This window comes from Pseudomonas vranovensis (genome assembly GCF_040438935.1).
Classification (GTDB): Bacteria; Pseudomonadota; Gammaproteobacteria; order Pseudomonadales; family Pseudomonadaceae; genus Aquipseudomonas; species Aquipseudomonas vranovensis.
In genome coordinates this window covers 1,714,866-1,771,213 of the sequence record NZ_CP159259.1, presented here as the reverse complement: position 1 = coordinate 1,771,213, position 56,348 = coordinate 1,714,866, and the positions used below count along the sequence as shown (strand labels likewise).

Here is a 56,348-nt window from a genome sequence, read left to right as displayed (position 1 = left end):
CAACTGCGCGGCAGCGCCGATCAGCGTCAGCTACGAGGCGCGCGTACGGCGCTGCAGCACAACCTCGGCCTGGGCGGTGCCTGCGTGGTCACCGTGTACCAGAGACACTGACCTGGCCTGCCCCAAGGAGCCTTTCGATGATCGACAAACAACACATCGGCCGCCAACTACCCGCCTTCGAGGCCACGGCCGAGGCTGGGCAACTGCGCTTTTTCGCCAAAGCTACCGGTGAAACCAACCCGGTCTACTTCGACGAACAGGTCGCCCGCGATGCCGGCCACCCGACCCTGCCGCTGCCGCCGACCTTTCTGTTTTCGCTGGAGTTCCAGATCCCGTCCAACGCCTGGCGCGACGAACTGGGCATCGTCACCGCGCGCATCCTGCACGGCGAACAATCGTTCCGGTACCACCGCATGGCCTATGCCGGAGACACCCTGCGCTTTGAAGTACGCATTGCCGACATCTACGACAAAAAAGGCGGCGCCCTTGAGTTCGTGGTGCGCGAAACCCGCGTGACCAACCAGCACGGCGAACATGTCGCCGACCTTCGTAGCGTCCTTGTACAGCGCAACAGCTGAAGCGGAGACCCAGATGACTACCCCAGCGCTGCAACACCTGCAGGTCGGCGAACAACTGCCGGCCCTGACCCTGGCCCCGATCAACCGCACCACCCTGGCGCTGTTCGCCGGCGCCTCGGGGGATCACAACGCCATCCATATCGACGTCGATTACGCCCGCAAGGCCGGCATGCCCGATGTGTTCGCCCACGGCATGCTGTCGATGGCCTATCTTGCGCGCCTGGTCACTCAATGGGTGGACCAACGCCAGCTGCGCGACCTGGGTGTGCGCTTTCTCGGCATTACCCACCTGGGCCACCAGATCACCTGTGCCGGCACGGTGGTGGAGCGCTTCGAGGCCGAAGGCGAACAACGCCTGAGAGTCGAGATCCGCACTACCAATCAGTACGGCGAAATCAAGATCGTCGGTGACGCCGTGATCGCCCTGTAAACAAGACCGATAAGAGAGGAGTAACACCCATGGCAAAACTTGAAGGCAAGGTCGCCCTGGTGACAGGCTCGGGCCGCGGCATCGGCCAGCAGATCGCACTGAAACTGGCCCGCGAAGGCGCCCGCGTGGTGATCAACGACCTCGACGCCGACCCCGCGCACGAAACCGCCGAGATGATCCGCAACCTCGGTGGCCAGGCCGCCGTGTGCCACGGCAACGTCAGCGCACCGGACTTTGCCGAGCGCTACATCAAGACGGCAATGGATCACTTCAACGCCATCGACATCATTGTCAACAACGCCGGCTACACCTGGGACGACGTGATCCAGAAGATGAGCGACGAACAGTGGTACGCCATTGTCGACTGCCACATGACCGCGCCGTTCCGCATCCTGCGTGCCGCCTACCCGATCATCAAGGCCCAGGCGCAAGCCGATGCGGCCCTGGAACGGGAAGTGTTCCGCAAGGTGGTCAACATCTCGTCGGTATCGGCCCTGAACGGCAACGCCGGGCAGATGAACTACTCGTCGGCCAAGGCCGGGGTGATCGGCATGACCCGTGCGCTGGCGCGCGAGTGGGGTCGCTTCAAGGTCAACGTCAACGCCGTGGCCTTCGGCTTCATCGAAACCCGCATGACCAGCGCCGACGCCCATGCCGGTGCCACCGTGAATATCGAAGGCCGGGACATCCGTGTCGGGATCAGCCCGGAGGCAGCCAGGTCATTCGCCCAGCGCAACCCCCTGGGCCGCCCGGGCACGGTGCAGGAAGCGGCCGACGCGGTGTATCTGTTCTGCTCACCCGAGTCGAACTACATCACCGCGCAGACTATCGCCGTTGCCGGTAACCTGCAGTAGATCCCCCTGCAGCGTCAGGGGGTGACCTGGTACCCCTTGCCCTGCAGGCAACTGGTGTACGCCGTGGCATTGGTCGACTCGTTCGTGCGGCGTTGCTCGCGGCGGTCCTGGCGCTGATTGGCGCCACCGATCACCGCACCGGCAGCGGCAGTTTGCTTGGCGCGATCCTGCCGATAGTCCTGCTTTACATCATCATCGACGCGGTCATAGATCTCATCGTGCTGGTTACCGCGCACATTCGCCCCCACTGCCCCGGCGGCGGCCCCAACGGCCGCCCCCTTGATCCGCCCGCCGCTGGGCGTCGAGGTACTGCTCGACGCGCTATTGGCGACGTTCTGGCATTCGCTCATATCCAATTGGACTTGCTGAGAACTCTGGCCCTTCATCGGCACCACAGTTTCGGCCCTTGCCTGGGCATTGAACAGCGCAACCGCCACACATAGGCCCACTGACGACAACCTGAACATGATGACCTCCGGATCCTGCACCTGCTTCGGCGAAGCAGCCCGTTAAGTGTAGATCCGGTGTGGGGCAAAGGGCCTGGGGATGTGCCGGAAACGGTAGGGGCAGGCTTGCCCCGCGATGGGTGTTCCAGGCTGTACAGGTTTGCCAGCCGGATGGGCTTCTCGCGGGGCCAGTCGAGCCGTCACACCGCCGCTCCCACAGGTTCAGCGCTCGGCGCCCAATGGGTCCTGCATCAGGATCGCCCGGGCAATATCTTCATCGGTGGCCTGCAATCCCGGATTCTGTTCACGAACCCGCTGCAGCATGGATTCCAGATAAACCCCACGGATGGCCCCACCACTGGCGATGAACGACGACGCATCGTCACGGGCCGGAATGATCCGTTTGTCATCCTTGAAGGTGGAATACAGCGAGGCAGAAACCCCTGCCGAGGTGGCGACATCACCGGCATCGACATCGGCCAGCGCCGCGCCGAAAGGCAGGCAGAGAACAAGCGAAGAAGCGATTAGTAGACGACGCATGGTGGTGCCTCCGGAAATAGAGTCCCTACGTCAAATAGGATACTCCTCCCCCGGCAGGAGTTCCCTGCTACTGCACCGGCAGAAAGTTCATCAGCAGCAGGCTTTGCGCGTAGTTCAGGCCAATGCGCCGGTACCGTTCATCGAGCATCTGCGCCAGCAGGTCGAGCCGGGCGACGATCTTGCCGAATTCAACGGCGAAACTGAGGTTGCTGCCCTCTTCAGTCATTTCGTTGGAAAACAGCAGCAACACACCGTTCTCATCCTGGCGCTGGCTGAGCATCCAGGTAGCCTTTTCAATGTTGCGCGCCGCGTTGCTGACAAACTGCGGGTTGATGGTGTCGGTCATGAAGAATTCGCTGCGCCCGCCATGGGCGGTTACCAACATGCTGCCGATGGCGTAGATGAACGCCCCTGCCCGGTCCCCGCGAAACTCCGGACTCAGGGCGTAGCTCAGGGCTGCCAGGTCACGCCGCTCGCCCAGTTGCGGCAACGTCTGGCGCTGCTCGATGGCCTGGCGGATCTGCCGTTCGGCGGTGGTGGCATCGACAAATCCGGACAGGCGCCATTGGTTGGGGTTGCGCAGGTACAACTTGTTCATCAGCAGGTACAGGCTGCGCAGATTGTCGCGCATCGCCAGTGTCGCCATGCGGTCGACGCTGGTCTGGAACAACTCCTGGGGGTTGCCCTGGCTGAACTGGGTGGCGATGTCGCGGCCTTGCTGCTGGCTGCAGGCGCTGGCACACAGGAGCAAGGCACCGGCCAGCAACGGCTGGTACAGCACTCGCAGGGAACGAACAGGGGCAATCTCGACCATCGGCACCGGGTCTGGGTTCTGGGGCGGCGCCGGGGTTCGGCGCCGTCTGGCGATGAATAGAGCCGCAAAACGCTAAAAAGTGCCTCAGGGCGCCTGCCAGCGGCCTCCCGCCGACTCGAATTTTTTGCGCGCCTGTGGGTCATCGTTCGAAAAACATGATCAATACAGCACTATTTTGGTGCGTTTGCGTAAAGTTTTTAACGCAATTGATTTTGCACTCCCCAATGGCGGCGTCAGTCCCATCTGTAATGCCACCCTTTTGCCAAGGAGCCCGCCATGTCCGACGCCCACCATCGCTTTCAGCTCAAGGCGTGCCGCACGTTCGCCCTGAAGCAGAACCAGCGCCTGTTCCACCAGGCCTGGCACCTCGATCACCAGGCCTTTGCCTTGCTCGACCACCCGCAACTGGATGCCGAAACGTTCACCCAGTACCAGCGCCTGCGGCACAAAGCCAGCGACAAGTATCTGGAAGCTATCGAGCACCTGCACCTGATCAACCGCGACTTCGCCGACCCCTTGCCGGCTCTGCGGGAAGTCCGGACTTATCTGTTCAAACCGAATCAAGTACCGGCAGGTCGCGTTTCGACCGGCGCCTGAATCGCCTTGGCGTTGGGTCGACCTGGGTCAGGTTGAACCCCTACCTGCGCCGCCCCTCGAATGTACAAAGCCGCACGCGGCGTGCGGGCACACGGGGTGGCGCCATGAGCTTTATTGTGTGGGTGGCCGTGCTGGGCATGGTGCTGCTGACGCTGGCCCTGACTGCCTCGTACCTGCGCTGGTTGCCAGTGACCACTTCGGCGGTGTGCCTGGGCCTGGGCATCGCCATCGGTCCGGCCGGCCTGGGCTTGTTGCAGCTGGACGTGGCCAATGCGGCACCCTGGATGGAACACCTGACCGAGGTGGCCCTGCTGTTTTCCCTGTTTGTGTGCGGCCTCAAGCTGCGCCTGGTATTCAGCCGGCGCATATGGCGCGTGGTGGCGGGCCTGGCCGGCCCGCTGATGCTGGTAAGCATTGCCGGGCTGTGCCTGTTGCTGCACCTGTGGATGCAGTTTTCCTGGGGGTTGTCGCTGCTGGTTGCTGCCATTCTTGCGCCCACCGACCCGGTGCTGGCTTCGCTGGTGCAGGTCAGCGATGCCAAGGACCAGGATGCCATGCGCTTCGGCCTGTCCGGTGAAGCCGGGCTCAATGACGGCGTAGCCTTTCCTTTCGTGCTGTTGGGCCTGCTGCTGATCGCCCAGGCACAACCCACTGCAGGCGCCCTGCTGCACTGGGCCCTGTATGACCTGCTGTGGGCGGTCAGCGCCGGACTGGCGCTGGGCTACGCCATGGGCCAGGGTGTCGGGCGCCTGAGCCTGGCGTTGCGTATCCGTAACGATGACAGCACCCTGTCGCCCAACGACTACCTGGCCCTGGCCCTGATTGCCCTGGCGTATGTCGGCGCCGAGCTGATCCAGGCCTATGGCTTTCTCGCGGTATTTGCCGCCGGGCTCGGGCTGCGCCGCACCGAGATGAGCTCCAGCGACCATGCCCCGGTACCCGCCGAACACCTGGTGCAGCCGCTGGTCGGCCATCACCAGCTGGCGCCGGAGCAGGCAACCCACGGCGACACTCGCCAGTTGCCGGACAAACAAGTGGCTGCGGGTATCATGATGGGCGACATGCTGGCGTTCGGTGATCTGGTGGAACGGGCGCTGGAGGTCTTCCTGGTGACGTTGCTGGGCATCGTCCTGGCCAGCCATTGGGACTGGCGAGCCCTGGTCGTAGGCCTGATGCTGTTCGTGGTGTTGCGCCCGCTGGGCACCCTGCTGCTGCCCTGGGGCACCCTGCTGGATCGTCCGCAGCGCCTGCTGGTGGGCTGGTTCGGTATTCGCGGGATCGGCAGCCTCTACTACCTGTTCTACAGCCTCAATCAGGGCCTGAGCCCCGGACTGGCCACGGTCTGCATCAACCTGACCCTGTCGGTGGTAGCCATGAGCATCGTGCTCCACGGGCTGAGCACCCAGCCGCTGCTGGCGCACTACGAAGCCAGCCGCTAGCCGACTTCGATCCATACCGGTGCATGGTCACTGGCATGCGGTTCGTTGCGGACCCAGGCATGCACCCCGGCATCCTTCAAGCGCGGGGCGAGGATCGGGTTAAGCAGCAAGTGATCGATGCGCAGCCCCGAATTCTTCTGCCAGTGCTGGCGAAAATAATCCCAGAAGGTAAACACCCGCTCATTGGGATAAAGATGCCGAATGGCATCGGTCCAGCCCTGGTCCAGCAGGCGCTGGTAGCAGGCCCGGCTTTCAGGCTGGAGCAAAGCGTCCTTGAGCCAGGACCTGGGGTTGTAGATATCGAAATCGGTGGGCACCACGTTGTAGTCACCGGCCAGCACCACGGGCAGCTCACTGGCCTGCAAACCCGCGGCATGGGCAATCAGGCGTTCGAACCAGGCAAGCTTGTAATCGAACTTTGGCCCTGGCTGGGGGTTGCCGTTGGGCAGGTACAGGCAGCCGACGAGTACCCCATGGACCGCCGCTTCCAGGTAACGGCTCTGGCTATCGTCGATCCCGGGCAGCCCGCGTCGGCTCTCAAGTGGCTCGGCATCCAGGGCCAGGATGGCGACGCCATTCCACGAGGCCTGGCCGTGGTGCAAGGTGCCGTAGCCCAGGGCCTCGAACGCGGTGGCAGGAAAGCTCGCGTCGGGCGCCTTGAGCTCTTGCAGGCAGACCACGTGCGGGCGTTCGCGCTGCAGCCAATCGAGCAGGTTGGGAAGCCGCGCGCGCAGGCCGTTGATGTTGAAGGTGGCGATTTTCAGGGCTTTCATCGCTCAGGTATCCGGATCATCGAGCTTGGCCTCCACGGCGTCCCCCAGTGCATTGAGATGAACCTCGTCGGCCAGCCCCTTGAGTGCCAGCCAATCGTCCCAGTCGATGGCGCCATCGTCACGCAAGGCCTCGGCGGTGCGGATCAGCGCCTTGTGGTAAAAGTCCGGCGACTCGCGACGGTAGCTTTCATCGTCGTATTGCGCGTACCAGGCTTCAAGTTCGGGGATTGTGCGTTCTATGGACATCACTGCACTCCTCAGCCGGCAACGTCTTTGTCAGTCATTGGGCAACGGCATGTCTTTGTCGTCGGGGTATTGCTCCTTGTTGTCGTCGCTATCCGGCGTCTCCCGGGCGGGTTCTTCGCCGCTGCCAGGTTCGGGCCTGGGTGGCGTGGAGTTCTGAAACTGCATGGACACGGTCATAAACACCTCCGCTGGATCAGTGAAAAACCGTTGCCTGTTCTCAATAGGAAAAACCTTGCGCCCGGACGTTCCAAATTTTCCTCCAACTCACGCATTGCGCAACGGCAACATGGCCTATACCCAATAAGCCGCTTATCACGCATTGGGGAAAGGCATGGCCGAGTCGAAAAAGATGAGCCTGATCGGGCTGACCACCTTGGTGACGGTCAACATGATGGGCTCGGGCATCATCATGCTGCCCACCAGCATGGCGCAGCTGGGGGCGGTGTCGCTATTGTCGTGGGCCGTCACGGCCGTCGGTTCCATGGCCATTGCCTACAGCTTCACCCAGTGCGGGGTGTTCTGCACCCGGCCAGGCGGGTTGTCGGCCTATACCGAGGAGGCCCACGCCAAGTCAGGCTTCTTTCTCTGCTCCTACCTGTATTTTCTCTCGCTGGCGATCGCCAACGTTGCCGTGGCAATTTCTGCGGTGGGCTACATGACGGCGTTCTTTCCCTGGCTGGGCAGCAGTGCAACGACCCTGTTCGTCGGCACGGCCGGCCTGATCTGGCTGACCATCCTGGCCAATTTCGGCGGCCCGAACATTACCGGCAAGATCGGCGCCCTTACCGTCTGGGGAGTGATCGTGCCAGTGGCGGGCTTGAGCGTGATCGGCTGGTTCTGGTTCGACAGCAAGATACTTGCCCAGGCCTGGAACCCCAATGACCTGCCCATCTGGGAGGCCATCGGCAAAACCATTCCGCTCACGCTCTGGGCCTTTCTGGGTATGGAGTCTGCGGCCCAGGCCTCCGATGCGGTCGAGAACCCCCAGCGCAACGTACCGCTGGCCTGCCTGTTCGGCACGCTGGGCGCTGCGGTGGTGTATGTGCTGTCGACCACGGTCATCCAGGGCATCGTACCCAATCTGGAGCTGGCCAATGCATCGGCGCCCTTCGCGCTGGTGTACGCGAAGATGTTCAACCCGCTGGTCGGCAATATCATCATGGCGCTGGCGGTGATGGCCTGCATCGGCTCGCTGCTGGGCTGGCAGTTCACCCTGGCGCAGACCGCGAAGATGACAGCTGACCAGGGGCTGTTTCCCTCGCTGTTCTCCCGACTCAGCGCCCGTAACGCGCCGATCCTCGGCATGATCGTGTGCGGCGTGCTGCAGACGGCAATGGCGCTGTCGACCATCTCGCCCAATGCCAGCGCCCAGTTTGGCAAGCTGGTGAGCCTGGCGGCAGTCACCAACCTGATTCCCTACGTCACCGCCCTCACCGGCCTGCTGGCGATCATGTACAAAGCCCGGGTAAGCCCAGCGGTGTACACCCGCAATACCGTGGTGTTGCTGGTGGCCGTGGGCTATTCGCTGTACGCGCTCTATGCCTGCGGCATGGAAGCGGTGCTCGGCGGTGCCCTGGTGCTGGCCTTCGGGTATCTGCTGTATGGCTTTCTGGCCAAGCGTTTCATCATCCAGCAGGCGGCGGTCGAACGCGCCGAGCTGCCTTGAGCGAGAACCGCCGATGAAAATGAAAATAGTGGCCTGTTTGCTCAGTCTGTTGCCGCTGTATCTCCACGCCGACACCCTGGAACGGGTTCGGGCCAGCAACACCCTGACCCTGGGCTATTTGCCGGACTTTGCCCCCTTCAGTACGCAGCACGGTGACCAACCCCGAGGTTACGCCATCGACCTGTGCGCCAGGATCGCCGGGCAAGTGAAGACGACCCTGAATCTTGCGCAGCTGCAGGTGCGCTATCAACCTGTGGCGATGGCCGATGAAATCACCGCTGTACGCAACGGCCAGGTCGATATCCTCTGCACGCCCACGGTGGCGACCCTTGAGCGGCGCCAACAGGTGAGCTTTTCAGTGCCCGTATACACGGCAGGGCTTACAGCGGTTGTCCGCCAGGATGCACCCGAGGCGCTGCTCAACGTGCTCAGCGGCCAACAGGCTCACAGTGGTCCGACCTGGCGCGCCACGCTCAACCGTGGCTTGACCAACCAGACCTTTGCGGTGGTGTCGGGGGCGGTGAGCGAGCAATGGGTACGTCAGCAATTGCGCAGTCTTGGGGTGATTGCCACGGTAATCACCGTCGAGAGCAACCTTGCCGGGCTCGACGCGGTTGCCCAGGGCAAGGCGAATGCTTTTTTCTCCGAGCGAATGGTGCTCAATAACCTCCTTGCGGGCCAGGACGATGGCACGGCGTTGAGGTTGCTCGAGCACATCTATGAATATGCGCCTGTATCGATGGTGCTGCCGCGAAGTGACGAGGAACTCCGACTGCTGGTGGATACCGTGTTGAGCCAGATGTATCGCTCCGGAGAGATCGAACAGGCTTATGGGACGTACCTGGGCGGCACTACCGAGACCATTCGCAAGTTGTTCAAGCTGTATGCGTTGCCTTGAACGATCTCGACTCGCCTCAGGTATATGGCAAGAACACCTCGAACGCTATGCCACCGCCGCCACGGCGACGAGCAGCGATCGCGCCCCCATGGGCGGTACAGATGGCAAGCGCTATGGATAAGCCCAGCCCGCTCCCGCCCGCGCGACGGTCTCGTGAGGGTTCTTGCCGCCAAAACCGTTGGAATACCCGTTCCAGCTCATTGCCGGACAAACCCGGGCCCCGATCACTGAAAATGAGCGTAATGCCGCGCTGATCCGCTGTGCCGCGGATCTCCAGATTACCGGCGGCGGATGCGTATCGGATGTAGTTTTCCAGCAATATGTTGATCACCTGGCCAATGCGATTTCGGTCGCAATGGATGGGCCTGAAGGGCAGCGCCGCAACAAAGACGTCCCTTCCCACCGCAGCAAGATACGGTTTGAACCAGTTGATTCGCTCGTCCAGCAGACTCTGGAGGGTGAACGTGGTTTTCGTCAGCGGAAGCTGGCCGGCCTGTGCGAGCGACAACAGGAGCAGGTCGTCGACCAGAACGTTGATGTTCTCGAGTTGATGCAGCACCATCCCCAACTGCTCAGGATTGGCCGGAAACACATCATCCAACATACCCCTTACACGCCCCATGGCTGCATTCAGCGGTGTCCGCAGCTCATGGGTGAGAACGGCACTCGACGCTTGCACCTCTTGCTCATACAACTGCAGGCGTCGCGTCATGCTGTTGAAGTCCGAGCTGAGCTGTTGAACCTCAAGCGGCATCTGCTCGTTGAGCGGCAGCTTTACGCTCAGATCACCTCCGGCAACTTTCTGCGCGGCATGTGCGATGTCGACGAACCGACTGGACAGCGGGCGAAGCAGCAGGAACCCCGTCACGACGATAACGGGCAGGGCTGCACACAACAGAAACGCGATTGTCCACCAGTCATTGCCGGTAATGCCGGGAAGAATGTCATCGAAGTGGTAGTACTGACTCATGTAAGCCCACAGCTCGGCTTCATTCCCCTGTGGATTCTCGAATAGCCTTTCCAACTCAACCCTGGCAGCAGGTGGAATCTTTGACTGGATTTCAACGTTCCACCAAAGGAAGCGAGACCACATGATCAGCGCCATCAGCACCACCGCGCCGCTTGCAATCAGCCCCATGCGCCAACCGACCCATTGCCAGAGATTGACTTGCCGTTTCAATGCCTACCCCTTACTGGAACCGGTAACCGATAGAGCGAACGGTCACCAATAGGTCGCTGACGCCGTGAACTTCAAGTTTGCGGCGAACATTGTGGATGTGTGTATCGACGACCCTGGCGAGCGCATCGCTTTCTGGCAGGCACCGTTCGAGCAGTTCTTCCCGGCTGAATGCTTTTTGCGGGGCATTGAACAGCACCGACAAGAGGTTGAACTCAGTGGGTGTCAGATCGATCAACGCGCTCATGCCTTCGTCCTGGGATACGCCCACTGTCCTGCTGCACGGATCCAGCCACAGCGCGCCAAAACGAAGCCTGGCTTCACCCGTGCTATTGGCCCGTGTCCGGCGCAGCACCGCTTGAACCCGAGCGACCACTTCCTTGGGGTTGTAGGGTTTGACGACATAGTCATCGGCGCCGTATCGCAAGGCCCCCAGCTTTTCCGGCTCGTCACCCAGGGCGGTGACCATGATGACGGGGGTATTGCCACGCTTGCGCACGACATTGAGCACCTCGGATCCATTCATCCGGGGCAGCATCATGTCGAGCAGAATCAGGTCAGGTTTGAGCCGCTGGTGCAGTTCCACACCCTTGAGGCCATCTTCGGCAATGGCCACGTCAAAGAAATCGCGCTTCAAATAGGCTTCGAGGATGTTCGCGCTGTCGGCTTCATCCTCGACAATCAGAATCAATGGGTTGCTCACACGGGCCTCGCGAATGCAGTTCGTCGCAGCGTGGTTTGCTGCGGCGTGCAACTAGGTGATTCAAGTTTGGCGGTCGCGACTTTAACCGATCGGCTTTGATCGCGTTCGACTTCGTGATACTGGCTGGCGCGTCAGAATATGTAACTCACACCGACATAGCTGGTAGTCGTCGTCTCTTTGCTGATGATCGGACTGTTTCTGACCTGGTCGGTGTAATGAGTAAGTTCAACAACGGCGGCAGTCGACCAATGTTGATCGAAGGCATGGCGCCACGCCAGTTCGGTGGTATAGGCATAAATACCCTGGTCAGGTGTGTACAGCGCGAAGCGCGAGGTCGCGCTCTGGGCTTGCGTTACACCGAAGTACGTCTGGTTGAATCGACCGTTCCCGGCATGTGCATCGACGCGCCAGGTAACCGTGTCGTAGTCGCTGTCCAGCAAGGTAGCCTGCGCGCCGAAAGCATATCGGTCGCCCCGCGTTTCGCCTGCCATGCGCAGCTCAGCTTGCGCATTGAGCGACAGCCAGGAGGTGATTTTCTGGGATGCATTGAGGTTGAGCACAGTGGCGCCGCTTACCTCGCCCATGCCTTTGAGTGTGTCCGAGCCGTGGCGGTAGTTGCTGTCGCCGTCGGCCCGGCCATAGTCGTAACCCAGCGAGGCGCTGGCACTGAAACCGGTGTTCGATTGCCACTGCACGCCCAGGCCCTCCAGCGAGTCGAGGAAGAAGATGCCGCGTTCCATACGCAGCATGGGTTGGAAAGCCGCTGTGTAGTTTTTCGAGCCCATGTAACGAGGCGTGTAGCTGGCGGCCAGGCCCAACGAGACATCCGTGGTGTCGCCCCAGATGCTGGCAGGGACTTCTGCTTGAGCGCACCCGGCAGCCAGGGTGGCGTTAAATGCCAGGGTCGTGATCAGTCGTTTGCAACGCCCATTTTTTACAGTGCTCACGTGGTTTTCCTTTGAGGGTTAAGAAAAGAACCAGGCAAGCCTAAATTCCCTTCTTCAAGGCAGACTCAAGGATTTTTCAAGATTTGATCAAGACAGCGAACTGTATTCGCCGGTAGAAGCGGGCTTGCCCCGCGAAAGGCCCTTGCATGCAGCGCATCTGGAGTTGCCTGGAATACGACCGCTGCCTCGTTCCTCGGCAGCGGCTACCGATTGCCGGTGTCGCGGTTCAAGACAGTTGCTCCCACCGAATCTACTCACGTTTGCGTTGCTGTCGGCCCAGCCAGGCGCCCGTCAAGCCCCACACCAGCGCTATGGCAGCGCCGATGAACATCGCCAGTGCCGGGTGGTCGCCGAGCACGTCCAGCCCACGCTTGACCCAGCCACTGAGCGCATCGCCACCGCGATAGACCACGGTGTCGGTAAAGTTCTTGGCCTTGTACTTTTGCTCGGGCAACACCACGGTGTAGAGCATTTCGCGCCCCGGCCGCACCAGGGCGTACTCACCCACCCGGCGCACCACCATCACCACCACGAACACCGCAAACAACGGCGCCAGCGCCAACCACAGGAACCCCACCACCATCACCAGCGGCACCGCCACCAACAACACACCGACGCCCAGCTTGCGCGCCAGGTGCCCGGTGATGAACACCTGGGTGAGGATCGACAGGAACTGCACCAGGCTGTCGATCAACCCGAATACCTGGGTCTGTTCCGTGCGGCTGGTAAAGTGCGTCGCCACCAGCCGCGCCTGTTCGAAGTACAAGAAGGTGCTGACACTGGCCAACAGCACCACAAACAGCGCAATACCCAACAGATAAGGCGAACGAAACACTTCACTGGCACCGGCGAACGGGTTGCCGCCCAAGGGCCGCGAACGGGGCAGTTCGGTGTCTGCCGGCAGGGGATGCCGGTCTCTGAAACGCTGCAGGTAGGTCGCCGCGACGATACTGCCAAGCAAACAGGCCGTGGCCAGCAGCACCAGCCCGGCATGGCCGATTACGCCTACCAGCACGGTGCCCAGCAGCGGCCCCACCAGCCCGCCCAGGCTGGCACCACCGGCCAGCAGGCCGAACAGGCGCTTGGCCTGTTCGCTGGAAAACAGGTCGGCCAGCACGCTCCAGGCCAGGGAGATGGTCAGCAGGTTGAACATCGACAACCAGATGTAGAACGCCCGGGCGCTCCACAGGTTGTCGGGTTGCAGCGCAAACACGGCGGCAAACACCAGCAGGTTGCTGGCCAGGAAACCGTAGGTCCACGGCAGGATGCGTCGGCGTTGCACCTTCGAGGCCAGCCAGCCGAACAGCGGCAAGGCGATCAGGGTCAGCACGAAGGTGCCGGTGAACAGCCACTGCAGGTTCTCGACACCGCCAGCCACACCCATGGTCTCGCGTACCGGGCGCAGCATGAAGTAGCCGGCGAACAACAGGAAGAACAGCGCAAGCCCTGCCACCACGATCGGCAGCTCGCCGTCGCGGACGTTGAACAGACGGGCTGCCAACCGGGTCATGGGTCGTTTGCCCTAGGCGAACTGGGCAATCAACTGCTTGCTTTGCGCCGCGCTGAGCAGCGGGCCATGCCCGGCCTTGAGCTGGTCGAGCTGGCGATCCGGGCGGCTGGTGGCCGGGATCACCGTGGTCACCGCCGGGTGGCTGATGGCGAACTTGAGAAACAGCTGGGCCCAGCTGCCCACGCCCAGTTCCGTAGCCCAGGCCGGCAAGGGCTGGGCTTTGACCTTGGCGAACAGCCGACCGTCGTCGAACGCCCGGTTGATCAGCACCGCCACGCCCTTGTCCTGGGCCAGCGGCAGTACCGTGCGGGCGGCACCGGGTGAGTTGACCGAGTAGTGAATCTGGATGAAGTCCAGTGGCTCCTTGCGCAGGATGACTTCCAGCTCGTCCAGGCCACTGTCGATGTAGTGGGTCACACCCACGTAGCGGGTCAGGCCTTGCGCCTTGAGTTCCCGGGCATAGGGCAACTGGCGTTGCCAATCGCGCAGGTTGTGGATCTGCAACAGGTCGACCTTGTCGGTACGCAGGCTGCGCAAGGTGCCGGCCCACTGCGCCTCGGCGGCGGCGCGGCTGTCGGCAGCGATCTTGGTGGCCAGGAAGGTCTTGCTGCGCCAGCCGCCCTCCTCCAGCAACTGGCCAAGCACCGCGTCGGCGCCGCCGTAGTTGGGCGAGGTGTCGATGACCTGCCCGCCCCCGTCGAAAAATACCTGGAGTACCTGCTTGAGCTGCTGGTACTCGGGCGAGCCAGCCTCCACTTCAAAGCTGCCGGAGGTGCCGGCGCCAATCGCTGCCAGTGCTTCACCACTGGCCGGAATCTTGCGGGTGAGCATGACGCCGCTGGCGATCTGGGCAAAGCTGAAAGCAGACAGACTCAGGCAACCGACTCCGGCAGCCAGGGCGGCGCTGGCCGCCAGAAAATCGCGACGGGTGGGCATGGCAAGGCTCCTGTGCGAAAGACAGCGCAAGAAAAAAAGCTTAGCCCCGTGGGAAGAGTTACACCCTGGTAATCGTTACGTCATGTGTAAACAGCGCAAGGAGTACATTTGTACTCTATGCCCTTCATGGCGCATCGACCACCACGTAAGTGACATTGCTGCCCTGGTACTGCGGCTGGAACCAGGTCGATCCGCATTGCAGGTAGGCGGTGTTGTAGCGCATCACTTGCACGCAGTCGGACGGCATCTGCGAAGGCCGGAAGATCGCCCCGACCACCGCTGAGGTGGCCACGACCGTCGCTGTCACGGCAGCGGCAGTCGCGATCGGGTGGTAGTCATCGTCATAACCGTAGCGTCCACCACCATCGACATCGATGTCGACATCGCGGTGGTTGTCGATGTTTACATTGCGCGTGCCATTGTTGACGTAGGCGCGGTTGCCAGCGTTGACGTGACGGTTGTTGCTGTTGACCTGGCGATTGGTATGGACTTGCCGGTTGCTGTTAACACGGTTGCCCGACACATTCTGGCGGGTATTGATGCGCTGTGCATGCGGTGCGCCCCGGGGCGGAGCACGGTTCACCGATGCCCGGGCGTGACCCATGGCGCGGGGACCGGCATCGGCCTCCGGCACCGGCAGGAAGGTCAGCAGCGACACGCTCAACAGCGACAACAGCACGGTGTACGAGGCGATCCTGAACATGGCGGCGCTCCCTTACTCGCTGGCTTTTTTCAGTGGAATGGCGACATCGCCCTTGCCCGGCGCAAAGGTGAACTTCACCTTCTTGTTGTCGGGCTTGAGGTTCCAGCTGTACACGGCGGTGTATTCGGGCGCGCTCGTCTCGTTGAGGGTGGTGATCACTAGCTTGCACGGCAGCGGCTTGTCGGCGCGCGTCAGCCACAGCTGCCAGTCGACATCGTCCTGGCGAAACGCCAGGTGGTCGCACAACTGGCCCTCGATGGTCGAGGGGCCGATGTACAGGGCACTCTTGATCGCATCGATCTGCGCCTGGTCGCGGCCGAACAGGAACAGGTCTTCGAGCGGTATCTGGATGCCGTAGTAGTTCTCCAGGCGGTGCAGGGTTTCTTCCAGGGTGGGCGGCGCATCGACCGTTGTGTAGTAGTTGAGGTACGGCGAGTACTGGGTCAGCTTCTTGCCGTCATAGAAGAACTCCAGGGTTCGGGTGTCGCCGTCACTGCGGGCATACAAGTGGTTATGGCCATCGACCTGCAGCACATTGAGCGATTCGCTTTTGATCTTCTGCCCCGAGTCCAGCACCGTGTCGCGGGTGGATTGGGCCGTCACCTTGAAGGCCTTGAGGCTGCGCAGGTATTCGCCCATGTCGATGACCTTGTCGATCACCTGGGGGTTGCGCACGGGTTGCGCGTCAGTGGCCGCTGGCGCTTCTTCGGCCAGGGCGAACAGCGGTTGGGCCGTCAACAGCAGGCAAAGAACACAGTCTACAGGCTTCATCGGCGCACTCCGTGCGGGTGGTTCGAGCCAGTTAGGTATAGCCCAAGTCAATCGACTGGCTGCAGATGTGGGAAAAATCCGTGAGCTTGTCCGCATGCCGTCTATATTGAGCTAGTCCCCGCCGGCAGTCTGAGCGCGTACCATGCTGCAAACCGATCAACTGATCATCTGCGAACATTGCGACTGTGTGTACCACAAGGTCCCCCTCGCCAAGCACCAGAAGGCCTTGTGCCTGCGCTGTGGTGCCGTGCTGCAACGCTACAACGGCCTTGACCTGCAGCAGCGCCTGGCCCTGACCCTCACCGCCGCGGTGCTGTGGATACTGGCCAACTTCTACCCGGTGATGAGCATCAGCGTGCAGGGCTTTTCCAACAGCGCCACCCTCTGGGACTCGGTGCATGCCCTGGCCGCCGGGCCGATCACCTTTATCGCGCTGGTGGCAGCGGTCTCCATCATCATCGCGCCGATGTTCCAGCTGGTGCTGCTGATCTGGGTACTGACCTACGCCCTGGCGGGACAACGCTCACCGGGCTTCACCTGGTGCATGCGCTGGCTGGAAACCCTGCGCCCCTGGAGCATGCTCGAAGTCTGCCTGCTCGGCGCCATGGTCGCGGTGTTCAAACTGGCCGGTTTGCTGGATGTGCTGCCCGGTATCGGCCTGTTGGCCCTGGCGGCCCTGAGCCTGTTGATCATCCGCGTCGCCGGCCGCGATATCCGTGAATTGTGGGACGAACTGCCATGAACCGTCCACCCTTGGCCAACGAGCTCAACCTGGTGCTGTGCCACGCCTGCGGCAAGGCCTGCGACACCACCGCAGGCCCCGTGCATGAGTGCCCGCGCTGCGGCGCCCCGGTACACGAGCGCAAACCCAATTCCCTGACCCGCACCTGGGCGTACCTGATCGCCGCGCTGGTGTTCTATATACCGGCCAACCTGCTGCCAGTGATGAACACCAAAATGCTCGGCAGCGCGGACGACAGCACCATCATGAGCGGGGTGATCGAGTTCTGGGCCCACGGCGCCTGGGACATCGCCTCGATCATTTTCATTGCCAGTATCGCCGTACCGGCGACCAAGTTCGTCGCTCTGGGCCTGTTGCTGATCACCGTGCAGCGCGGCAGCGACTGGGCCCAGAAAGAGCGCTCCAAACTCTATCGTTTCGTCGAACTGATCGGTTACTGGTCAATGCTCGATGTAATTGTCGTGGCGCTGGTCGCCGCACTGGTCAAGTTCCAGGCCCTGGGCGACATCGAACCGCGCCCGGGCATTCTGTTTTTTGGCCTGGTGGTGGTGTTCACCATGCTGGCCGCGATGAGTTTCGACCCTCGAATGATCTGGGAAAGCCCCGAACCCAAGGAGCGCATGGATGAAGTCAGCAGTCACTGAAGAACCGCCAGTGCCAGGCGCAGCAACCGTCAAAACCCGGCGCTTCAGCGTTTCACTGGTGTGGATCGTGCCGATTATCGCGGTGCTGGTGGGTATCTCCCTGGTGGTACACAACTGGTTGCAGCAAGGCCCGACCATCGAGATCACCTTCAAGACAGGTGAGGGCCTGACCGCCAACAAGACCGAAGTCAAATACCGTAATGTGGTCATCGGCAAGGTCTCCACCGTTGAGCTCAGCGATGACCAGAAACACGTCACCGCTACCGTGCAACTGGTCAAGCACGCCGAAAACTTTACCCGCAAGGACTCCACCTTCTGGGTGGTGCGGCCGCGTATCGGTGCCGGCGGCGTGTCGGGTATCGACACGCTGTTTTCGGGTGACTTCATTGGTGCCGATGCCGGCAAGGAAGGTGCCCGGGCAAAATCCTTCACCGGCCTTGAAATGCCGCCGCCCATCACCTACGACGAGCCAGGCAAGCGCTTTACCTTGCACACTAGCGACCTGGGGTCGCTAGGGGTTGGTTCGCCGGTGTACTTTCGCAAGATCCCCGTCGGCCAGGTGGTGTCCTACCAACTGAGCAAAGATGGCAAGGGCGTGGACATCGAAGTATTCGTGCAATCGCCCAATGATGCGTTTGTCACCAATAACACGCGCTTCTGGAATGCCAGCGGCATCGATGTCGAAGCCGGTGCCAATGGCTTTGCCGTGCGCACCGAGTCGCTGTCGTCACTGCTGGTGGGCGGTATCGCGTTTCGCGCCCCGCCGTTCAACCCCGAAGACCAGGTGGCGAGCGAAGACAAGGTGTTCGAGCTGTTCGAGAACGAGCAGACCGCCCTCGCCCCGCCCAACGGCAAGGCGCAATACCTGGCCCTGCGCTTCGACCAGGCGCTGCGCGGCCTGAAGGTCGGCGCCCCGGTGGAGTTCCTTGGCGTGGAGATCGGCAAGGTGGTGTCGGTAAACCTGGACTTTGACCTCAAGCAACGCAGCTTTCCGGTCAATGTCGGCATCGTCATCTACCCGCAACGCCTGGGCAATGCCCACACCAAGTTGCTCAAGGCCCTCAAGCACAACCCCGAAGACGAACAAGGTGCAGCCGAGGTGCTGGGCATGTTCATCGACAACGGCCTGCGCGCCCAGGCCCGCAGCGGCAACCTGCTCACCGGGCAGTTGTACATCGCCCTGGACTTCGACCCCAAGGCGCCCAAAGTGACCTTCGACCCCACTGCCCGGCCAATCATGATTCCCACCGTACCGGGTAGCCTCGAGCAGTTGCAGGAAAAATTCGAAGTCATGGTCGACCGTCTCAATCGCCTGCCGATCGAGCGCATCGCCAACAACCTGGATGCCAATCTGGTGGAACTGCGCAAGGGCTTGCAGCAGTTCAACAACCGCACCTTGCCGGGCGTTCAGGGCACGCTGGCGGAAGTCAGCAAGACGCTGCAATCGGCGAACTCGACCCTGGCCGACGACTCGCCGCAGCGTGAGCAACTGACCCAGACCCTCGACGAGCTGGGACGCATGTCGCGCTCCTTGCGTGAACTGGCTGACTACCTTGGCCGAAATCCTGAGTCACTGCTGCGAGGCAGGCCCAAGGATGCCCCGGCTGACACCTTGAAACCGTCGCGCAATTGACTGCAGGAGCACCGACCATGGCGCACGCCACCAAATTCGCATTACTGGGCCTGACCTTGATGCTCGCCGCTTGCCGCAGCGACCCGATCCACTACCACACCCTGATCCCCCAGCAGCCGGTGCCGGTCAACAGCGTTGATGTGCAGTTGGAGATGATCAGCGTGCCGCCCCAGGTTGATCGGCCGCAACTGGTGATCCGCCAGAGCAACAGCAGCCTGGCGATCCTGGAAACCGAATGGTGGGGCGCAAGCCTTGCCGATGAGCTGCAGAACGCCCTGATCAACCAGTTCTCCAGCAACAGTGCCCAGCCGGGCATGGGCTTGCGGGTGGATGTGCAGCGATTTGATTCGGTGCCGGGGCAGTACGCCTTGTTCGATGCCCGCTGGCGCCTGCGTGCGGCCGGCGGCAGCGATGCCGGGGCCCTTAATTGCCGCAGTGTGATCCAGACCCCGGCGGGCGGCACCATCGAAGAACTGGTGGTGGCCCATCAACAGAACATCAAACGCTTTACCGAACAGGTCAGCCAGGCAGCCCGTGGCGGCGCCAGTCGCTGCCCAGCGGTGCATTGATCGCGGGGCAAGCCCGCTCCCACCCTAGCCTGTGGGAGCGGGCTTGCCCCGCGAATGACATACCCCCTCGAACATCAGGAAGGAATCTCACATGGCCGAGCATCGACCCATCCACTTTGGCAACGGCAGGGAACTGCTAGATGTACTTATCCGCGCAGGCTTGATCGCGGTGCTGGTGATGTTCTGCTTCGATATCTTCAAGCCGTTCCTCAGCCTGATGCTGTGGGCGGTGATCCTGGCCATCACCCTGTACCCGGTGAACCAGCGCCTGGGTGGCTGGCTGGGCGGTCGCAATGGCCTGGCGGCAGTACTGCTGGTGATCGTCGGCCTGGCCTGCCTGATCGGTCCGTTGAGCCTGCTTGGCACCTCGATTGCGCAGTCGGTGCATGCGGGTATCCAGGGCTTTGAAGACCAGGTCATCGAAATCCCGCCACCGCCTGCCAACGTGCGCGACTGGCCCCTGATCGGTGCCCCGCTGTACGGCATCTGGGAACACGCCAGCTCCGACCTGAGCTGGGCACTGTCGCAAGTGGCGCCGCACCTCAAGGGCGTGAGCAAGACCTTGCTGACTCAATTGGCAGGTATCGGCTCAGGCATTCTGGTGTTTGTGCTGGCACTGATCATCGCGGGCATCATCATGGCCAAGGGCGAAACCGGTCATCGCACCGGGGTTGCCATCGCCACGCGTATTTCCGGCCCTGAACGCGGGCCACAGCTGGCCGAACTGTGCACCTCCACCATCCGTGCCGTGGCTCAGGGCGTGGTGGGCATCGCCTTTATCCAGATGATTCTGGTAGGCATCGGCCTGGTGATCATGGGCGTGCCTGCTGCCGGGGTATTGGCCTTGCTGGTGTTGCTGCTGGGAATTACCCAGTTGCCGGTCCTGCTGATCACCCTGCCGATCGTGGTCTACGTCTTCGCCCATGACGGCGTGGGCGCCAGCACTGTGATCTTCGCCATCTGGACCATCCTGGCCGGACTCTCCGACAACGTCCTCAAGCCGCTGCTGCTGGGCCGCGGGGTCGCCGTGCCCATGCCGGTGGTACTGATCGGCGCCCTGGGCGGCATGCTCACCAACGGCATCATCGGCCTGTTCATAGGCCCTGTGCTGCTGGCTGTTGGCTATGAGCTGTTCATGTCCTGGGTGGCGCAACCGCTGGCCGTCGACAAACCCGAGCCCAGTCCTTTGCAGGACGAGCTTGCCCCGCGACAAAGCCTGTAGAGGTCGATACAACTTCCAGATGGGGTTCGACCGCTTTGCGGTCGATCGCCGGCAAGACCGGCTCCCGCAAAGGTCAGGGCAAGACCGTTGTTCCTGCCTACCTCAATGGAACGGGAAGATGTAGTTCATCCAGGCCGCCATGCGCAGAAGGATCTTGCGCATCGCTGCAATGTGATGAAAGTGCTGGCTGTACAGCGCCGCCTGCCCATACGCCCCACCCGGCATCTGTGCACTGTACTTGGCAAACTCCGGGTCGGTGATCTCGATGATCACCGGCACCCTCCCCGCCGGCGGCGAACCGGTGAAGCCGATCAGGTTCCCCGACGGCTGCACCTGCCCTTCGGCAATCACGGCGATGACATTCTTCACCCGCCCCTTGAACACCTTGCCCGGGATACCGTCGAATGCCACCTCCGCCTCGTCGCCGGGCACCAGTCGCAGCAAACTGTTCTGCCGCATCCAGGCCGCAAAGTATTGCCCCTCTTCAGGAATGAATACCATCGAGGGTCGCAGTGGCAGCTTGCTCGCCATCATCCCCTTGCGCAGCGATACATGAGTCACATACCCCTTGCTTGGCGCACGCACCACCGTGCTGTCCAGCTCGAACTGGGCGTTGTTGATCTGCGCCTGCAAGTCATCGACCCGGGCGATGGCCGCTTCCTGCTCACGCCGGGTGCCGAAGTTGCGCTTGATCAACTCATTGATCCGGTACAGATCCCCCTTGGCCGACAACTGCTGGGCCTTGAGCGAGGCAAGTCGGTACTGGAACGGCGCCGGATCGATACGAAACAGCACATCGCCTTCCTCCAGCGGCTGGTTGCCCTGTACCGGCACATCGATGACCTTGCCGGTGACCACCGGAATCACCGGCACCGAGACAAAATAGGAACGCGCCACCTCCGAATAGGGATGGTTGTAGTTCATGGTGAAAATCAGCGCACCGATAATCAGCACCCCACCCAGCACTGCCGTGGGCACGGTCCATTTGTTGAGGGGGATGCGGAACAGTTTGAAGATCGCCACGCAGATCGCGGCGTAAGTGAGCACCAGCAGCAGGTCCATGGTCTAGATCCCCCCGCCCGACTCGACACGCGCATCACGTGCGCGGGCCTGGGCCGCTTCCAGCTGGGCCACCCGTTGTTGCAGCTCCTGTACTTCTCGCTGCAGGTCGGCTGCCGAAGGCTGGGCGCTGCCCGAGCCGATGCCCCAGCCGCGATCCTCGCGGTAAAGCATCGCCCAGATCCATAAAAACGGCCAAAGCGCATGCAAGGTGAACAGGCTTACCCACCCCGTGGCATGGATGGCATCCTGATGTGGATGGTTGCGGTGAACGGCGATTTCATAGGGAATATCGTGAAGCACGATGATGCCGTAGAACAGCACCAGCCCCACGAAGATCAACAGACCCAAGGCAAAATAATCAAGCATGACTGCTCCGGCTCGCACATGGCATGAGTGCGCTGGATTCAATATAGCCAATGAACACCGGCGTACCGCGCGATTTATCCCGCCTGTTCGACGGTCGCGTCCGCCCGGCGCGCCTCAAGCAGATCGACAAAACTCGACAGGCTCTGCGACACGGTGCCCCGTCGCCAGACCAGCCAGGTGTCGAGGTAGCGAAAGTCTTCGGACAGTGGCCAGACACTCACCGTGGCGCACCCCGGCATGCTCTGCAACATGCTGCGCGGCATCAGCGCCAGGCCGGCGCCGGCGCTTACGCACGCGAGCATGCCGTGATAGGACTCCATCTCGTAGATCTTTCCCGGCACTGCGGCATCGGTGCTGAACCAGCGTTCGAAATGGTGGCGATAGGAGCAGTTGGCGCGAAAGGCGTAGATGTTCTCGCCGTTGACATCCTGGGCACGGGCGACCGGCCCATGGTTGAGGGGTGCGATCAGGACCATTTCCTCTTTGAATACCGGCACGCCGTCCAGGGTCGGATGCAGCACCGGGCCATCGACGAAGGCGGCCACCAGTCGCCCGGCCAGCACCCCTTCGATCATCGCCCCGGACGGCCCGGTAGAAAGGTCCAGTTCGACCTTGCTGTACTGCTGGTTATAGGCAGCCAACAGCGCCGGAATACGTACTGCCGCCGTGCTTTCGAGCGAGCCCAGGGCAAAAGGCCCCTGGGGCTCCTCGCCCGCCACGGTCAGGCGCGCCTCGTCTACCAGCGCGAGGATGCGCCGGGTGTAGTCGAGGAAGGTCCAGCCAGCCGGCGACAGGCGCAGGCGGCTTTTTTCACGAATGAACAACTCGACGCCCAGGTCCGATTCCAGCTGTTTGATCCGTGTGGTCAGGTTCGACGGCACCCGATGGATATGCTGGGCCGCGACACTGATGCTGCCATGCTCGGCCACGGCCTTGAAGATCTCCAGCTGGACCAGGTCCACAGCATTCTCCTTTCATGAATGAAAGGCTCATTATTATTCAGTTTCCACAATAGGCACAGCCCCCTACGCTGGCGTCATTCCCAAACATTTGCAGGACTGTGCCATGACCGCGTTCCCAAGCCATACCCACGCTGTGTCCATCAACCCCGCCACCGGCGAGGCCATCGGTCATTACCCGTACGAATCCGAAGCCGCCCTGGATACCGCCCTGCAACGTGCCGCAGCGGGCTTTGCCCAATGGCGCCGTGCCGCAGTCAGCGAGCGCGCCCGACTGATCTTGAACCTGGCCGGCGCCCTCCGTGAGAACGCGCCGGCCATGGCCCGAATGATCACCCTGGAAATGGGCAAGCCCCTGGCCCAGGCTCGCGGCGAAGTGGAGAAATGTGCGCAATTGTGCGAGTGGTACGCTGCCCAGGGCCCGGGCATGCTGAGCGCCGAGTCCACACTGGTGGACAATGGCACGGCGCGTATCGAGTACCGCCCGCTGGGCCCGATCCTGGCGGTGATGCCGTGGAACTTCCCGGTCTGGCAGGTGCTGCGTGGCGCGGTACCAGCGCTGATTGCCGGTAACACCTACGTACTCAAGCACGCCCCGAACGTGATGGGCAGCGCCTACCTGCTGTTGGACGTGATCAAGCAGGCGGGGTTGCCTGAAGGCGTATTCGAGGTCATCAACGTTACCCCAGAAGGCGTCTCCCAAGCCATCAAGGACCCACGCATCGCCGCCGTGACCCTGACCGGCAGCGTGCGTGCCGGCATGGCCATCGGTGCCCAGGCCGGCGCCGCCTTGAAGAAGTGTGTGCTGGAGTTGGGTGGCTCCGACCCGTTCATCGTGCTCAACGACGCCAACCTCGATGAAGCCGTTCGCGCCGCTGTCATTGGCCGCTACGCCAACACTGGCCAAGTCTGCGCCGCTGCCAAGCGCCTGATCGTCGAGCAAGGCGTGGTGCAGGCGTTCACCGAGAAATTCGTCGAAGCCACGCGCAAGCTGGTGATGGGCGATCCGCTGGATGAGCAGACCTACCTGGGCCCGATGGCACGCTATGACCTGCGCGACGAACTGGACGAGCAGGTGCAGGCCACTCTGGCCGAAGGTGCCACATTGCTGTTGGGCGGGCACAAGGCCGAAGGCGTGGGCAACTACTATGAGCCAACCGTGCTGGCCGACGTCACCGACCAGATGACTTCGTTCCGCCAGGAGCTGTTCGGCCCGGTGGCCTCGATCATCACCGCCCGCGATGCCCAGCATGCCCTGGCGCTGGCCAACGATAGCGAGTTCGGCCTGGCTTCGACGATCTACACCCAGGACCTGGCGCTGGCCGCCCAGCTCACCGATGAACTGGACACCGGTGGCGTGTTCGTCAACGGCATCTGCGCCTCCGACCCGCGCGTGACCTTCGGTGGCGTCAAGAAGAGCGGCTTTGGCCGCGAGCTTTCGCACTTTGGCGTGCGCGAGTTCTGCAACGCCCAGACCGTATGGCTCGACCGCCGCGCTTGAGCCCCTGCCCCGTCATGGCTCTTTCGGGGGCTGTGCCGGGGCGCTGTACCAGTGCTCCCTGGGCACCCACTTGGCGTCGGGCGGGTCGCCCAGATAGTGCGGCGACATGATCTGCACACCGTATTCGTTGAACACATCCTGGATATGCGCGTGCAGCTCGCTGAGCAGCACCGCCCGGGGCCGGGGTTGGCTGGGTATGGCCTGGGCCACCAGGCGGTACTCGGGATAGAAATCCGACAGCGCGGTCTGAAACACCTGCGGCTTGGGTTGTTCGAGAATGCCATTGGTACGCCCCGCCGCTTCCAGCAACATCGCCTCGACCTGCCGCCAGGGCGTGTCATAGCCGATGGTCACGGTGGTATCCACCACATAACCCTCACCCTCCACGATCCGCGAGTAGTTCTTGGTCACGCTGCCGGTGATCATCGAATTGGGCAAGGTCAGTACTTCTCCCAGCCCGGTACGGATACGGGTGGTGAACATGCCAAGCTCGGTCACCGTGCCCTCATACTCGCCAATACGCACGAACTCCCCGGGCCGCAAGGTACGGGTGTAAGTCAGGATCAGGCCGGAGGCCGCCTGGCCTACCACGCTGGTGGCGCCCAGGGAAATCATCAGGCCGATCAGCACCGACAAGCCCTTGAACGCTTCAGTGCCGGCCCCGGCAAGTACGGGTAGGCCATGGCCAGGGCAAACAGCCAGATGGCCAGGGCCGTCAGCCGCGTGGTGGGTTGCAGGGTTTCCTGGTTCAGCCAGCTGAGGGTCCCGGGCATCGCCAGGCGCCGCAACACACGCCGGCTGAAGGCCACCGCGCCACGGGCGATAAAGAAAATCGCCAGCGCCACCACAAGCCCCGGAATCGCGCTGAGCATGCCTTCGAGCAGGTAGCGGGCCAACTCGAACAGGTAGGCGTTGAGCTGTTCACCCCAGGGCCGGGTATACGGAAAGCGCGAGAACACGAAGCCCAGCCACTCGTAGCTGAGCAAGGCGATCAACAGCCAGCGCACCAGGGTCAGCAATCGGCGGATCAGGGTGTAGATATAGTTGGCGTCGATGACCGGGGTCTGCCCTACGGTCAGGCTGCGCGCATGGCGGCGCATGAGCGCAGGCAATTTGTCGTGCAGCTTGCGCCGCACGTACGCAATCAGCCACAGCAATGCCAGGTACAACGCGGTGGCAATGGCCGCCGCCAGCAGTGCGCGCATCAGAAATTGCAGGTTGCGTGCCTCACGGCGCTCCTCCACTGCCTGGCGCAGGTTGGCGGCGGCCTGGTTGGCGGCCTCCAGCACCGAGCTCTGGGTCAGCGGGTCGATATCGTGGGGGGTGACAATAAAGGCGCGCTTGTCGCCAATCAGCACCAGGTAGGCGTCCTGGATAGGGTCGGTGCGCACCTGCAGCTCGCGATCCTCGTCCAGGGTTTCGGCAATCACCGCCTGCGCGCGCCTGACCCGTTGCTGGGGTGTTTCGCCCAGCAAGGTGGCGCGAAACAGCATAATGCTGCGGTTGAACACCTTCAGCTCGACCGACTCGCTCGAAGGTGTAGCAACCTCTTGGGCTACCGCCAGGCCCGTCAGCAACAGGCAACCCATCAACAGCCAACCCGCGACACCACCCCGCCCCATGCCGTGCTCCTTGGTTACTGGCTTGCAACGCTCTGTAGCGCAGCCTAGACCAGCCTTGACCGCTTGTCAGATTGCCTGCGGCCACGCCCCGAAACCCCCTGCCGGCAATGGGCTAAACTCAAGCTCGGGGGCTGGCAATGCCACACAATCGGAGGTGCACCATGAGCCAGTACCAACGCCTTTTCCTGATGGTCGGGTCGGACCTGCGCCATACCCCGGCCATGGAGCGCGCCGCAGCGCTTGCCCGTGTCACCGGCGCCGCGCTGCACATCACCGCCTTTATCGAAGAGGTCGACACCCTCGGTCTGATGAGCGGCGATGAGCAGCGGCTGCAGACCCTGGTTAGCGACAATCGCCAGTGGCTGGCCGACGAAGCCACCCTGCTGCATGAAAATGGTATCCGGGTGACCACCGATGTGATGCTGACCCGCGATGTACGCCAGGCGGTGCTCACGCAGGTGGTCGAAATCGGCCCTGATCTGCTGATCAAGGATGTGCAGCATCAATCAACCTTCAAACGGCTGATGAATACACCGCTCGACTGGGAGCTGTTGCGCGAATGCCCATGCCCGGTGCATTTGGTGAGCGCGGTGCATTGCCCGCTACCGCGCATTGTCGTGGCGGCCGTGGACCCCACCCACCCCGAACACCCTTACAGCGACCTCAACGAAACCGTCATCAAGGCTGCCGCCGACCTCGCCCAGCAGTGCAACGCCGAATTGCACCTGTTGCATGTATGCGACAGTGCTCATACCCATATGTCCGATTTCGGTGCCGGCACTATCACCATGCCAGGCTTCGGCAGCGATGTGCGCAAGTCGATCCACAAGGCGTTCGAGCACCTGGCCGAACGTCATGAAATACCGGTCGAGCGCCAGCACTTCCTCTCGGCGCCGATCACCCGCAGCATCGCCGAGTTCGTCGCCCACAGCCGCACCGACGTGCTGGTGATGGGCAACCACACGCGCACGCTGATGGAACGCATGACCGGGAGCACCACCGAGCATGTGGTCGATCATCCGCTGTGCAACGTGCTGGCGATCAGGGCCCAGGCATGAACGTCAGTCGTATTCGGCCTCGGCGTGTTCGCCCAGCAAGCGCCGTTGGCGGGCCGTGGCGGCAGCCAGCACCGCCGGGCTGAACTGCCAGTGCAGGTACGGCGAGAACTTCTGCGCGACCATGCGCCGGCCGTAGTGAACCTGCAACATCGAGCGGCAGCGATCGGTGGTTCGGTTGTCGCTGCCGCCATGCCACAGCTCGCTGCGAAACATCAACGCATCGCCCGCGTGGCACAAAATGCTTTGCGCCACCTGCCCCTGCCACTGCTGCTCACCCGGCAGCGGCTTGCGCCCTGCCCGATGGCTGCCGGCCAGTACCCGGGTGGGACACAGGTCGGCATCGACATCGTCCAGGTAGCACTGCAGCGTACAGACCTGCATAGGTAGCTCGAAGCCGGGGTCGGCCAACAGCGATGGCGGCAAGGCCATCGCCAGGTAGTCCAGGTGCAGGGGCATGCCCAGGCAGCCTGGATGGCTGCGCCAGGCGGTCTGGCCGATGATGTGGCAATCCTCGCCCAGCGCTGCTTCAGCCAGCTCGATCACCCCCGGCAAGTCAAGATACTTCAGCCAGAGTGGGTCGCGGTTGAACACGCACTTATAGTGCTCGACCAGGCCGTTGTAGTCCCAGTGCTGGGGTTTTAGCGTGTCGATGGCCGCTTGCAACTGGTCGATCTGCGCGCACTCCAGCACACCGGATAACAGCACGAAACCGTCACGGTGCAAGGCACCAAGGGACGCCTCCAGGTCCATGCGCGGTCATTCTCGCCAATGCAGGTTGAGCTTGACCGGCGCGCTGCCATCGATCACCACTTGCTGGCGCTGCTGTTCACCATTGAGATTTGCCAGCACCTGATAATGCCCATTGGGCAGCTTGGTATAGAGCATCGGGCCAACATCCGAAAGCGTCAGCACCGGTTGCCCCCCTGCCGACTCGATGCGAACTTCAGCACCGCTCTGGTACTTGTTGTCCGGACCCGATGACAGGGTGATCTGCAGGTTGTAGCCACGGATCTGCTGCATGGCTCGGGACTCGTCGATGCCGATGCCGCCCTTGAGGTAGGTGATGCCGTTCTGTTCCTGAGGTTGCAGTTGTACCCCAGCAGGGTCGACAGGCGCCTCATCGAGTGATTGCGCGGCGGCCAGCGGCGCCACGCAGAGCATGGCCAATGCCAGGGCGAGACCACTCAGAAGGCTTTTCCGATGGCTGTTCATGGCGTGTCCTCCAACACGGATCCAGCCTTTATTATCCGCGCATCAGCGCCCGGTTTGCCCGGGCCTGACGCGCGGCACGGCCGTCAGCGGTTGGAACGCATGAACGTGTCGAACTCAAGGTCGTCCAGGGCCGTGGACAACCGGGCCAGCCCCAACAGCACGCAGGCCAGCAGCGAGAAGGTAAACCCGTAGCCGAAGAAGCTTGGCCCAAGGTTCAGGCTGAGCCAGGTCAGCCCGGCGTTGAGCACCACGAACAGCAGGCACAGCTCGCGCACAATGGCGCGTTTGTCCAGATAGAAAAACACGTTGAGAATGGCCATGAACACCACCTGGATGCTCACCCCGATCAGGTCGATATAGAACAGCGGCAGGTAGTAGCTGGAGATCCCGAGCCAGGCCAGCAGGCGCGGGCCGAACAGGAACAGCAGCACCACAGTCAGGCCCTGGACCTTGCAGATTTCCAACAGCCCCTGGCGGATCGAATATGTCATCTCGACCTTGAGTTGGCTGATGTGCTGCAGGGTCTCCCCTTCGCGCACGGCGCGAAACAGCCTGTCGTACCACTCGGCAAAGTCCGTCTCGATGCGCACCAGGAACACCGCCATGCCCGGAATGATCGCCAGGTAAGCCAGGAAGATCGGCAAGTCGTAGAGGATCGAGGCGCGCAACGGCCCGATCACCTGGCTTGAGGTGTAGGGGTTGAACCAGAAGATGAACTTGTCTATCCAGATCCCCAGGTTGTAGCAAAAGCCAGTGAGCAGCAGGCTGATGAAGACCTTGCGCCGGTCGAGAAAATCAAAGGCCACCAGCTTTTCGGCGCGGTACTCGCGCAGGATGTCGAACAGGAACAAGAACAACAGTGTGCTGTGCCCCAGCAGCAACGCCAGCAACAGCCCTTCCATCTGCAGGTAGCGCAGTACAAAGGCACTGCCGACCATCAGCGAATAACCCAGCAGCATCACCAGCAGAATGCGGTTGTAAGCCTTCATCCCCGACAAGAAGATGATCACCAGCCACAAGTTGCACAACACCACGAAGTTGGCCAGCACCAGCAAGCGGTAGATCAGCGGTTCATCGAACAAGGTCGCCAGCAGCACAATGCCCAGTACGCCGGAACCCACCGTGACCAACAGCAAGATACCCAGCAGGTTGGGCAGGATCTGGTCGTAGTTGCGCTCGAACAGGCGATCGGACACGAAGCGAGTGAAAAACAACTGCAGGCCGCCGGTGAGAATCAACGAAGTGGCCATCAGGTAGGTCACCGTGATCAGGAACTGGCGAATGAGCGATTCCGGGATCACCAGCCCCAGGCTGATCACCCCCACCAGCATCACGCTGAGGATCGACAGCACCCATGGCCCGGAGCTGATCAGCCCGGCATAGACATAGGCATGCAAGGTCGAGGTGTAGGAGTCGCGCGAAAGGATCTTGCGCAGTTCAAAGCCGATGCCGGCCATATCAGACAGTCTCCATTGCAGCGTTATAGAGCGCGCGATAGCGGTCGATCATCAAGGTTTCGCTGTAGTAGCGATGGACCCGCTCAACCCCCACGGCCTGGGCTTGCTCCCAGCGCTCGTTGTTGCGCAGCAGCTCGATGATCGCAAGCGCAGTGGCCTGCGGATCGGCGATCGCCACCACTTCGCCCGCCCGCCCCAGGTCGCGGTCGACCGCTTCACCGCCTTCGATCAATTCACGGCACGAACCCACATCGCTGCTGACCACCGGCGTCCCTGCCGCCCATGCTTCAAGGATCACCAGCGGCTGCGCTTCGCTGATCGAGGTCAAGACCATCAGCCCCAGCTGCGGAAGGATCTCGTGGATCCGCTGGAAGCCGAGGAAGCGTACCTGCTGTTCCAGGCCCAGACTCACCACCAGGCTGCGACACTCGGCGACGTACTCCGGGTCTTCTTCTTCGGGTCCGACAATCCAGCCTTGCACCTCAGGCATGGCCGTGGCCACGCCGCGCATGGCGCGCAGGAAGGTCTTCACATCCTTGATCGGCACCACCCGGCCAATCAACCCGACCACCGGCGCGATGCCCGGGGCACGATCTTTGAGGACCTGGTCCCATTGCGTGAGGTTGATACCGTTGGGAATCACCTGGGTGCGCGCAGGGTCGGCGCCGTCCTTGATCTGGCGCTGGCGGTTGCCGTCGTAAAGGGCAATGATGCGATCGGCGCTGTCATAGATAAGGTGCCCCAGGCGCTCAAAGAAGCGCACCCAGAGCACACGAATGTAGCCGGAATCCGTGGCCAGGCTGTCGTTCAGCGCCTGGTCGGTGGTTTCGGCGATCCAGCTGGCCTGGGCCAGGTCGATCTTGCGCTCCTTGGTGTAGATGCCGTGCTCGCTGAGCAAAAAGCTGCACTGCCACAGTTGCTTGAGAATGCTGCCGACAAGGCCTGCATAGCCGGTTGAAATCGAATGCAGCACCCGCGCCCGCGGCATGCGCCGGGCAACGTCGGCAAGCATCAGCAGCGGCGACTGCATGGTGCGCAAGGTCCAGAAATAGTTCACGAACGAGGGATCGGCACAGTGCTGCAGGTAGCCCTCGGTCAGTGCCTGCCAGCTGGCCCGGCTGTACAGCACATCGTCCAGGCGGATGCGCCCTACCGCCAGCGAATCCAGCACCCGTGTCCCCAGCTCGGCCCCGGGCTTGTCAGGGTGGTGAAGGTAGCGAAACAGCTCGCCGAGGTCTTCATAGGAGGCTTTCTGCTTGCCGTGGGAGCGCTTCGGGTTGCGCCAGGACTCCTCCAGGAACACCTCTTCGATATGCACCACATTGGGCGGTACTTCATAGCGGCGCTCGCCATAGGCCTGGCGCTGACCGCCGATAAACAACACCGAGAAGGTCAACTGCGGCAGCCCCAGGATCAACTGGTGAATCCAGCTCGAAACGCCGCCGCGTACATAGGGCCAGGTACCTTCGAGCAGCAGGCAGACGTCGGCGACCGGCGCCTGACTCGCAGTCTTGTTCATGTCCAGCTCCTGAGCAGGGAAGCGAATGGCGGACGTTGCTGCATCTCGATGGGAAGTTTGCGCAACAACAGCGGAATGTCACGGTACAGCCCTGTTTCAAAGGCGATCTCGGCACGGAACGGCAAAACTTTTTCGGCCGCCATGCCGCTGCGTTCCGCCTCCAGCAAATGCACCTGGGCCTTGGCAATGTCGCCGCGGCCCAAGGCAATGCGCCCGGCCAGCAGCAGCAACTCGCCGCCCCTGCCGGCAGCCAGCCCGCGTTCGGCGTGCTCGCCGGCCTGCCCCAGCACGTGGGCCTGGACGCTGCCCTGGGCCAGGCCCAGGTATGCCAGCTCGAAGTACCAGCGCGCCAGTGTGGCGTGCAGCGGGCCGACCGCCTTGGGTCGCGCCTTGGCCAGTTTGCCCAGGGCGGTCTCGATGTGTTGGTTGATATCGCTTTCCTGTTTATCGAGCATCGAGTAGGCCAAGAGCCGCACGTCGTCGCTGGGGTCGCCCAGCGCAAGCTTGAGGATCGGCACCGCCTCGCGGCCCGGCATCCGGCGGGTGGCCAGCAGCGCCGCCAGGCGCTGATCGGGGTCCGGGGCGTGGCGCAGTACATCCTGCAGGCCACTGTCGGCGAAGGTGGGCGAATGCAGTTGAGTCTTGGCCCGGAACGGCAGGTCGGGAATGCCGATAGCCCGCCACAACTGGCGCTCGCGCTTGCGCGGCAGGTACAGCGCCGGGAAGATCGCGGCGATCACCCCGACACTGCCCAGGATCGGTACAAAAAACGCCAGGCTGAAAATGAACAGTGGGCTCCAAGGCAGCGGCCGGCGGTAGCGCGCCGGCAACAGCAGCCAGATCGCCCCGGTCAGCATCAGGCAGGCCAGCAGATGGCTGGACGCATACAGCAGCGCCATCTGCAGGTCGGGCAGCCCAAGGGTCAGGCTCGCCCAACTGCCTGCTTCTAGAAATACAGCGCCGCTAAACAGCCACTTGCTGATCATTCAGGCCACACTCGTTATGCAGGAAATTACGCAGCCCTGCACGTTGCGGGGCTGCCTCCAGGTCATAGGCCAGCACCTTCACGCCCAGGCTCTCAAAGTCGACGTTCATGCCGAAGTGCTCATGAATCAGCCGACCCAGGCGGGTCAGGTAGCCTTCGGCGCCTTCTGCCGACGTCAGTGGCAATAGCACCAGCAGGCAATCGTTGCCGCGCGCGTTGCGCAACGGCAGGTGCAGGTCCAGGCCGCGCTGGCTGCGCTCGAACAGGCGCGCCAGTTCGTCATTGGGTCGGGTCAGCTCAAAGATATAGAGGCAGGCCGACAGCTGATGCTGTTCGACATCGATCAACGAGCGCTTGAGCTGACTGGTGAAGTGCTGGGCGTCGGCCGATGGCAACTGCAGCACCTGCGGGTCGTGCTGAAGCAGGTCGGCGATGTGACCGGCCAACAGCATCAAGAGGCTCAGGGTGCGCTCATGGAAGGCGAAGAACGGCATCTGGCGCACTGCCAGGATTGCCTGGACCCGACCACTGGTGTCGATCAGCGGGATACACGCTTGCAAGGTCGAGACGCTGGTATGTTCGCCAGCGTCCAGCACTTCTTCGAGCACACTGACCAGCTCGCCACGCTCAAGGCACAGGCTCACCAGCAGGTCGCGACTGTCCAGCTCATCCATCACCCCAGTGGACGCCAGCAGGGTCAGTTGCGGGGCCTTCTTGGGCTGCTCCTGGACCCGGTACAGGCCGGCCACTCGCAGCGAGCCGTACTGGCCCAGCAAGGTCAGGATGGGATCAGCCAGCAATGCCAGGGCATCGTGTTCACCCGGCTGGGCCCGCAGGCGCTCGCGCAGCCCCAGCAACGAGCTGCGCAGGCTCTGGTCGCTGCCGGCCAGGCGCTGCTCCAGGCGGTCATGGGAAACGCGCAAGATCTGGTGTGCACGGGTGAAATCGTCAAGACGGTACTGGCGGTAGTCGTTGGCCATCTGCAGGCGTTGCAGGCGACGCTCCCACAAGTCGCGCACCTCCCCCACCAACATGCCGCACACCAGCACGCCAACGATGTAGGCCGGGGCAATGGCCGCGTAGGCCGCCAGCCCATTGTGGCGCAGCACAAAGAATGCGCCCACCAGCAAACTCGCACTCAACAGCCCGCGCACAAAGCCATAGCGCACACCGATGAGCAGAGGCGCCAGCAGCGACCAGGGGAAGTCGCCGTGCACCTGCAGCGGATCGTGCGGGGCAAACCAAAGCCCGATGCCAACCACCAGGGCCGTGACCAGTACGGTCTCAACCCAGGTAGCAGGTCCATTGGCTCGCGGGGCGAGGCTGAAATCCATGTGTGGAGAGTTCATCACTATTACTCGAGCCGAAGGTCGCCAACCAGTTTGTCCAACACTTTTTGCGCAGAGCCTGCCAGGCTTTCACGCGACCAACCGGCACGGGCGCCGCTGTTGCTCCACAGCACCCGCCCGGTGGCAGGCTCCACCACGCGCAGGCTGATGCCCACGGCCGGCTCGCCGTCCAGGCCGTTCTTGTACTGCCACTCCTCGACGCTGCCGGTCACCACGTAGTCGAGCTTTTGCGAGCGCGCCCACTGCATGCCCGCTTCCTGGCGCTCGTTGTCTTCAAGCAGCGCCGTGTCGACCTTGGCCGACGGGGTATAGACCTGCGGTTGCAGGCCACGGCTGCTGAGCACACTGAGCAGGATCTGTTCGCTGCGCTCGCCGGCCTGGGGGGTCTGCGAATAGTTGACCAGCGGCAGCACACCCCACTGGGCACTACTGGACAGTTCAGCGTTGTTCTTGCCGGTGAAACTGCTGCAACCGACCATGAGCGTCGCCGCCACGGCCAGACTCAGGCTACGAATGGCTTGCATACTGTGTACTCCTGTTGAAATTTTCATGTTCAGCGCCCGAACCGCAGGCTGTAACTGACGCCCACGGTGCCGCCGGACTCGCCGCCGCCACCTTCGGGTGCCGATTGATAACCCATGGTCAACGCCAACTCGTCGTCGCCGAAGACCTCCATGCCGATACCGGTGCTGAAGCCGTAGTTGACGGTGTTGTCGAGCCACTGCCAGCCGGCGTTGACGTCCAGCAACCAGGTGTACTGCCCGCGGGTACGGTTCAGCGCACCGGGGAAGCCGCGGCGCCAGGAGCTGCCGATGTACAGCTGGCCGTAACGGTCGGGCAGCAAGTCGTTGGGGCGCAGTTGATCAGGGTCGTCAAGGCCCAGGTCAGCGATGTCGATGGCGCCGCCGCGGCTGCTTGCCAGGTGCGCAAGATTGCGGTCGTCCAGGCTGTTGTGCTGGTAGTCCAGGCCACTGCGCAGTTCCCAGTTGGGACCGGCGAACTGCAGGGTATGCACATACTCCACGCGCAACGCCTGGCCATTGCCCAGGTCATCGCCGTCACGGGTATCGAACCAACGCTGGGCCAGGTTCCACGACAACTGATCACGCGCCGAATAGCGGTGCAGGCCTGCGACCCAGGCGCCGCTCTGCTGGCCCAGCGCACGCATCAGGCCGGTATCTTCGTTCTTGCGTTGCCATTCACCGCCCACTTCGAGCACGTCGCCCGGGGTGACCTGCCAGCTGCGGCTGATGCCAAGGCCGTTGCGATCGTCGTCATCGCGCTGGCTGGTGTCGGCCATCAACTTGAGGACGCCGTCGCTCAATTGCCGTTGCAGGGTCAGCTCGGCATTGCGCTCGGTGCCCAGGGCAGAACTGTCGAGGCTGTCGCCGTTGTAGTCGCCCTGCTCCAGGTCCAGCCGGGTGTACCAGTCGTCGCCCAGAAAACGCGCCATGCTTACCCGCGGGCCACTGAACTCCGGGCCACCGTAGTTCTGCTGCTGCCAGCCGAACTGGATACCCTGGGGCGTGGCCTCGGTCAGGGAAATGGCCTGCTGGCGCAACTGATCGCGCATCGCTTGCGTCTGCTCGTCACCCAGTTCTGAAAGGCTCAGGGCCAGTGCCTGGGACGGGCGCCCCAGGTTGCTCAGCGCCTCGACTTTTTGCGCCGGGTCCAGTTCGTTGCCGGCTATCAACTGCTCCAGTGCCTTGCGGTCACGCCCGCTGAGGATTTCCTGGATCTGGTCGGCGCGCTCGATACGCAGGCCGCGCCGCTGCGCCCAGGCCAGCCACTCGCCCTTCTGCGCCGACTGGTTGATGGTGTCCAGGCGCGCCAGCATCTGGTCGAACCACAGCTGCAGCATCGGCTTGGACCCGTCCTGCCACTGCAACGCCTGGCCCTGGGCCTTGCGCGAGGAATAGCTGGTGGAGAGCAGGCGCAGCCAGGTGGCGTAGCCCTGCGGTGTGGCGGCCACCGTCTCGGGGGTGATCTCCCGGGTCAGGCGCAGGCGCAGGCGCTGGGCACGGTCCACCTGGCCGGCAGACTCCAAGGCATCGGCATAGGCCGCCTGGATCAACCAGTCGACATCGTTGCCCTTGAGGTACAGCCGGTACCAGGCCAGCGCTTCGCGGCTGCGGCCCAACTGCTGGTTGGCGGCGGCAAACGGCAGCCACAGAGTGCTGTCGCGCCGTGCCAGCGGCCGCCATTGTTGCAGCAGCGGCTTGAGCTCGTTGGTGCGGCCCAGGTCCACGTACAGCCAAAGCAGCCGCTCGCGGAACAGGTTGTCGTGGGGGTAACGCTGCAACCCTTCCTGATATAGGCGAATCGCCTCGTCGGGTTGCTTATTGTGCGCTGCCAGGGCACCGCGCGCCGCCCATACCTCGGCACGATCGGCAACCTGCGGGGCCTGCCTGGCCTCGTCGAGCAAGGAGGCCACCAGAGCCCATTCCTGCAGGTCCTGGGCCAGTTGCAAGGCATAGACGAACTGCTCGGTCTCGTGGGTGCGGTGCCAACTGTCGACCATCATGCGCAGGGCCCTGTGCGGGTCGGTCTGGCGGTAGAGGTTGATCAGCACACTCTCGTCACCGCTGTTCAGGTGCCCCTTGAGCGCCAGCAACTGCTCCAGACTCTGGCGCAGGTCGTCGTCACGCTCCAGGGTCCAGGCCAGCTCGGAGCGGGTTTCCCAGTACTCGACCTCCTTGATGGTGCTGGTGTCGACCGCATCGATCACCTGCCAGGCCGATTCGTTGTCGAAGTGCTTGAGGTGGTTGCCGACCCAATCCAGGCGTTCCGCGGTGGTCAGCTTGAAGTGCGCACTGAAGTTGTTCCAGGCCACCAGGCGCTCGTCGAACTGGCCGGTGTTCTCAAGGTTCTGCAGCAGGCGCAGGTGCGCCAGCCGATGCCCGGGGTACTTGCGCAGGTAGCTGCGCAGCCAGTGCTCGGCATGCTCGGGGGTGCCTCGGGATTCTTCGGCATAAATCAGCGCATCGAGTTCGGTGTCAGTCAGGGCGCGGCTGTTCATGATGTCGGCCAGCAGTGGAATGCCCTGGTCGAACTGGAAGCCTTGCAAGGCCAGGCGCCAGGCATGCTCGTACTGCCCCGGCTCATTGTGCAGCTTGAACAGCGCTACCCAGTGTTGCAGTGCGCCGGCGATGTCGCCCTGCCATTCGGCAATCAGCGCCAGTTGCTTGAGCAGGCCGATGTCTTCGGGTTCATGCACAAGCAATTGCTCGCCGGCGGCACGGGCGCCGGCCAGGTCGCCAAAAGCCAGACGCTTTTGCAGTTCAGTACGCAGGACCTCAGGGGTGTCGGGCTGCTGCTTGCGCCAAAGCACGAAGAACTGTTCGGCAAGGTCCGGACGGGCATGGCCCACGGCAACATCCACTGCAAGGTCAAGCAACTGCGACTCGTACTGGAGATCAGGTTGGGCGTTGATCTCGCGGGCCAGCAATTCGATGGCTTCTTCACCGCGGTCGGTGGCCACCAAGTCCTTGAACGCGGCGACCAGATACTGCTGGCGCAGGGCCGGGTCCTGACTGTTTTCAAGCAATTGCACGTAGATTGCGGCAGCCTTGCCCGGCTGCTCACTGGCCAGGTACCACTTGGCCGCCTGCTCAAGCCAACCGGTGGCTTGCTCGGGTTGGCGCTTGGCCAGCTCGACAAAACTGTCGGCGGCCACCGCCGGCACCTGGCTGCCCAGCGCAAGTTTGCCCAGGGTCTGCAGTTGCGCGTCGGGCAGTGCCTGGTAGTCGAAGGCACGGAAGCGCTCGGCCAGGGCCTGGCGGTCGGCATCGGTAACCGTGGCCGCGACAGAGGGGTCAGCACTGGCTTTACTGGCCATCACCTGAGCATCGAGCGCCAGTTGATAGAAGGGCTTGAGCACCGGATCCGGAGTGGGCCACTCGTCCAGGTGCTTCTGCGCCCGGTCGAAGTTGTTCAGTTGCAACAGCAGGTCGAGCAACTGGGTACGCAGTTTCTGGTCTTCGGGATAGGCCCCGAGCAGCACCTCGGCGTAGCCGGCCGAGACTTCATCCAGCTCCTGCCCATTGGGCTGGAACACGTCTTCATTCTGCAGGGTGGCCCACAGCAGAATCCCCACCACCACTGCCACTGCCAGTAACGCCCAGCCGTTGAGCAGCTGGGGGCTCTTAGTTACAGGAGAGTTTTGCATCGCTCACCTGCCTGTAGGGAAGTTGGAAGTGCCAGAGACCCTGGGCCGACTTGCCGGTAAATTGCTTGCCATTGACCTGTACGCTGCAGGCGCCGGCCGAGCGCACCGAAAACTGCAGGTCGGTGTGTCCGGTAAAACCGAAACTCACCTGCTGGTCGTTGAGGTAACGCCAGCCGGTCAACGGCAGGTTGGCCTCCTCCAGTGCCGGACGCGGGTCGCGGTCAGCGCGCAGCACCAGGCGCGCATGGTCATCGCTCAAGTGAACGTAGCGCCCTTGCGGCAGGTCGCGTACACCGGCCACACCCTGGGAGCGGCCAAGGTCCGGCCAGCCCTGCTGGGCATCCAGGCGCAAGGTCCGCAAACCGTCCATGCCGCGTACCTGCCAGCTGCCGTCGGCGGTACGCGCAAGGCTGGACTGATACAGCCCGTGCAGGCGTGGCAGGTAATCGGTCATCCACAATGAAATCGGCTGCTGCGCGTTCATGTGCTTGTAGATGTCGGCCATGACCTTGATCGAGGCTTCCTTGGTGCCGGAATAAAAGTGGTAGTACAGGTGCAGGCCGCGCAGGCGCCGGGGCTTGTCGGTAAGCTGGAAGGTGTCGATGACATCGCGGAACCCGTAGTACGGTCCTTTCCACAGGTTGGTGTACATGTTCTCGTTGATGATCGGCGCGTAGTACTGCAGACCTCCGCTGGTGGGGCGCAGCAACGGCGACAGGCCGGTCAGCGACGGGTTGGCATTGGTCATGATGGTCTGGCCACCGTTGACGTTGGCAAGCCCCGCGTCATAGGCAATCTTGATGGTGTCGCCGCTTGGCAGCGCATCACCGGGCCAGAACACCATTTTCACCGGCTTTTGCGGTGTGGTCAGGCGGCTGTTGATGTAATCGCGCGAGCCGACGATTTCACGGCGAAAATCCAGCTTGTCGTAGCCGGGAATCTTCAGGTGCAAACCGTATTCGGCGTGGAAGTCATCGCGTTTGACGGTCTTCTCGGGCTGCAGGAAGAACGGGTGGCTGTAGGTATGAGTGGCGACTTCGACCTTGGGGTCGGCCAGCACCTCACGCGCCAACGGCTCCAGTTCGTTGGCCAGGTACGGAAACATGCCTTTGGGCGAGGTTTCACCTTCGATGATGGACACCGAAGTTAGGTAAGGGTTGGCGCGAATGAAGTCATCCAGCACCACACGACCGGAATACGGCGTGCCGGGGATCTCGGCACGCGACGGAAAACCGTCGCCGTCGATATGCACGGTGGCGATGCGCCGGCCGTTCTCGGTGGTGGTGTCCGGGCGCGGCTGCATCGGCAGGCGCAGGGCCTTTTGCACAAAAGCGAACGGATCGAGCACCCAGCGGCTGCGCTCGGCGTTGGATTCGATGACATAAGGCGCCAGGGCCATGCCGCCCCACTGGGCGGTGACAATCGGGGTGTAGGTGCGGTTCTGGCCATCGCTGAGCACCAGGCCGGGCGTCGGCCCGTCCGGCATCGCCGAGACCAGGGTAAGACCACGGCTGCGTGGCACCAGGGGAGCCTCGAACTTGCCGACCAGGCTGTCGTCCTGGCTGACCACCTGCAGCGGGCCGGTTTTACCGGGGGCTCGTTCGCTCAGGCCCAGGCGCTGTAACAACGCGCCGTCTTCGATCGGCAGGCCGGCGAAAATCGCCAGCGGCACCTGTTCATCCAGACGCTTGTTCAGCCAGGTATAAAACGCCGCGCTGTCCTCCGGCACACCATTGGTCATCCACAGCACCACCCCGGCGTACAAGCCATCGAAACGGTGCTGGGGCAATGCCTCGTCAGTGGGCAGGTAATCGACGCGGTAGCCCAGGTACTCAAGCAGGCCACCGAGGAACAAATGGCCAGGGTTTTCGGTAAGCTCGCCTTCGCGTGGGTCGTAGAGCATGGCGATACGGCGCGGCTGCACCTCAACCGTACTCAGGCTCATGCCGTCCAGGTCCGGTGTACTGATGACCGGGGTGAAGCCTTCCTGGCTCAGCTGCTTGGCCAGCTTGCGGGCTTCGTCGCGGCGCTCGGTCGGCAGGTAGTCGATGGCCACCAACGGAATGTGCTTGTCGCGCAACGGTTTGAGCTTGCCTTCGAGCCACTGCTGGTCATCGGCAGGCACCGGACGGTAGCGCTTGGCGCCAGGGTCCCAGCCGGCATGGATCGACTCGACGGCCACGGCGCTTGCCACACCGTCCAATTCGCCCAGCACTTCAAAGCCACGGTTGAAGAAGAGTTTGAGCTGCGGTTGACGGCTGTGCAGTTCGCGCAGCAACGACGCCAGCGCCTTGCGCTGGGCCTCCTGGTCGGCCTTGGGCAACAACTGGAAGCTGTCCAGGGTATCGAGGAAGAGGCCGGCGTAACCCTGGGCCTTGAGTTCGGCGGCACGCTTGAACAGGTGTTCGCGCCAGGCCTGGGTGGTCAGGTCCATGACTTGGCTGTTCCAGGCCTGGTTGCGCATGGTGCTGGCGGCCTGGGTCAGGGCGTTGCGTTGCAGTGCCGCGCGGTCGCCATCGAACTCGCCGATCGACAGGTAGGCAAAGGGCTGGCTTCCCAGGCGGCGCAAGGTGTTGACGTCAGCGGCGGTCAAATGGCCTGGCTCGACCACTGCCCATTCAAACTGGGCAAGTTCGGGCAGCGGCGGATTGTCGGCGTACCAGAATGCGACACTTGCAGGTCCGTTGTCCCGAGCCTGTGCGGCAAACCCTGCCATGCACAAGGCCAGCGCTGAACACCAGCGCCAGGCCATTGAGCGAACACCTGTATTTTCCATAATCAACTCTTGAAGTACTCGAACGATACGACGATCAATCGTCAAGGGGTTCACAGGCTCTGGAGCAAAAACCTCAGGCCATCAGCCACCGCAGTGGGTTCATTGAGTTCAAAGCGCTGCTGCAAGCGGCGGTTGTCGGCCCGCGAGTGGCGGATGTCGCCCGGCCGCGCGGCCTGATAGCTGACCACCAACGGGCTGTCAGTGACGGCGTCGATCGCCGTGATCAGCTGATTGAGACTGGTGGTACGCCCCAGCCCTACATTCACCGCCCCGCTCGCCGGATCGCGGGTTTGCAGGGCCTGCAGCAGGATCTCGACCAGGTCGGCCACGTAGACAAAGTCGCGGGTCTGTTCGCCATCCCCGAACACGGTGACGGGCTGACGCTTGCGCCCTCTCTCGGCAAAAATGCTGATAACCCCCGAATACGGCGAGGACGGGTCCTGACGCGGGCCAAAAATGTTGAAAAAACGCAACACCACAGGCTCCAGGCCATGCTGGCGACGATAGAAGTCGAGGTAGAACTCGCTGGCCAGTTTGTCGGCGGCGTAAGGGGTCAGCGGTGCCTTGGGGGTGTCTTCACTGATGGCCGTGCCCTCGCCATTGCTGCCATACACGGCAGCGCTGGAGGCGAACACCACGCGCTGGATGCCAGCCGCAGCCATGCCCTGGCAAACGTTGAGGGTGCCGATGAAATTGCTGCGGTGGGTGCCGGCCGGGTCATCGACCGACGCTTGTACCGAGGCGACGGCGGCCAGGTGGACCACGGCGCTGCAGCCTTGCAGTGCCTGGTTGACCGCCTCGGCGTCGGCAACGTCGCCCACCAGCAATTGCAGACCAGGATTATCGAGTGGCAAGTTGGCTTTTTTGCCACTGGACAGGTTATCCAGGACACGCACTTGGTAGTGTCTGCTCAATAACTTATCGACCAGGTGCGAACCGATAAAGCCGGCGCCTCCGGTTACCAATATGCGTTCAGCAGACATGACTCGACCCCCCGATAGAACTCAGATAATGACACCAGCAACAAGTTGTTTAAGGCGGCGTTAACTCAATGAATCGAGCGCCCTTGCCAACACGGTCTGAAAGTTGAATTTGCCAACACTTACAGCATCGTCCTTAGGCCTGTTTTTATTTTGGCTAATAGCCAATAGTCATAATGTACGGCTTGCATGATGACAGTATTAATTTGCCCGTGTCAATAATCCGTTCTTTTTGCACTGCTTGGCGGTATTCGTCATTTTTCTGTCGCGGCGATCTTCGAATCATCTCGAAATGCCCGTATTTTCGGGGCAACGTCGAGGCTCCCCCTCAAAAACCTGTAAGAAAAACGGACAGCTCCATTACTTGGAACTGTAGTTGGCGTTACCGAGAAGTCCAATTGCCATCACCTTTGAGTTGACAGGGTTCTGGCGCCAATCAATTCACACCGTAAAAAAAAAGCCGTGAGCGCGCCCTAACTTCGGGCACGCCACGGCTGCTCCAACGTGTTAATGACTTTCCTTCAGTGGCTTTATCAAGCCATTCAATGACTTACAACTACCGTTGCACAGCTTCTCGCGGCGGTTCAAATTTTCGGCAAAAAAATCGATTAATCGCGATAATCCGGGGCCACTTTCTCCACCCGTCGCAACAAGGCAGCCCAGGCCAGTTGCATGCCATCCGGATCACTCAGTTCACCCTCTTTCAAGGGCCGTGCAGGTTCATTGAATTGACGTTCGGTATGGGCACACACCGCGTCGGGCGGCAGCACGATTTCACCGGCAGCCTGCGCCGCCAACTGGATTTCGCAGGCCTTTTCCAGGTAGTACATGCGCAGGAACGCCTGGCTGACGCTCTCGCCCACGGTCAACAAGCCATGGTTGCGCAACATCAGCACCGGCTTGTCGCCCAGGTCGCGTACCAGGCGCTGCTGCTCATCCATGTCCAGGGCTACCCCTTCATAGTCGTGATAGGCAACCTGGCCGTAAAATTCCATGGAAATCTGGTTGACCGGCAACAGCCCGCACTTGAGGGCGGCCACCGCGCAGCCAGCCTTGGTGTGGGTATGCAGCACGCACTGGGCATCCTCGCGCGCGCCGTGAATGGCACTGTGAATGACGAAGCCCGCCGGATTCACCGGGTATGCCGAGGGCTCCACTGCGCGCCCCTGCAGGTCGATCTTGACCAGGTTGGAGGCGGTGATTTCATCGAACATCAGGCCGTACGGGTTAATCAGGAAATGATGTTCAGGGCCCGGAATGCGCACCGAGATATGGGTGAAAATCAGGTCGGTCATGCGAAAGTGTGCGATCAGGCGGTAGCAGGCGGCGAGTTCCTGGCGCAGGTGCAGCTCGATGCTGGTTGGGTTCATTGTTGTTGTACTCAGGCAAATGACTGGTCAGACAATAGGGCGGCACCTTGAGCGCTGTCTACCTGCTGATCGCCTGAATGGACGACGTCGGGCGCCTTTCGCCTGTTTTACACTCAGCGGTCTGCAGCATCACGACAACCACAACAAAGGCTTGCCATGAACGACCTGATTACACGTGATTTCAATAAGGGCCTGGTGACCCTGACCTTGAACCGACCAGACAAACTCAACGCCCTGAACAACACCATGTACAGCCTCCTGGGCGACCTGCTGCTGGCTGCAGCGGAAGACGCGCAGGTCGACGTCATCCTCATCACCGGTGGTACCCAGTGCTTCAGCGCTGGCAACGACCTCAAGGACTTTCTCGACTCCCCGCCCAGCGACATGGACAGCCCCGTGTTCCGCCTGATGCGCGTGGTGATGGCGCTGGACAAACCCTTGATTGCGGCAGTGTCGGGCGCGGCCATTGGTATCGGCACGACCCTGCTGTTGCACTGCGACCAGGTACTGGTCAGCCGCTCGGCGAAATTGCGCATGCCGTTCGTGCCGTTGGGCGTGTGCCCGGAATTTGGCTCCAGCTTGCTGCTGCCACGACTGCTGGGCCATGCCAGGGCGGCGCGGTTGCTGCTGTGCAATGAAATGCTCAGCGGCCAACAGGCAGTCGAATGGGGGCTGGCCAACGAACTGCATGACGATGGCGAACAGTGCCTGGCAGCGGCGCGGCAACTGGCGGCGCGCTTGCAAGCCCTGCCGCAGGACGCATTACGGGTCAGCAAGCGGTTGCTCAAAGATACCCACCGGGCGGAGCTGGAAGCCGCCGTTCGGCGTGAAAGCCTGCTGTTCATCGAGCGGCTCCAGGCCCCCGAGACAAAAGCGGCATTGCGGGCACTGGTCAAGGATTGAGCCCCATCGCGACTGCTGCGCAGCCGATCGCAGCCTCGTGCCTCGGCAGCGGCTACCACGCCGATGCAACCGCTGGCGACAGCCTGCGATCGGCCGCGAAGCGGTCGTGCCTCAAGATCATTGCGCTCATCTGGCGACTGCTGCGCAGCGGCCGTGGTCCAGGCAACACCCGGTGTGCTGGATGGCCAGGCAAAAAAAGCCGGGCACACGGCCCGGCAAACACTACGGCTTACGATCAGCTACGTCCGTACAACGTCACCACACAAGCACCACCCAGACCCAGGTTGTGTTGCAGTGCAAGGCTGGTACCTTCCACCTGACGTTTGTCAGCAGTGCCGCGCAGCTGATGCGTCAGCTCATAACATTGTGCAAGCCCTGTCGCACCCAGCGGATGCCCCTTGGACAACAAGCCACCCGAGGGGTTGGTCACCACCTGGCCGCCATAGCTGTTGTCGCCATCGAGCACAAAGCGCTCGGCCCCACCCACCGGGCACAACCCCAGCGATTCGTAGGTCAGCAGTTCGTTGTGGGCAAAGCAGTCATGCAGCTCGACCACGCGGATGTCCAGCGGATCGACACCCGCCTTCTCGTAGACGGTCTTGGCCGCCCGCTGCGCCATGTCGAAACCGACCACTTCGATCATCGACTTGCTCTCGTGGCAAATCGCGGTGTCGGTGGTCAAGGCCTGGGCCAGGATCACCACGTCGGTATTGAGGCCATGTTTCTTGGCAAAGGCTTCGGAGCAGATAATCGCCGCCGCCGCGCCACAGGTTGGCGGGCACGCCATCAGGCGAGTCATGACACCCGGCCAGATCACCTGGTCGTTCATCACGTCTTCGGTGGTTACCACTTTGCGGAACAAGGCCAGCGGGTTGTTGGCGGCATGACGGCTGGCCTTGGCGCGAATGGCCGCGAAGGTGCTCATCTGCGTGCCGTACTTGTGCATGTGCTCACGCCCGGCACCGCCGAACATGCGCAATGCACTAGGCATATCGCCCACATCGGCGGTCAGCTCTTTGATCACCGACTGGGTCATGTGCGTGGTGGCCGCAGGGCGGTCATCCCACGCCGACTTCAGCGCACCCGGTTGCATCTGCTCGAAGCCAAACGCCAGGGCACAGTCAACTGCCCCGCTCTCCACCGCCTGGCGCGCCAGGAACAGCGCGCTGGAACCGGTGGAGCAGTTGTTGTTGACGTTGACCACCGCAATGCCACTCATACCCACTTCATACAGGGCCGCCTGGCCGCTGGTGGAATCACCGTACACATAACCGGCATAGGCTTGCTGCACCAGGCCGTAATCCAGGCCGGCGTCCTGCAAGGCCAGGCGAATGGCTTGCGAGCCCATCTCGATGTAAGTACCGCTGGTGCCCGGTTTGACGAACGGGATCATACCGACGCCCACGACGTAAGGTTTTTGCGACATCACAAATCTCCAGAATCAGACAGCCTCAAGGGGAACAAAGAGGCTGTCCGCCCGCACAGGGGCGAACAGACCATACCGATAGTTCTAGCGGATACCGGCGTTGCGCAGCGCGGCCGGGGTGAAATCGTTGACGCTCGGCTGGTAGGCGTAGTTGATGCCCTGTTTGTTTTCGTTGCCGAGGTTGGACACCACGTAGCGTCCGGCCATCAAGTCATAGGTACCGATGCCAGCGAAGGCGGTCAGCTTCTGCACGTAGTCGGTGAAGGTGTGCCCTTCGCTGACACGCCACAGTTGGCCACGGCCGTCGTAGTGGTCGATCTCCACTGCGGTCCAGGTGTCTTCGTCAAAGAACATGTGGCGCTTGGCATAGATATGCCGCGAACCGGACTTCAGCGTGCCCACCACTTCCCATACCCGGTGCAGCTCGTAGCGGGTCAGGTCCTGGTTGATATGCCCCGGCTGGATGACGTCGGTGTACTTGAGCGACGGCGACTGCAGCTTGTAGCTGTTGTAGGGAATGTAGATTTCCTTCTTGCCCACCAGCTTCCAGTCGTAGCGGTCCGGTGCGCCGTTGTACATGTCGGCGTTGTCGGCGGTGCGCAGGCCGTCGGCGGCAGTCCCCGGGCCATCGTAGGCCACTTGTGGCGCACGGCGGACCCGGCGCTGGCCGGCGTTGTAGGCCCAGGCCATGCGCGGCTCGGCGACCTGGTCGAGGGTCTCGTGGATCAGCGTGACGTTGCCGGCCATGCGCGCTGGCGAGGTCACCGTCTGCTTGGCGAAGAACAGGATGTTGTTGATGTCCTTGGGTTTGGCATCGCTCATCAACCAGGGAAAGCCACTGGCAATCTCGATCTGCACCGGGGTGAAGCTGCCGTTGACCTGCGGCGTGGCCTGGACCTGGGAGTTGATGTAGCTATGACCGCGGTAGCGGGTCAGGTGGTTCCACACCACTTCCAGGCCATTCTTGGGAATCGGGAAGGCAAAGTAGTGGATATCGTTGAAGTTCTTCAGCGAGTAGCCATCGTTGACCGCTTCGGTGGTCACCGCGCTTTTCTTCGCCGCGTCGTAGGCCGTCTGCGGCAGCACCGCGCTGCGCTGGGTCTTGTACACCGGCATCTTGTAGGTGTCGGGGTAGCGTTTGAACAGGGCCTGCTGGCCAGGGGTCAGCTTGTCCTTGTACTGCTCGGCGGTGGCGGCGGTGATGATGAACAGCGGCTTTTCACTGGCGTAGGGATTGCCCATGAAGCCGTTTTGCACAGGGGCTGCGTCGGCCTTGAGACCGCCGGTCCAGGCCGGGATGCTGCCGTCGGCGTTGCCGGCTTTTTCCGCGCCTATCGGGGTGAGGCTGGTGCCAAGCTTGGCCGCCTCCTCAGGGGAAACAGCGGCCATGACGCTGGCGGCCACCAGTGACAGGGACAGGGACAGGGTGCAGGCGGTGAGCAAAAGACGTGCAGGTTTCATTGTTGTTCTCCTCTCTGATGCGAATCAGAAGTTCACGCCGAAGCTGAGGGCGACGTAGTCGCGATCAGTGTTGGTGTTCCACTTGCCGCCGAAGTAGTCGGTGTAGCTCAGGCTGGCGGTGTAAGTGTTCAGGTATTCGGCATCCAGCCCCAGGCTCACGGCCTTGGTGCCTTCCTCGAAGTTCGGGCCAACACCGTCCACGTCATGGGACCAGGCGATGTTGGGCGACAGGTTGATGCCGGCAATCACGTTGGGGTAATCGAACTTGCCGCGCAGGCGGTAGCCCCAGGAGCTGCTGGTGTAGAAGCCGTGGCTGTTGCATTCCTGCTGCGGGTTGCTGGCCGCGGTCACGCCCGGCTGGCCCGGTACCGGCTGGTTGGCGCCCACGCACACGGCCTGGTTGACCAGTTCGCCGGCGCCAAACACGGTGTTGCGGCCAAAGCGCAGGTCGGTGCCGTCGCTGGAGCCCAGGCCGTTGATGTGGTTGTAGCCCACCTCGCCCACCAGGGTCAGGCGGTCGCTGCCCATCACCTGGTCGAAGAAGTGCGTGGCACTGACCTGCGCCTGCAGCACCGGCATGCGCTTGTAGCCGTCGATATCGGCACCTGCGACGTTCACCGAGTTGCCGCTCTGGAACAACGGCGAGGCAGCGTTGCCGATAGCGGCCAGGTTGATGTCGGCGCCGTTGAGGTTGAGCGGCATGTTCGGCCGGTAGCTGACCTCGCCGCCGATCGAGGTGCCGTCGACGTTGGTGGCAAAACTCACGCCGTACAGGCGTACATCCTCGGGGTACACCACGTTGTAGCTGGCGGTGCGAATGGCCGCGACCTGGTTGCTGGTGCTGGTGGCACGGGTGAAGTCCAGGCTCGGGTTGCGGCTGTGGTAGTTCATGGCATAGAAGCCGAACTCGGTCTCGTTCAGCTCCGGCACATACCAGCGCAGCGCCAGGCCGTACTGGCCACTGTCACGGGCGTCGCGCGTCTTGGTGCGCGGAATGTAGGCATCGTCGGCTACCCCAGGCGTGCCGGTGTTGTTCGCAACGCCCGGCGGCAGGTCGAGGCCGGCCAGTACCGCACGGTCGTTACAGCCCTGCGGGGTGACGTCGTTGCCGAAGAAGGTGCCGCAGTTGTCGATGACCGAGCTTTCCCACTCGATCTGGTAGAACATCTCGGCGGTCAGGCTGTCGGTCAGTCCCTGGGACAGGTAGAACATGTTGACCGGGATCAGGCCTTCCTTCACTTCGGCGCCAGGGCGACGCAGGGCGGCGACGTCGATGGGGTTGATGCTGTTGATCGAGTTGCCGATGAAGGTGCTCTCGCCCCAGCTCACCACCTGCTTGCCGACCCGCACGTTGCCCGGCAGCGAGCCGAGGTTGTAGTTGTGGTAGACGAAGCTGTCGAGAAACATGGCCCCCGACGATTTGGCCGCACGATCACGGCCGCTGTCGTCGATGTCGTAGAACTGGCGGCTTTCATCCTTGAGCTCGAAGTCGTACCAGTACTTGCCGCGCACAAACACGCCGCTCTGGCCGTACTTGAGTTCCAGGTCGTGAACGCCCTTGAAGATCTTCGAAAAGGTCTCGCCCTTCTTGAAGTTCAGGCGGTTGTCGTCGTTGGTGCGCGAGGACGCGTTGCCACGCACTCCTTGGGAGTTGAAGTTGGAGATAAAGTCAGGATCCGGCCCGCGCACGGCCCAGCTGGCGCCAATCGACAGCGATGAATCGAAGCTGCCTTCGATTTCGCCAATGCTGAAATCCTTGGCATTGGCCTGGGATTGCACGGCAAGCGCGACGGCGACGGCCAACAGGTGCGGAGCGCGGGCTCCACGCATTCTCGTCAGGTTCATGATGACTCCGGTATACAGGTGCGCAAGGAAGGCGTGCCGCACTAGAGGGTGCGGTTCTGGTCTCTGCGAAAACGGAACAAACGCGCGGCCGTCCCTGGCCGCGCAGTACTCAGGAACTCAGGCGATTCCGCGCTTCTGGTTCTCCCAGAACGGCTTGCGCAGCTCGGTCTTCAGCACCTTGCCGACACTGGTCAACGGCAACGAATCGCGAAACTCGATGCTGCGGGGCACCTTGTAGCCGGCGATCCGCTCACGGCAATGACCGATGATTTCCTCACCACTGGCGGTGACGCCGGGCTTGAGAATGATCACCGCGTGCACGGTCTCGCCCCACTTCTTGCAGGGAATGCCGATCACCGCGCTCTGGGCTACCGCCGGGTGGCTGGCGATAGCGGTTTCGACTTCGGCGCTGTAGATGTTCTCGCCGCCGCTGACCACCATGTCCTTGAGCCGATCGCAGATGTAGACGAAACCGTCCTCGTCCATGTAGCCGCCGTCACCGGTGTGCATCCAGCCGCCGCGCAGGGCTTCGGCAGTGGCTTCGGGTTTTTTCCAGTAACCGAGCATCACATTCGGACCGCGCACGATGATCTCGCCCACGGTGCCGCGTGGCACTTCGTTGTCCTGGGCGTCGACGATTCGGACTTCCACGCAGATACCAGGCAGCCCGGCCGAGTACATCTTGCCGCTGGCCTGGTGCTCGGGGGTGTGGTACTCGGAGCCCAGGGTAGTGGCCACCGGCGCCAGTTCGGTCATGCCATAACCCTGGGAGAACTCGGCGTTGATGAACATGGCGCGGGCGCGGTCGAGCAGTGCCGGGGTGATGGTCGACGCACCATAGCCGACCCGCTTCAGCGCACTGACATCCAGGTGCCGACCTTCGCCCTGGTGATAGTCCAGCAGCATCTGGATCATGGTCGGGGCCAACAACACTTCGTTGACCTGCTCCTGCTCGATGGCCTCCAATGCGCCTTTAGGGGTGAACCCTTGCAGCACAATATGGGTGCCGCCGGTGACGAACAGCGCCACCATGGCGGCGAAGTCGGCCAGGTGAAACATCGGCATCGAGTGCAGGAAGCGCGCATCGACGCCGCACTTGCCGGTATTGACCGAGTTCATTGCCGAGAACGCGACGTTGGTGTGGCTGAGCATCACGCCCTTGGGGAAGCCGGTGGTGCCGCCGGTATAGAAGATGCCCAGCAAGGCATCGCCACCGCGCCGTGCATCTTCCACGGCAGCGCTGTTGGCAATCAGGGTTTCATAGTTGAGCATTCCCGCCGGCGTCGGGCCATCGCCGGCGTAGATCACTTGGCGCAGGGTCTGGGATTGCTCGAGAATGGTTTGCCCGATGTCTTTGTGATGATCGTCAACGATCAGCACGGTGGTTTCCGAATCATCCAGCGAGTAGACGATTTCGGCGACACTCCAGCGAAAGTTCACCGGGTTGACCACGGCATCGGCCCACGGCACTGCCAGGTAGTACTCCAGGTAACGCTGGCAGTTGAATGCAAGCATCGCCACGCGATCGCCGCTGGCAACCCCCAACCCTTTCAGTGCACTGGCCAGCCGCGCCACCCGGTCGCCGTACTCGGCGTAAGTGGTGCTGCGGCCCTGGGCGCGGATGGCCACCGCTTGCGGTCGGCTCTGCAATTGACGATGCAGTCCTTGAGTGATGTACATGCTGAACTCCAAATAACTTTTTATTTTTGGATTGATTTGGATCGAGTCGCGCTGTGCGGCGGGCCGACGCGACGCCAGCCCTGCCTGTCATCAGGTCTACAGTGAGCGGGCAACCACCTCGCGCTGGATTTCATTGGAACCGCCGTAGATGCGTGCCACCCGGGCGTCGGCCCACATGCGCCCGATCGGGTACTCGTTCATGTAGCCGTAGCCGCCAAACAACTGCAGGCAACGATCGAGCACCTCACCCTGGCGCTCGGTCAGCCAGAACTTGCCCATCGAGGCCAGCGTGGTGTCCAGGGTGCCGTCGATCCAGCGCTGCACGATCAGGTCGACAAAGGTCTTGGCAGCCAGCACGGTGGCCTTGACGTCAGCGAGTACGAAGCGGCTGTTCTGGAAGTCGATGACCGGCTTGCCGAAGGCCTTGCGGTCCTTGGTGTACTCCACGGTCAGGCGCAGCGCGCGCTCCATCACGGCAACGGCGCCAACACCAATCTGCGCACGTTCGTACGGCAGCTGGCTCATCAGGGTGTAGAAGCCCCTGCCCTCCACTTCGCCCAGCAGGCAATCAGCCGGCACTTCGACGTCGTCGAAGAACATCTCCGAGGTGTCCTGGGCGTGCATGCCGATCTTGCTCAGCAGCTTGCCGCGACGGAAACCGGGGGTATTGGTGTCTACCATGAACAGCGAAACGCCCTTGGCGCCCTGGCTGATGTCGGTCTTGGCAATCACCAGCACCATGTCGCAGGTCTGGCCATTGCTGATAAAGGTCTTGGCGCCATTGATGACGTACTTGTCGCCTTGTTTCACCGCGCGGGTGCGTACCGACTGCAGGTCGGAGCCGGCGCCCGGTTCGGTCATGGCGATGGCGCAGATCACCTCGCCGGAGCCTATCTTGGGCAGCCAGTGCTTCTTCTGAGCCTCGGTGCCGGACTCAAGAATGTAATGCGCCACGATGTGGCTCAGGCCCAGGCCCAGACCGCCACCAAAGGCGCTCATGGTCTGCACCACACAGGCGTAGTGGCCGATGCTGCCACCGGCGCCGCCGTACTCTTCACCCACATCCGGCAGGATCAGGCCGAGCTCGCCAGCCTTCAGCCAGGCGGCGCGGTCGGCGCAATGTTGCTCGCGCCAGTGCAGTTCGTTGGGTTCCATGTACTCCTTGGCAAAACGTTGGACCATGTCGCGAAACTGCTCCAGGTCTTCGGTCATCCAGGGTGAGCGGTAGTTTTCCAGCATTGCACGGACCTCATGTTCGAAGCGCCCCTGGCGTCAAAGACGCCGGGGGCTGCAGGGCAAAAAAGCGATCAGAAGTTGGAGCCTGGGCCGCCACCGCAGTAGATGACCTGGCCGGAGCAGTAGTCGGATTCGGGCAGGCAGAACATCACCACCGCACCGGCGGCTTCTTCGGGCTTGCCCGGACGACCGAGGGGGATGGTCTGGCTGGCGCTGTCCAGACGCGACTGCTGCACGCCAACCTTGATCTCGCGTCCTTCGATGTTGACGGTCTTGCTGTCTTCACCGGCCAGGGCCTGAGTGAGGCGGGTCTCGACCAGGCCGAAGGCCACGGCGTTGACATTGACCTTCAGGCGGCCCCACTCCTTGGCCAGGGTCTTGGTCAGGCCCAGCATGCCGGCCTTGGCCGAGGAGTAGTTGCTCTGGCCAACGTTGCCGCCGGCGGCGCCGGAGGAAATGTTGACCACCTTGCGCAGCACTTCGCGGCCTTCGGCGGCTTCTTTCTTGGCGGCGGCGCTGATCACTGGCTGGGCGGCGCGCAAAATGCGGAACGGCGCGGTCAGGTGGCAGTCCATGATGGCGTACCACTGTTCGTCGCTCATCTTCTGGATCACGTTGTCCCAGGTGAAACCGGCGTTGTTGACGATGATGTCAATGGCGCCGAAGTTGTCGACAGCGGTCTTGACCAGACGCTCGGCAAAGTCCGGCGCAGTGACGCTGCCCACACAGGCAACCGCTTCGCCACCGGCGTTGCGGATGGTCGCAACCACTTCTTCGGCCGGCTCTGCGTCCAGATCGTTGATCACCAGCTTGGCGCCATAGGCGGCCAGTTGCAGCGCCACTTCACGACCGATACCACGACCGGAACCGGTCACCAGGGCTACTTTGCCTTCAAGCTTTTTCATCAATCAGTTCCTTAAACGTGGGGTTGAGGATCAGGCCAGGGCGATCACGGCTTCGCCGAGCAGCTTGTCTTCGCCGTACTGGTTGGCGCAGCGAATGGTCAGGCGCACGCGCTTTTCGCCGTTCTCTTCGAATTTTTCAGTGACCTTGCCACTGCAGGTCGGCACGTGGCCCAGCTGGGTGATGCCGGTGAAGCGCACCGACAGGGCGCGCACTTGCTGCTGGGGTACCCATTGGGTCAGCAGGCGACCCAGGTAGGCGGCCGAGAGCATGCCGTGGGCGAACACATCGGGCATGCGCGACTTACGGGCGAAGTCGATGTCGACGTGGATCGGGTTGTGGTCGCCCGAGGCCCCGCAGTACAAGGCCAGGGTGGTGCGGTTGACGGGCTGCAGCTTGAGCAGCGGCACTTCGTCGCCGACCTGGATATCGGAAAACTGAACGTGGTTGGCAAGGGACATCGGCAATTCCTCAGCGCTGGACAAGAGACGAACGGACATCGGCGATGTGCTCGCCGTCCTGGTTGGTCACCCGCGACTCGGTGACCACGAACTGCAGGGCCCCGCCCTTCTTCTCGTAGACATCGGTGATCGTCGCGTCGAAGGTCAGCACGTCGCCGGCGTAGGCCATCTTGTGGTACACGAACGACTGCTCGGCGTGCAGGATGCGGCCCAGGTCGAAGTCCACCAGCTTGAGGAAGGTGTTCAGGTCGCGACCCTCGCCTTCCAGGCACTTCAGAAACGTCGGCGGAACCGGCAGCGACTTGTGGCCGGCGGCCTTGGCCGCAGCTTCATCGGTGTAGACGGCGTCGGTTTCGCCGATAGCCTTGGCGAAGAAGCGCAAGCGGCCTTTCTCCACCTCGGTATTGAATACCCCGAGCTTGTGCCCGATCAGGTTTTTGTCAGCCATGTGTCTCGTTCCTTTTGTTGTTGTAAGGGGCCGTCGGGCTCAGTTACGGCCGAACATGGTCACCACACAGGCGCCGCCCAGGCCCAGGTTGTGTTGCAAAGCGATGTTCAGCTCATCGACCTGGCGCTTGCCGGCCGTGCCGCGCAGCTGATGGGTCAGTTCGTAGCACTGGGCCAGGCCGGTGGCACCCAGGGGATGGCCCTTGGAAAGCAGGCCACCGGAGGGATTGGTCACCACCTGGCCGCCGTAGGTGTTGTCGCCGTCGTGTACAAACTGCTCGCCGCCGCCTACCGGGCACAGGCCCAGGGCTTCGTAGGTGAGCAGCTCGTTGTGGGCGAAGCAGTCATGCAGCTCCACCGCGCGCACGTCCTGTGGCCCGAAGCCGGACGCCTCGTAGACCAGGTTGGCGCCGCGCTGAGCCATGTGAAAACCGGCGTAGGCGATCATCGACGGCAGGTCGAACGACTCCACAGGGTCGGTGACCATCGACTGGGCCAGGATCACTACATCGCTGCGCAGGCCGTGCTTCTTGGCGAAGGCTGGCGAGCAGACAACCGCGGCGGCGGCACCACAGGTGGGTGGGCAGGCCATCAGGCGGGTCATGACACCGGGCCACATGACCTTGTCGTTCATCACCTCTTCGGTGCTGACGATGTTCTTGAACAGTGCCAACGGGTTGTTGGCGGCATGGCGGCTGGCCTTGGCGCGGATCGCGGCGAAGGTTTCCATGCGGGTGCCGTACTTCTGCATGTGCTCGCGACCGGCACCGCCGAAGGTTTTCAGGGCGCGTGGCAGGTCGACATCGCGGGTCAGGTCTTCCATCACATGAACGACACTCGCGCGGGTCTGCGGGCGGTCGTCCCAGTGGGACTTCAGCGCACCGGCCTGCATTTGCTCGAAGCCCAGGGCCAGCACGCAATCGGCCTGGCCGCTCTGCACCGCGGCGCGGGCCAGGTACAGCGCGGTGGAGCCAGTGGAGCAGTTGTTGTTGACGTTGACGATCGGGATACCCGTGCGGCCGACTTCATACAGGGCGGTCTGGCCGCAGGTGGAGTCACCGTAGACATAGCCGGTGAAGGCCATCTGGATCTTGTCGTAGTCGATGCCTGCGTCCTTGAGCGCCAGGCGTGTGGCTTGCGCGCCCATGTCGGTGTAGCTGGGGCTTGCACCGGGTTTGGAGAACGGGATCATGCCAACCCCGGCTACCACCACTTTGTCGTTCATCGATTCGTGTCCTTTGCCATGCACTTCAGAGGGGTAACCGCCCGGCCGGCCGGTGGTCGTTGTGGTGCCCATCCTAGGAGTGGCAAGGGTGGCGCTACGACCGTCGAAGGGATGAAGTTACGGATCAACCAGGGAGGCGTTCGAAGGAACGAGGGGCGGGAGTAAGGGGTGGGGTAACGTCGCGGGGCAAGCCCACGCCCACCGGTGCATACAAATTCCTGTGGGAGCGGGCTTGCCCCGCGATGGCCAGCACGCAAGAGCCAGATCGCGGGGCACGCCCGCCCCTCCCCCGACTCCTCCCTTTGAACGACCCCACGCATCGTCCACAGCATCATCCCTTCGGCGCTCCCTGCCCGCGCGGCCGGCCACCTAGCATGACCGCACAGCCCCCAACCGACCCAAGGACCGCAATGAGCGACTACAGACCCTCCTGGCTAACCGAAGACATGGCGATCTTCCAGCAATCGGTACGCCGCTTCGCCGCCGAAGAACTGGTGCCCCACGAAGAGCGCTGGGCCAAGCAACAGCACGTCGACCGCCAGACCTGGTTCAAGGCCGGCGAAATGGGCATGCTCTGCCCCGGCATTCCCGAAGAATACGGCGGTGGCGGCGGCAGCCATGCCCACAACGCAATCATCGGCTACGAACTCGCTCGCGCCGTTGCCACCAGCCTGGGCACCAACGTCCACAGCGCCATCAGCGCCCACTACATCCTGCGCTACGCCAGTGAAGCGCAAAAACAGCGCTGGCTGCCGCGCATGGCCAGCGGCGAGTTGGTCGCCGCCATCGCCATGACCGAGCCCGGCGCCGGCACCGATCTGCAAAACGTCAAGACCAAGGCCATTCGCGAAGGCGACCATTACGTCATCAATGGCTCCAAAACCTTCATCACCAACGGCTACCTCGCCGACCTGGTTCTGCTGGTGTGCAAGACCGACCCAAGCCTGGGCGCCAAGGGCATCTCGATCATCGTGCTGGAAACCAAGGACCTGCCGGGCTTCCGTCGCGGCCGCATCCTCGACAAGCTCGGGCAGAAAGGCCAGGACACCTCCGAGCTGTTCTTCGACGACGTGCGCGTGCCGGTGGAAAACCTGCTCGGCCCGCAGGAAGGCCAAGGCTTTGTGCAACTGATGCAGCAACTGCCCGAAGAGCGCATGTTCATTGCCATGAACGCCCTGGGCTCGATGGAACGTGCCGTAGAAGAAACCATCAAGTACACCCAGGATCGCAAGGTCTTCGGCAAGCCGCTGCTGGACATGCAGAACACTCGTTTCAAGCTGGCCGAGATGCAGACCACCGTCACCATCGCGCGCACCTTCATCGACGACTGCATGAGCAAGATGGTCAACCATCAGCTCGATGCAACCACGGCAGCCAAGGCCAAGTGGTGGACCTCGACCCAGGCCTGCCAAATAATCGACGAGTGCCTGCAGCTGCACGGTGGCTACGGCTACATGCTCGAGTACCCGATTGCCCGTCTCTACATCAACACCCGTCCAATGCGTATCTACGGCGGCTCCAACGAAGTCATGAAAGAGC

Annotated in this window: 53 protein-coding genes and 1 pseudogene (2 of these 54 cut by a window edge); 17 read left to right on the top strand and 37 right to left on the bottom strand. The window is 62.4% G+C overall.

Features of this window, described 5'->3' with window-relative positions:
- The 4 genes in view from ABVN19_RS08320 to ABVN19_RS08305 are tightly spaced (at most 29 nt apart) and all read left to right on the top strand, a layout consistent with a single transcriptional unit that may run on beyond the window.
- On the top strand, window positions 1-111 hold the end of the coding sequence (locus ABVN19_RS08320; protein WP_028945045.1) for a lipid-transfer protein. 1,074 nt of this gene lie to the left of the window's left edge; only the last 111 of its 1,185 coding nucleotides appear in the window; its start codon lies off the left edge, out of view; its stop codon occupies window positions 109-111.
- Between the two features lie 26 nt (window positions 112-137).
- Window positions 138-578 carry a MaoC family dehydratase N-terminal domain-containing protein gene (locus tag ABVN19_RS08315; protein WP_028945044.1) on the top strand — a complete coding sequence of 147 codons (441 nt, stop codon included), beginning with the start codon at window positions 138-140 and terminating at the stop codon, window positions 576-578.
- Between the two features lie 13 nt (window positions 579-591).
- Window positions 592-1,008 carry a MaoC family dehydratase gene (locus ABVN19_RS08310; RefSeq protein WP_028945043.1) on the top strand — a complete coding sequence of 139 codons (417 nt, stop codon included), beginning with the start codon at window positions 592-594 and terminating at the stop codon, window positions 1,006-1,008.
- Window positions 1,009-1,037: 29 nt separating this feature from the next.
- Complete coding sequence (locus tag ABVN19_RS08305; RefSeq protein ID WP_028945042.1) at window positions 1,038-1,862, top strand: SDR family NAD(P)-dependent oxidoreductase; 825 nt, start codon at window positions 1,038-1,040, stop codon at window positions 1,860-1,862.
- A gap of 14 nt (window positions 1,863-1,876) precedes the next feature.
- Here the strand turns inward: ABVN19_RS08305 and ABVN19_RS08300 are convergent, their stop codons facing one another.
- The 3 genes from ABVN19_RS08300 to ABVN19_RS08290 all read right to left on the bottom strand — a co-directional run bounded on the left by ABVN19_RS08300 (window position 1,877) and on the right by ABVN19_RS08290 (window position 3,662).
- Entirely contained in the window at window positions 1,877-2,329 is a 453-nt protein-coding gene (locus ABVN19_RS08300) for a YMGG-like glycine zipper-containing protein (protein ID WP_105641358.1), read from the bottom strand.
- Window positions 2,330-2,530: 201 nt separating this feature from the next.
- Window positions 2,531-2,848 (bottom strand): DUF2388 domain-containing protein, encoded by a 318-nt coding sequence (locus ABVN19_RS08295; RefSeq protein ID WP_028945040.1) that lies wholly within the window; start codon window positions 2,846-2,848, stop codon window positions 2,531-2,533.
- Window positions 2,849-2,915: 67 nt separating this feature from the next.
- Window positions 2,916-3,662 (bottom strand): hypothetical protein, encoded by a 747-nt coding sequence (locus ABVN19_RS08290; protein ID WP_105641359.1) that lies wholly within the window; start codon window positions 3,660-3,662, stop codon window positions 2,916-2,918.
- A gap of 276 nt (window positions 3,663-3,938) precedes the next feature.
- Here ABVN19_RS08290 and ABVN19_RS08285 point away from each other — a divergent pair, with 276 nt between their 5' ends.
- Window positions 3,939-4,259 (top strand): hypothetical protein, encoded by a 321-nt coding sequence (locus ABVN19_RS08285; RefSeq protein WP_177431034.1) that lies wholly within the window; start codon window positions 3,939-3,941, stop codon window positions 4,257-4,259.
- Window positions 4,260-4,363: 104 nt separating this feature from the next.
- Complete coding sequence (locus tag ABVN19_RS08280) at window positions 4,364-5,698, top strand: cation:proton antiporter (protein ID WP_028945038.1); 1,335 nt, start codon at window positions 4,364-4,366, stop codon at window positions 5,696-5,698.
- On the opposite strand, the gene ABVN19_RS08275 is transcribed toward ABVN19_RS08280, so the two are convergent.
- The 3 genes from ABVN19_RS08275 to ABVN19_RS08265 are packed head-to-tail and all read right to left on the bottom strand — an operon-like array spanning window position 5,695 to window position 6,894.
- On the bottom strand, window positions 5,695-6,471 hold the full coding sequence (locus ABVN19_RS08275) for an exodeoxyribonuclease III (protein WP_105641360.1): 777 nt from the start codon (window positions 6,469-6,471) through the stop codon (window positions 5,695-5,697). The genes ABVN19_RS08280 and ABVN19_RS08275 overlap by 4 nt on opposite strands.
- A gap of 3 nt (window positions 6,472-6,474) precedes the next feature.
- The gene (locus tag ABVN19_RS08270; RefSeq protein ID WP_028945036.1) at window positions 6,475-6,717 is read right to left on the bottom strand and encodes a hypothetical protein; all 243 of its coding nucleotides are present in this window, start codon (window positions 6,715-6,717) and stop codon (window positions 6,475-6,477) included.
- 30 nt (window positions 6,718-6,747) lie between these two features.
- Window positions 6,748-6,894: a hypothetical protein gene (locus tag ABVN19_RS08265; protein ID WP_158259219.1), complete on the bottom strand. Its 147-nt coding sequence runs from the start codon at window positions 6,892-6,894 to the stop codon at window positions 6,748-6,750.
- 154 nt (window positions 6,895-7,048) lie between these two features.
- Here ABVN19_RS08265 and potE point away from each other — a divergent pair, with 154 nt between their 5' ends.
- A complete protein-coding gene (gene potE / locus ABVN19_RS08260; protein ID WP_028945035.1) occupies window positions 7,049-8,383 on the top strand; it encodes a putrescine-ornithine antiporter in 1,335 nt (444 codons plus the stop codon).
- 13 nt (window positions 8,384-8,396) lie between these two features.
- Window positions 8,397-9,281 (top strand): amino acid ABC transporter substrate-binding protein, encoded by an 885-nt coding sequence (locus ABVN19_RS08255; protein ID WP_105641361.1) that lies wholly within the window; start codon window positions 8,397-8,399, stop codon window positions 9,279-9,281.
- A 16-nt stretch (window positions 9,282-9,297) separates the two neighbouring features.
- Here ABVN19_RS08255 and ABVN19_RS08250 read toward each other — a convergent pair whose 3' ends face one another.
- From ABVN19_RS08250 to ABVN19_RS08220, 7 genes are all read right to left on the bottom strand, one after another.
- Window positions 9,298-10,461 carry an ATP-binding protein gene (locus ABVN19_RS08250; RefSeq protein ID WP_028945033.1) on the bottom strand — a complete coding sequence of 388 codons (1,164 nt, stop codon included), beginning with the start codon at window positions 10,459-10,461 and terminating at the stop codon, window positions 9,298-9,300.
- Window positions 10,462-10,471: 10 nt separating this feature from the next.
- Complete coding sequence (locus ABVN19_RS08245) at window positions 10,472-11,161, bottom strand: response regulator (RefSeq protein WP_028945032.1); 690 nt, start codon at window positions 11,159-11,161, stop codon at window positions 10,472-10,474.
- Window positions 11,162-11,292: 131 nt separating this feature from the next.
- A complete protein-coding gene (locus ABVN19_RS08240) occupies window positions 11,293-12,108 on the bottom strand; it encodes a MipA/OmpV family protein (protein ID WP_105641362.1) in 816 nt (271 codons plus the stop codon).
- Between the two features lie 250 nt (window positions 12,109-12,358).
- Window positions 12,359-13,618, bottom strand: a complete 1,260-nt coding sequence (locus tag ABVN19_RS08235) for an MFS transporter (protein ID WP_105641363.1) — start codon at window positions 13,616-13,618, stop codon at window positions 12,359-12,361.
- Between the two features lie 12 nt (window positions 13,619-13,630).
- On the bottom strand, window positions 13,631-14,554 hold the full coding sequence (locus ABVN19_RS08230; RefSeq protein ID WP_028945029.1) for an aldo/keto reductase: 924 nt from the start codon (window positions 14,552-14,554) through the stop codon (window positions 13,631-13,633).
- Window positions 14,555-14,678: 124 nt separating this feature from the next.
- Entirely contained in the window at window positions 14,679-15,257 is a 579-nt protein-coding gene (locus ABVN19_RS08225) for a hypothetical protein (protein ID WP_028945028.1), read from the bottom strand.
- Between the two features lie 12 nt (window positions 15,258-15,269).
- Entirely contained in the window at window positions 15,270-16,028 is a 759-nt protein-coding gene (locus ABVN19_RS08220) for a DUF2092 domain-containing protein (RefSeq protein ID WP_028945027.1), read from the bottom strand.
- 142 nt (window positions 16,029-16,170) lie between these two features.
- Between ABVN19_RS08220 and ABVN19_RS08215 the strand changes: the two genes are divergently transcribed.
- The 5 genes from ABVN19_RS08215 (at window position 16,171) to ABVN19_RS08195 (ending at window position 20,838) form a co-directional block, all read left to right on the top strand.
- Window positions 16,171-16,770, top strand: a complete 600-nt coding sequence (locus tag ABVN19_RS08215; protein WP_028945026.1) for a paraquat-inducible protein A — start codon at window positions 16,171-16,173, stop codon at window positions 16,768-16,770.
- A complete protein-coding gene (locus ABVN19_RS08210; protein WP_028945025.1) occupies window positions 16,767-17,414 on the top strand; it encodes a paraquat-inducible protein A in 648 nt (215 codons plus the stop codon). The genes ABVN19_RS08215 and ABVN19_RS08210 overlap by 4 nt, the downstream gene beginning before the upstream one ends.
- The gene (locus ABVN19_RS08205) at window positions 17,395-19,047 is read left to right on the top strand and encodes an MlaD family protein (protein WP_028945024.1); all 1,653 of its coding nucleotides are present in this window, start codon (window positions 17,395-17,397) and stop codon (window positions 19,045-19,047) included. The genes ABVN19_RS08210 and ABVN19_RS08205 overlap by 20 nt, the downstream gene beginning before the upstream one ends.
- Before the next feature lie 17 nt (window positions 19,048-19,064).
- Window positions 19,065-19,616 (top strand): PqiC family protein, encoded by a 552-nt coding sequence (locus ABVN19_RS08200; RefSeq protein ID WP_028945023.1) that lies wholly within the window; start codon window positions 19,065-19,067, stop codon window positions 19,614-19,616.
- A 91-nt stretch (window positions 19,617-19,707) separates the two neighbouring features.
- On the top strand, window positions 19,708-20,838 hold the full coding sequence (locus ABVN19_RS08195; RefSeq protein ID WP_036990168.1) for an AI-2E family transporter: 1,131 nt from the start codon (window positions 19,708-19,710) through the stop codon (window positions 20,836-20,838).
- Between the two features lie 102 nt (window positions 20,839-20,940).
- Here ABVN19_RS08195 and ABVN19_RS08190 read toward each other — a convergent pair whose 3' ends face one another.
- The 3 genes from ABVN19_RS08190 to ABVN19_RS08180 form a co-directional block, all read right to left on the bottom strand.
- Window positions 20,941-21,900, bottom strand: a complete 960-nt coding sequence (locus ABVN19_RS08190; RefSeq protein WP_105641364.1) for an HlyD family secretion protein — start codon at window positions 21,898-21,900, stop codon at window positions 20,941-20,943.
- 3 nt (window positions 21,901-21,903) lie between these two features.
- Window positions 21,904-22,266: a DUF3302 domain-containing protein gene (locus ABVN19_RS08185; RefSeq protein ID WP_028945020.1), complete on the bottom strand. Its 363-nt coding sequence runs from the start codon at window positions 22,264-22,266 to the stop codon at window positions 21,904-21,906.
- A 74-nt stretch (window positions 22,267-22,340) separates the two neighbouring features.
- Window positions 22,341-23,228, bottom strand: a complete 888-nt coding sequence (locus ABVN19_RS08180; protein ID WP_028945019.1) for a LysR family transcriptional regulator — start codon at window positions 23,226-23,228, stop codon at window positions 22,341-22,343.
- Between the two features lie 103 nt (window positions 23,229-23,331).
- On the opposite strand from ABVN19_RS08180, the gene ABVN19_RS08175 reads away from it, so the two are divergent.
- A complete protein-coding gene (locus ABVN19_RS08175; RefSeq protein WP_105641365.1) occupies window positions 23,332-24,726 on the top strand; it encodes an aldehyde dehydrogenase family protein in 1,395 nt (464 codons plus the stop codon).
- A 12-nt stretch (window positions 24,727-24,738) separates the two neighbouring features.
- On the opposite strand, the pseudogene ABVN19_RS08170 reads toward ABVN19_RS08175, so the two are convergent.
- A pseudogene (locus tag ABVN19_RS08170) lies at window positions 24,739-26,348 on the bottom strand (mechanosensitive ion channel domain-containing protein).
- Between the two features lie 161 nt (window positions 26,349-26,509).
- Here ABVN19_RS08170 and ABVN19_RS08165 point away from each other — a divergent pair.
- Entirely contained in the window at window positions 26,510-27,406 is an 897-nt protein-coding gene (locus ABVN19_RS08165) for a universal stress protein (RefSeq protein WP_028945016.1), read from the top strand.
- Between the two features lie 3 nt (window positions 27,407-27,409).
- On the opposite strand, the gene ABVN19_RS08160 is transcribed toward ABVN19_RS08165, so the two are convergent.
- The 11 genes from ABVN19_RS08160 to ABVN19_RS08110 form a co-directional block, all read right to left on the bottom strand.
- Complete coding sequence (locus ABVN19_RS08160; protein WP_028945015.1) at window positions 27,410-28,156, bottom strand: phytanoyl-CoA dioxygenase family protein; 747 nt, start codon at window positions 28,154-28,156, stop codon at window positions 27,410-27,412.
- A 6-nt stretch (window positions 28,157-28,162) separates the two neighbouring features.
- Window positions 28,163-28,618, bottom strand: a complete 456-nt coding sequence (locus ABVN19_RS08155) for a hypothetical protein (RefSeq protein WP_105641366.1) — start codon at window positions 28,616-28,618, stop codon at window positions 28,163-28,165.
- A gap of 83 nt (window positions 28,619-28,701) precedes the next feature.
- Window positions 28,702-30,075 (bottom strand): exopolysaccharide Pel transporter PelG, encoded by a 1,374-nt coding sequence (pelG, locus tag ABVN19_RS08150; RefSeq protein WP_028945013.1) that lies wholly within the window; start codon window positions 30,073-30,075, stop codon window positions 28,702-28,704.
- A gap of 1 nt (window position 30,076) precedes the next feature.
- Window positions 30,077-31,594, bottom strand: a complete 1,518-nt coding sequence (gene pelF, locus ABVN19_RS08145) for a GT4 family glycosyltransferase PelF (protein WP_028945012.1) — start codon at window positions 31,592-31,594, stop codon at window positions 30,077-30,079.
- The gene (locus ABVN19_RS08140) at window positions 31,591-32,580 is read right to left on the bottom strand and encodes a HEAT repeat domain-containing protein (protein WP_028945011.1); all 990 of its coding nucleotides are present in this window, start codon (window positions 32,578-32,580) and stop codon (window positions 31,591-31,593) included. Before ABVN19_RS08140 ends, pelF begins: the two co-directional genes overlap by 4 nt.
- Window positions 32,558-33,928, bottom strand: a complete 1,371-nt coding sequence (locus ABVN19_RS08135; protein ID WP_028945010.1) for a PelD GGDEF domain-containing protein — start codon at window positions 33,926-33,928, stop codon at window positions 32,558-32,560. The genes ABVN19_RS08140 and ABVN19_RS08135 overlap by 23 nt, the downstream gene beginning before the upstream one ends.
- 5 nt (window positions 33,929-33,933) lie before the next feature.
- Window positions 33,934-34,452, bottom strand: a complete 519-nt coding sequence (locus ABVN19_RS08130) for a hypothetical protein (RefSeq protein ID WP_028945009.1) — start codon at window positions 34,450-34,452, stop codon at window positions 33,934-33,936.
- 29 nt (window positions 34,453-34,481) lie between these two features.
- A complete protein-coding gene (locus ABVN19_RS08125; protein ID WP_105641367.1) occupies window positions 34,482-38,096 on the bottom strand; it encodes a tetratricopeptide repeat protein in 3,615 nt (1,204 codons plus the stop codon).
- Window positions 38,074-40,848: a bifunctional glycoside hydrolase 114/ polysaccharide deacetylase family protein gene (locus ABVN19_RS08120; protein ID WP_353632798.1), complete on the bottom strand. Its 2,775-nt coding sequence runs from the start codon at window positions 40,846-40,848 to the stop codon at window positions 38,074-38,076. Before ABVN19_RS08120 ends, ABVN19_RS08125 begins: the two co-directional genes overlap by 23 nt.
- Window positions 40,849-40,922: 74 nt before the next feature.
- A complete protein-coding gene (locus ABVN19_RS08115) occupies window positions 40,923-41,855 on the bottom strand; it encodes an NAD-dependent epimerase/dehydratase family protein (protein WP_028945006.1) in 933 nt (310 codons plus the stop codon).
- A gap of 605 nt (window positions 41,856-42,460) precedes the next feature.
- The gene (locus ABVN19_RS08110; protein WP_028945005.1) at window positions 42,461-43,222 is read right to left on the bottom strand and encodes a class II aldolase/adducin family protein; all 762 of its coding nucleotides are present in this window, start codon (window positions 43,220-43,222) and stop codon (window positions 42,461-42,463) included.
- A gap of 156 nt (window positions 43,223-43,378) precedes the next feature.
- Between ABVN19_RS08110 and ABVN19_RS08105 the strand changes: the two genes are divergently transcribed.
- A complete protein-coding gene (locus ABVN19_RS08105; RefSeq protein ID WP_028945004.1) occupies window positions 43,379-44,125 on the top strand; it encodes an enoyl-CoA hydratase-related protein in 747 nt (248 codons plus the stop codon).
- Between the two features lie 235 nt (window positions 44,126-44,360).
- Here ABVN19_RS08105 and ABVN19_RS08100 read toward each other — a convergent pair whose 3' ends face one another.
- The 9 genes from ABVN19_RS08100 to ABVN19_RS08060 form a co-directional block, all read right to left on the bottom strand.
- Window positions 44,361-45,551 carry a lipid-transfer protein gene (locus tag ABVN19_RS08100; protein ID WP_028945003.1) on the bottom strand — a complete coding sequence of 397 codons (1,191 nt, stop codon included), beginning with the start codon at window positions 45,549-45,551 and terminating at the stop codon, window positions 44,361-44,363.
- 84 nt (window positions 45,552-45,635) lie between these two features.
- A complete protein-coding gene (locus ABVN19_RS08095) occupies window positions 45,636-47,012 on the bottom strand; it encodes a DUF1329 domain-containing protein (protein WP_028945002.1) in 1,377 nt (458 codons plus the stop codon).
- Between the two features lie 24 nt (window positions 47,013-47,036).
- Window positions 47,037-48,857 (bottom strand): DUF1302 domain-containing protein, encoded by a 1,821-nt coding sequence (locus tag ABVN19_RS08090; protein WP_028945001.1) that lies wholly within the window; start codon window positions 48,855-48,857, stop codon window positions 47,037-47,039.
- 117 nt (window positions 48,858-48,974) lie between these two features.
- Complete coding sequence (locus ABVN19_RS08085; protein WP_105641369.1) at window positions 48,975-50,537, bottom strand: long-chain-fatty-acid--CoA ligase; 1,563 nt, start codon at window positions 50,535-50,537, stop codon at window positions 48,975-48,977.
- Between the two features lie 96 nt (window positions 50,538-50,633).
- Window positions 50,634-51,776, bottom strand: a complete 1,143-nt coding sequence (locus ABVN19_RS08080; protein ID WP_028944999.1) for an acyl-CoA dehydrogenase family protein — start codon at window positions 51,774-51,776, stop codon at window positions 50,634-50,636.
- A 68-nt stretch (window positions 51,777-51,844) separates the two neighbouring features.
- On the bottom strand, window positions 51,845-52,678 hold the full coding sequence (locus tag ABVN19_RS08075) for an SDR family NAD(P)-dependent oxidoreductase (protein WP_028944998.1): 834 nt from the start codon (window positions 52,676-52,678) through the stop codon (window positions 51,845-51,847).
- A gap of 30 nt (window positions 52,679-52,708) precedes the next feature.
- On the bottom strand, window positions 52,709-53,137 hold the full coding sequence (locus tag ABVN19_RS08070; protein WP_028944997.1) for a MaoC family dehydratase: 429 nt from the start codon (window positions 53,135-53,137) through the stop codon (window positions 52,709-52,711).
- Between the two features lie 10 nt (window positions 53,138-53,147).
- Window positions 53,148-53,585 (bottom strand): MaoC family dehydratase N-terminal domain-containing protein, encoded by a 438-nt coding sequence (locus ABVN19_RS08065; protein ID WP_028944996.1) that lies wholly within the window; start codon window positions 53,583-53,585, stop codon window positions 53,148-53,150.
- A 39-nt stretch (window positions 53,586-53,624) separates the two neighbouring features.
- Window positions 53,625-54,809 (bottom strand): lipid-transfer protein, encoded by a 1,185-nt coding sequence (locus ABVN19_RS08060; RefSeq protein WP_105641370.1) that lies wholly within the window; start codon window positions 54,807-54,809, stop codon window positions 53,625-53,627.
- A 410-nt stretch (window positions 54,810-55,219) separates the two neighbouring features.
- Here ABVN19_RS08060 and ABVN19_RS08055 point away from each other — a divergent pair, with 410 nt between their 5' ends.
- Window positions 55,220-56,348, top strand: partial view of an acyl-CoA dehydrogenase family protein gene (locus ABVN19_RS08055; protein WP_028944994.1) — the 5' portion only. It continues 20 nt past the right edge of the window; the window shows 1,129 of its 1,149 coding nt (coding positions 1-1,129); the start codon lies at window positions 55,220-55,222; its stop codon lies beyond the right edge, outside the window.

Bases quoted from the DNA above. Each gene is read 5' to 3' on its own strand.
- ABVN19_RS08315 (WP_028945044.1), top strand. From the start codon at position 138: ATGATCGACAAACAACACATCGGCCGCCAACTACCCGCCTTCGAGGCC.
- ABVN19_RS08310 (WP_028945043.1), top strand. From the start codon at position 592: ATGACTACCCCAGCGCTGCAACACCTGCAGGTCGGCGAACAACTGCCG.
- ABVN19_RS08305 (WP_028945042.1), top strand. From the start codon at position 1,038: ATGGCAAAACTTGAAGGCAAGGTCGCCCTGGTGACAGGCTCGGGCCGC.
- ABVN19_RS08300 (WP_105641358.1), bottom strand. From the start codon at position 2,329: ATGTTCAGGTTGTCGTCAGTGGGCCTATGTGTGGCGGTTGCGCTGTTC.
- ABVN19_RS08295 (WP_028945040.1), bottom strand. From the start codon at position 2,848: ATGCGTCGTCTACTAATCGCTTCTTCGCTTGTTCTCTGCCTGCCTTTC.
- ABVN19_RS08290 (WP_105641359.1), bottom strand. From the start codon at position 3,662: ATGGTCGAGATTGCCCCTGTTCGTTCCCTGCGAGTGCTGTACCAGCCG.
- ABVN19_RS08285 (WP_177431034.1), top strand. From the start codon at position 3,939: ATGTCCGACGCCCACCATCGCTTTCAGCTCAAGGCGTGCCGCACGTTC.
- ABVN19_RS08280 (WP_028945038.1), top strand. From the start codon at position 4,364: ATGAGCTTTATTGTGTGGGTGGCCGTGCTGGGCATGGTGCTGCTGACG.
- ABVN19_RS08275 (WP_105641360.1), bottom strand. From the start codon at position 6,471: ATGAAAGCCCTGAAAATCGCCACCTTCAACATCAACGGCCTGCGCGCG.
- ABVN19_RS08270 (WP_028945036.1), bottom strand. From the start codon at position 6,717: ATGTCCATAGAACGCACAATCCCCGAACTTGAAGCCTGGTACGCGCAA.
- ABVN19_RS08265 (WP_158259219.1), bottom strand. From the start codon at position 6,894: ATGACCGTGTCCATGCAGTTTCAGAACTCCACGCCACCCAGGCCCGAA.
- potE (WP_028945035.1), top strand. From the start codon at position 7,049: ATGGCCGAGTCGAAAAAGATGAGCCTGATCGGGCTGACCACCTTGGTG.
- ABVN19_RS08255 (WP_105641361.1), top strand. From the start codon at position 8,397: ATGAAAATGAAAATAGTGGCCTGTTTGCTCAGTCTGTTGCCGCTGTAT.
- ABVN19_RS08235 (WP_105641363.1), bottom strand. From the start codon at position 13,618: ATGACCCGGTTGGCAGCCCGTCTGTTCAACGTCCGCGACGGCGAGCTG.
- ABVN19_RS08230 (WP_028945029.1), bottom strand. From the start codon at position 14,554: ATGCCCACCCGTCGCGATTTTCTGGCGGCCAGCGCCGCCCTGGCTGCC.
- ABVN19_RS08225 (WP_028945028.1), bottom strand. From the start codon at position 15,257: ATGTTCAGGATCGCCTCGTACACCGTGCTGTTGTCGCTGTTGAGCGTG.
- ABVN19_RS08220 (WP_028945027.1), bottom strand. From the start codon at position 16,028: ATGAAGCCTGTAGACTGTGTTCTTTGCCTGCTGTTGACGGCCCAACCG.
- ABVN19_RS08215 (WP_028945026.1), top strand. From the start codon at position 16,171: ATGCTGCAAACCGATCAACTGATCATCTGCGAACATTGCGACTGTGTG.
- ABVN19_RS08210 (WP_028945025.1), top strand. From the start codon at position 16,767: ATGAACCGTCCACCCTTGGCCAACGAGCTCAACCTGGTGCTGTGCCAC.
- ABVN19_RS08205 (WP_028945024.1), top strand. From the start codon at position 17,395: ATGAAGTCAGCAGTCACTGAAGAACCGCCAGTGCCAGGCGCAGCAACC.
- ABVN19_RS08200 (WP_028945023.1), top strand. From the start codon at position 19,065: ATGGCGCACGCCACCAAATTCGCATTACTGGGCCTGACCTTGATGCTC.
- ABVN19_RS08195 (WP_036990168.1), top strand. From the start codon at position 19,708: ATGGCCGAGCATCGACCCATCCACTTTGGCAACGGCAGGGAACTGCTA.
- ABVN19_RS08190 (WP_105641364.1), bottom strand. From the start codon at position 21,900: ATGGACCTGCTGCTGGTGCTCACTTACGCCGCGATCTGCGTGGCGATC.
- ABVN19_RS08185 (WP_028945020.1), bottom strand. From the start codon at position 22,266: ATGCTTGATTATTTTGCCTTGGGTCTGTTGATCTTCGTGGGGCTGGTG.
- ABVN19_RS08175 (WP_105641365.1), top strand. From the start codon at position 23,332: ATGACCGCGTTCCCAAGCCATACCCACGCTGTGTCCATCAACCCCGCC.
- ABVN19_RS08165 (WP_028945016.1), top strand. From the start codon at position 26,510: ATGAGCCAGTACCAACGCCTTTTCCTGATGGTCGGGTCGGACCTGCGC.
- ABVN19_RS08160 (WP_028945015.1), bottom strand. From the start codon at position 28,156: ATGGACCTGGAGGCGTCCCTTGGTGCCTTGCACCGTGACGGTTTCGTG.
- ABVN19_RS08155 (WP_105641366.1), bottom strand. From the start codon at position 28,618: ATGAACAGCCATCGGAAAAGCCTTCTGAGTGGTCTCGCCCTGGCATTG.
- pelG (WP_028945013.1), bottom strand. From the start codon at position 30,075: ATGGCCGGCATCGGCTTTGAACTGCGCAAGATCCTTTCGCGCGACTCC.
- pelF (WP_028945012.1), bottom strand. From the start codon at position 31,594: ATGAACAAGACTGCGAGTCAGGCGCCGGTCGCCGACGTCTGCCTGCTG.
- ABVN19_RS08140 (WP_028945011.1), bottom strand. From the start codon at position 32,580: ATGATCAGCAAGTGGCTGTTTAGCGGCGCTGTATTTCTAGAAGCAGGC.
- ABVN19_RS08135 (WP_028945010.1), bottom strand. From the start codon at position 33,928: ATGAACTCTCCACACATGGATTTCAGCCTCGCCCCGCGAGCCAATGGA.
- ABVN19_RS08130 (WP_028945009.1), bottom strand. From the start codon at position 34,452: ATGCAAGCCATTCGTAGCCTGAGTCTGGCCGTGGCGGCGACGCTCATG.
- ABVN19_RS08125 (WP_105641367.1), bottom strand. From the start codon at position 38,096: ATGCAAAACTCTCCTGTAACTAAGAGCCCCCAGCTGCTCAACGGCTGG.
- ABVN19_RS08120 (WP_353632798.1), bottom strand. From the start codon at position 40,848: ATGGCCTGGCGCTGGTGTTCAGCGCTGGCCTTGTGCATGGCAGGGTTT.
- ABVN19_RS08115 (WP_028945006.1), bottom strand. From the start codon at position 41,855: ATGTCTGCTGAACGCATATTGGTAACCGGAGGCGCCGGCTTTATCGGT.
- ABVN19_RS08110 (WP_028945005.1), bottom strand. From the start codon at position 43,222: ATGAACCCAACCAGCATCGAGCTGCACCTGCGCCAGGAACTCGCCGCC.
- ABVN19_RS08105 (WP_028945004.1), top strand. From the start codon at position 43,379: ATGAACGACCTGATTACACGTGATTTCAATAAGGGCCTGGTGACCCTG.
- ABVN19_RS08100 (WP_028945003.1), bottom strand. From the start codon at position 45,551: ATGTCGCAAAAACCTTACGTCGTGGGCGTCGGTATGATCCCGTTCGTC.
- ABVN19_RS08095 (WP_028945002.1), bottom strand. From the start codon at position 47,012: ATGAAACCTGCACGTCTTTTGCTCACCGCCTGCACCCTGTCCCTGTCC.
- ABVN19_RS08090 (WP_028945001.1), bottom strand. From the start codon at position 48,857: ATGAACCTGACGAGAATGCGTGGAGCCCGCGCTCCGCACCTGTTGGCC.
- ABVN19_RS08085 (WP_105641369.1), bottom strand. From the start codon at position 50,537: ATGTACATCACTCAAGGACTGCATCGTCAATTGCAGAGCCGACCGCAA.
- ABVN19_RS08080 (WP_028944999.1), bottom strand. From the start codon at position 51,776: ATGCTGGAAAACTACCGCTCACCCTGGATGACCGAAGACCTGGAGCAG.
- ABVN19_RS08075 (WP_028944998.1), bottom strand. From the start codon at position 52,678: ATGAAAAAGCTTGAAGGCAAAGTAGCCCTGGTGACCGGTTCCGGTCGT.
- ABVN19_RS08070 (WP_028944997.1), bottom strand. From the start codon at position 53,137: ATGTCCCTTGCCAACCACGTTCAGTTTTCCGATATCCAGGTCGGCGAC.
- ABVN19_RS08065 (WP_028944996.1), bottom strand. From the start codon at position 53,585: ATGGCTGACAAAAACCTGATCGGGCACAAGCTCGGGGTATTCAATACC.
- ABVN19_RS08060 (WP_105641370.1), bottom strand. From the start codon at position 54,809: ATGAACGACAAAGTGGTGGTAGCCGGGGTTGGCATGATCCCGTTCTCC.